The sequence below is a fragment of the Tautonia sp. JC769 genome, assembly GCF_040717455.1.
Classification (GTDB): domain Bacteria; phylum Planctomycetota; class Planctomycetia; order Isosphaerales; family Isosphaeraceae; genus Tautonia.
Genome location: NZ_JBFEFH010000037.1, coordinates 1 through 53566, shown reverse-complemented (window position 1 = coordinate 53566; position 53566 = coordinate 1). Strand labels below are relative to the sequence as shown.

At 69.3% G+C, this 53566-nt stretch carries 36 protein-coding genes; 14 read left to right on the top strand and 22 right to left on the bottom strand.

Annotated features, from left to right (window positions below; all coding sequences use genetic code 11):
• The first annotated feature begins 112 nt into the window (after positions 1-112).
• Entirely contained in the window at positions 113-1504 is a 1392-nt protein-coding gene (locus AB1L88_RS24645; RefSeq protein ID WP_367099365.1) for a Gfo/Idh/MocA family oxidoreductase, read from the top strand.
• Between the two features lie 67 nt (positions 1505-1571).
• On the opposite strand, the gene glpK is transcribed toward AB1L88_RS24645, so the two are convergent.
• Positions 1572-3074, bottom strand: a complete 1503-nt coding sequence (glpK, locus tag AB1L88_RS24640) for a glycerol kinase GlpK (protein WP_367099364.1) — start codon at positions 3072-3074, stop codon at positions 1572-1574.
• Positions 3075-3344: 270 nt separating this feature from the next.
• On the opposite strand from glpK, the gene AB1L88_RS24635 reads away from it, so the two are divergent.
• Both AB1L88_RS24635 and AB1L88_RS24630 read left to right on the top strand, forming a co-directional pair.
• Positions 3345-3836: a hypothetical protein gene (locus tag AB1L88_RS24635; RefSeq protein WP_367099363.1), complete on the top strand. Its 492-nt coding sequence runs from the start codon at positions 3345-3347 to the stop codon at positions 3834-3836.
• Positions 3837-3909: 73 nt separating this feature from the next.
• Positions 3910-4359, top strand: coding sequence for a hypothetical protein (locus AB1L88_RS24630; RefSeq protein WP_367099362.1), 450 nt, complete (start codon positions 3910-3912; stop codon positions 4357-4359).
• A 24-nt stretch (positions 4360-4383) separates the two neighbouring features.
• Here AB1L88_RS24630 and AB1L88_RS24625 read toward each other — a convergent pair whose 3' ends face one another.
• The 6 genes from AB1L88_RS24625 to AB1L88_RS24600 all read right to left on the bottom strand — a co-directional run bounded on the left by AB1L88_RS24625 (position 4384) and on the right by AB1L88_RS24600 (position 12924).
• Positions 4384-4680, bottom strand: coding sequence for a hypothetical protein (locus AB1L88_RS24625; protein ID WP_367099361.1), 297 nt, complete (start codon positions 4678-4680; stop codon positions 4384-4386).
• Positions 4677-7169 carry a glycosyltransferase gene (locus tag AB1L88_RS24620; protein WP_367099360.1) on the bottom strand — a complete coding sequence of 831 codons (2493 nt, stop codon included), beginning with the start codon at positions 7167-7169 and terminating at the stop codon, positions 4677-4679. Before AB1L88_RS24620 ends, AB1L88_RS24625 begins: the two co-directional genes overlap by 4 nt.
• Positions 7169-9649 (bottom strand): glycosyltransferase, encoded by a 2481-nt coding sequence (locus AB1L88_RS24615; RefSeq protein ID WP_367099359.1) that lies wholly within the window; start codon positions 9647-9649, stop codon positions 7169-7171. The genes AB1L88_RS24620 and AB1L88_RS24615 overlap by 1 nt, the downstream gene beginning before the upstream one ends.
• Before the next feature lie 69 nt (positions 9650-9718).
• A complete protein-coding gene (locus AB1L88_RS24610) occupies positions 9719-10528 on the bottom strand; it encodes an ABC transporter ATP-binding protein (RefSeq protein WP_367099358.1) in 810 nt (269 codons plus the stop codon).
• 31 nt (positions 10529-10559) lie between these two features.
• Complete coding sequence (locus tag AB1L88_RS24605) at positions 10560-11435, bottom strand: ABC transporter permease (RefSeq protein WP_367099357.1); 876 nt, start codon at positions 11433-11435, stop codon at positions 10560-10562.
• A 133-nt stretch (positions 11436-11568) separates the two neighbouring features.
• Positions 11569-12924: a hypothetical protein gene (locus AB1L88_RS24600; protein WP_367099356.1), complete on the bottom strand. Its 1356-nt coding sequence runs from the start codon at positions 12922-12924 to the stop codon at positions 11569-11571.
• 191 nt (positions 12925-13115) lie between these two features.
• Between AB1L88_RS24600 and AB1L88_RS24595 the strand changes: the two genes are divergently transcribed.
• Positions 13116-14135, top strand: coding sequence for an SDR family NAD(P)-dependent oxidoreductase (locus AB1L88_RS24595; RefSeq protein WP_367099355.1), 1020 nt, complete (start codon positions 13116-13118; stop codon positions 14133-14135).
• A 125-nt stretch (positions 14136-14260) separates the two neighbouring features.
• Here the strand turns inward: AB1L88_RS24595 and AB1L88_RS24590 are convergent, their stop codons facing one another.
• The 4 genes from AB1L88_RS24590 to AB1L88_RS24575 form a co-directional block, all read right to left on the bottom strand.
• Positions 14261-15715, bottom strand: coding sequence for a DUF1501 domain-containing protein (locus AB1L88_RS24590; RefSeq protein ID WP_367099354.1), 1455 nt, complete (start codon positions 15713-15715; stop codon positions 14261-14263).
• Between the two features lie 35 nt (positions 15716-15750).
• The gene (locus tag AB1L88_RS24585; protein ID WP_367099353.1) at positions 15751-18852 is read right to left on the bottom strand and encodes a DUF1553 domain-containing protein; all 3102 of its coding nucleotides are present in this window, start codon (positions 18850-18852) and stop codon (positions 15751-15753) included.
• Between the two features lie 12 nt (positions 18853-18864).
• Positions 18865-19587 carry a GntR family transcriptional regulator gene (locus AB1L88_RS24580; protein WP_367099352.1) on the bottom strand — a complete coding sequence of 241 codons (723 nt, stop codon included), beginning with the start codon at positions 19585-19587 and terminating at the stop codon, positions 18865-18867.
• Between the two features lie 297 nt (positions 19588-19884).
• Positions 19885-21387 carry a glycosyltransferase gene (locus AB1L88_RS24575; RefSeq protein ID WP_367099351.1) on the bottom strand — a complete coding sequence of 501 codons (1503 nt, stop codon included), beginning with the start codon at positions 21385-21387 and terminating at the stop codon, positions 19885-19887.
• Positions 21388-21609: 222 nt separating this feature from the next.
• On the opposite strand from AB1L88_RS24575, the gene AB1L88_RS24570 reads away from it, so the two are divergent.
• Complete coding sequence (locus AB1L88_RS24570; RefSeq protein ID WP_367099350.1) at positions 21610-24078, top strand: hypothetical protein; 2469 nt, start codon at positions 21610-21612, stop codon at positions 24076-24078.
• Entirely contained in the window at positions 24059-24373 is a 315-nt protein-coding gene (locus AB1L88_RS24565) for a hypothetical protein (protein WP_367099349.1), read from the top strand. The genes AB1L88_RS24570 and AB1L88_RS24565 overlap by 20 nt, the downstream gene beginning before the upstream one ends.
• A 100-nt stretch (positions 24374-24473) precedes the next feature.
• Here AB1L88_RS24565 and AB1L88_RS24560 read toward each other — a convergent pair whose 3' ends face one another.
• A complete protein-coding gene (locus AB1L88_RS24560; protein ID WP_367099348.1) occupies positions 24474-25928 on the bottom strand; it encodes a serine/threonine-protein kinase in 1455 nt (484 codons plus the stop codon).
• A 368-nt stretch (positions 25929-26296) separates the two neighbouring features.
• Here AB1L88_RS24560 and AB1L88_RS24555 point away from each other — a divergent pair, with 368 nt between their 5' ends.
• Positions 26297-27412 carry a 3-isopropylmalate dehydrogenase gene (locus AB1L88_RS24555; protein WP_367099347.1) on the top strand — a complete coding sequence of 372 codons (1116 nt, stop codon included), beginning with the start codon at positions 26297-26299 and terminating at the stop codon, positions 27410-27412.
• Positions 27413-27509: 97 nt separating this feature from the next.
• On the opposite strand, the gene AB1L88_RS24550 is transcribed toward AB1L88_RS24555, so the two are convergent.
• The 6 genes from AB1L88_RS24550 to raiA all read right to left on the bottom strand — a co-directional run bounded on the left by AB1L88_RS24550 (position 27510) and on the right by raiA (position 35499).
• The gene (locus AB1L88_RS24550) at positions 27510-30935 is read right to left on the bottom strand and encodes an Rne/Rng family ribonuclease (protein WP_367099346.1); all 3426 of its coding nucleotides are present in this window, start codon (positions 30933-30935) and stop codon (positions 27510-27512) included.
• A 198-nt stretch (positions 30936-31133) separates the two neighbouring features.
• Positions 31134-31850 carry a TIGR03936 family radical SAM-associated protein gene (locus AB1L88_RS24545; protein ID WP_367099345.1) on the bottom strand — a complete coding sequence of 239 codons (717 nt, stop codon included), beginning with the start codon at positions 31848-31850 and terminating at the stop codon, positions 31134-31136.
• A 190-nt stretch (positions 31851-32040) separates the two neighbouring features.
• Complete coding sequence (ptsP, locus tag AB1L88_RS24540; protein ID WP_367099344.1) at positions 32041-33963, bottom strand: phosphoenolpyruvate--protein phosphotransferase; 1923 nt, start codon at positions 33961-33963, stop codon at positions 32041-32043.
• A complete protein-coding gene (locus AB1L88_RS24535) occupies positions 33960-34373 on the bottom strand; it encodes an HPr family phosphocarrier protein (protein ID WP_367099343.1) in 414 nt (137 codons plus the stop codon). Before AB1L88_RS24535 ends, ptsP begins: the two co-directional genes overlap by 4 nt.
• A 166-nt stretch (positions 34374-34539) precedes the next feature.
• Positions 34540-35010, bottom strand: a complete 471-nt coding sequence (locus tag AB1L88_RS24530; RefSeq protein ID WP_367099342.1) for a PTS sugar transporter subunit IIA — start codon at positions 35008-35010, stop codon at positions 34540-34542.
• Positions 35011-35112: 102 nt separating this feature from the next.
• Positions 35113-35499: a ribosome-associated translation inhibitor RaiA gene (gene raiA, locus AB1L88_RS24525; RefSeq protein WP_367099341.1), complete on the bottom strand. Its 387-nt coding sequence runs from the start codon at positions 35497-35499 to the stop codon at positions 35113-35115.
• 242 nt (positions 35500-35741) lie between these two features.
• On the opposite strand from raiA, the gene AB1L88_RS24520 reads away from it, so the two are divergent.
• From AB1L88_RS24520 to AB1L88_RS24510, 3 genes are all read left to right on the top strand, one after another.
• The gene (locus AB1L88_RS24520; protein ID WP_367099340.1) at positions 35742-37556 is read left to right on the top strand and encodes an L-lactate permease; all 1815 of its coding nucleotides are present in this window, start codon (positions 35742-35744) and stop codon (positions 37554-37556) included.
• A gap of 796 nt (positions 37557-38352) precedes the next feature.
• Positions 38353-39648 carry a TolC family protein gene (locus tag AB1L88_RS24515; RefSeq protein WP_367099339.1) on the top strand — a complete coding sequence of 432 codons (1296 nt, stop codon included), beginning with the start codon at positions 38353-38355 and terminating at the stop codon, positions 39646-39648.
• On the top strand, positions 39648-40433 hold the full coding sequence (locus AB1L88_RS24510; protein ID WP_367099338.1) for a hypothetical protein: 786 nt from the start codon (positions 39648-39650) through the stop codon (positions 40431-40433). The genes AB1L88_RS24515 and AB1L88_RS24510 overlap by 1 nt, the downstream gene beginning before the upstream one ends.
• On the opposite strand, the gene AB1L88_RS24505 is transcribed toward AB1L88_RS24510, so the two are convergent.
• Complete coding sequence (locus tag AB1L88_RS24505; RefSeq protein ID WP_367099337.1) at positions 40420-42636, bottom strand: heavy metal translocating P-type ATPase; 2217 nt, start codon at positions 42634-42636, stop codon at positions 40420-40422. The genes AB1L88_RS24510 and AB1L88_RS24505 overlap by 14 nt on opposite strands.
• Positions 42637-42998: 362 nt before the next feature.
• On the opposite strand from AB1L88_RS24505, the gene AB1L88_RS24500 reads away from it, so the two are divergent.
• Positions 42999-43220 carry a hypothetical protein gene (locus AB1L88_RS24500; protein WP_367099336.1) on the top strand — a complete coding sequence of 74 codons (222 nt, stop codon included), beginning with the start codon at positions 42999-43001 and terminating at the stop codon, positions 43218-43220.
• Between the two features lie 202 nt (positions 43221-43422).
• Here AB1L88_RS24500 and AB1L88_RS24495 read toward each other — a convergent pair whose 3' ends face one another.
• Both AB1L88_RS24495 and AB1L88_RS24490 read right to left on the bottom strand, forming a co-directional pair.
• Positions 43423-46617, bottom strand: a complete 3195-nt coding sequence (locus AB1L88_RS24495) for a protein kinase (protein WP_367099335.1) — start codon at positions 46615-46617, stop codon at positions 43423-43425.
• Positions 46608-47198 carry an RNA polymerase sigma factor gene (locus AB1L88_RS24490; protein ID WP_367099334.1) on the bottom strand — a complete coding sequence of 197 codons (591 nt, stop codon included), beginning with the start codon at positions 47196-47198 and terminating at the stop codon, positions 46608-46610. Before AB1L88_RS24490 ends, AB1L88_RS24495 begins: the two co-directional genes overlap by 10 nt.
• Positions 47199-47832: 634 nt before the next feature.
• Here AB1L88_RS24490 and AB1L88_RS24485 point away from each other — a divergent pair.
• Together AB1L88_RS24485 and AB1L88_RS24480 are read left to right on the top strand one after the other, a co-directional pair.
• A complete protein-coding gene (locus AB1L88_RS24485) occupies positions 47833-48738 on the top strand; it encodes an RNA polymerase sigma factor RpoD/SigA (RefSeq protein ID WP_367099333.1) in 906 nt (301 codons plus the stop codon).
• Between the two features lie 464 nt (positions 48739-49202).
• Complete coding sequence (locus tag AB1L88_RS24480) at positions 49203-50474, top strand: hypothetical protein (protein WP_367099332.1); 1272 nt, start codon at positions 49203-49205, stop codon at positions 50472-50474.
• A gap of 112 nt (positions 50475-50586) precedes the next feature.
• On the opposite strand, the gene AB1L88_RS24475 is transcribed toward AB1L88_RS24480, so the two are convergent.
• Complete coding sequence (locus tag AB1L88_RS24475) at positions 50587-51393, bottom strand: inositol monophosphatase family protein (RefSeq protein ID WP_367099331.1); 807 nt, start codon at positions 51391-51393, stop codon at positions 50587-50589.
• Between the two features lie 555 nt (positions 51394-51948).
• Between AB1L88_RS24475 and AB1L88_RS24470 the strand changes: the two genes are divergently transcribed.
• A partial coding sequence (locus AB1L88_RS24470) for a S8 family peptidase (RefSeq protein WP_367099330.1) occupies positions 51949-53566 on the top strand: 1618 nt, incomplete at its 3' end.

The following is a 53566-nucleotide window of genomic DNA, read 5'->3' as shown; positions in this document are numbered from 1 at the left end:
CCCGGATGGTCGCGGGCCTTGCGAACGGGGTGCGGTTCGGCAACGATTCGGGAGGAGTCGGGAGCGAGCGACGCCCCGGGCCGATCCGCACCTCATCGATCGAGGCTCACCGATGAACCGAACCGAGTCTGCGTCGTCTCCCTCGTCCCGCCGGGGGTTCCTCCGGACCATCGGCCGGGCCGCGGCGGCGGGGGTGGCCGCGCCGATGATCGTCCCGGCCTCGGCACTGGGCAGGGGAGGGGCGGTCGCGCCGAGCGACCGGATCACCCTGGCGATGATCGGGACCGGGAACCAGGGGTTCAACGACCTCCGCAGCTTCCTCCGCGACGATCGCGTGCAGATCGTCGCCGTCTGCGACGTGAACCGCGAGAGCCTCGGCTACTGGGACGGCAAGCTCGGCGGCCGGGAGCCGGCGAAGCGCCTCGTCGAGGGGCATTACGCCGATCGGGCGGGCTCCGGGGCGTACAAAGGTTGCGACGCGGTCTTGGATTACCGGGAGGTCCTCGGCCGCGACGACATCGACGCCGTCGAGATCTGCACCCCGGACCACTGGCACGCGATCCCGGTCATCGAGGCCTGCAAGGCGAGGAAGGACATCTACTGCCAGAAGCCCCTGTCGCTGACCATCGCCGAGGGGCGGGCGATGAGCGACGCGGTGGCGAAGACGGGCGTCGTCTTCCAGACCGGCAGCCAGCAGCGCTCCGACCCGAAGTTCCGCAGGGCCTGTGAGTTGGTCCGCAACGGCCGGATCGGCGCCTTGAAGCGCGTGCTCGTGGGGCTCCCCGGCGGTCGGCCGAACCTGGCCGGCGAGCACGGCGAGGACAAGGAGATTTGCCCCGTCCCCGAGGGGTTCGACTACGATTTCTGGCTCGGCCCGGCCCCCGAGGCTCCTTACGCCCCGGCCCGCTGCCACGTCAACTACCGATGGCTCCTCGACTATTCCGGCGGCCAGATCACCGACTGGGGCGGCCATCACCCCGACTGCGCCCAGTGGGGCATGGGGACCGACGACACCGGCCCGATCGAGCTGCGCAATGTCCGAGGGTCGTTCGACCCGCCCGACCCGCTCTGGGACACCGCCACCGCCTTCGGCTTCGAGGCGGTCTATGAGAACGGCGTCGTCATGTCCATCTCCGACGAGCACCGGATGGGCGTGACCTTCGAGGGGACCGAAGGTTCGATCTACGCCAACCGCGGGCAGATCGACGCCGACCCGAAAGCTTTGCTCGACGCGGAACTCGGGCCCGACGCGATCCGCCTCTACGCCAGCGACGACCACTTCCGCAACTTCATCGACTGCGTGATCAGCCGGGGAGAAACCGCCGCGCCGGTCGAGGTCGCGCACCGATCGATCACCATCTGCCACCTGGGCAACATCGCCCTGCGGCTCGGCCGCGACCGGCTGCGATGGGACCCGAAGGCCGAGCAGATCCTCGGCGACGACGAGGCGGCGGCCATGCTCTCCCGCCCGTACCGCGATCCCTGGGCCTTGCCGACCGTCTGAGGGGAGATCGCGGCCCGACGGCCCCGGATCGAACCCGGGGGCGTCGGGCCGGATGGGCCCTAGAAGGTTATCGGGTCCGGTAGTGGCGGACGACGGTCTCGACCGCATGCCGCCAGCGCTTCATGGCCTTGCGGCGCCAGAAGGCGTCATGCTCGGCCTGGAAGTCGTCGCCGCCGGATTCGAGCAGGTCGCCGATGGCGTCGAGGTCGGTCAAGAGCCCGACCCCCAACGCGGCCAGGGCGGCGGCCCCCAGGGCGGTGGCCTCGGTCTGGGGGCTGCGGTGGATCGGCAGGCCCATCAGGTCGGCCTGGAACTTGAGGAACGGGTCGGACCGGGCCATGCCGCCGTCGGCCCGGAGCGAGGCGAGCGGGGTCGGCAGGTCGGCGTTCATCGCCTCGACGAGGTCGGCGATCTGGTAGGCGACCCCCTCGATGACGGCCCGGGCCAGGTCGGGGACGGTCGTCCCCCGGGTGATCCCGAAGATCGTGCCGCGGGCCTCCGGCTGCCAGTGGGGGGCGCCGAGCCCGGTGAGGGCGGGGACGAACAGCAGCTCGCTCTCTGGGTCGGCGTCCTCGGAGATCGGGTTGATCTCGGGGGCCGCGCCGATCGCCTTCAGGCCGTCCCGGAACCACTGCACGGCGGCCCCGGCGATGAAGACGCTCCCTTCGAGGGCGTACTGCTGGGGCCGGCCGGGGGGGGTGGCGGCGGGGGTCGTGACCAGCCCGGCCGTCGACCGGACCACCTCGTCGCCGGTGTTGACCAGCAGGAAGGCCCCGGTGCCGTAGGTGCACTTGGCCTCGCCGACCCGGAAGCAGCCGTTGCCGAAGAGGGAGGCCTGCTGGTCCCCGGCGATCCCGGTGATCGGCAGCCCGTCGGGCAGGTAGCCCAGGCCGCTCGTCCGGCCGATTTCGCCGGAACTGGGAACGATCTCGGGCAATATTGCGGTGGGAATCCCGAAGTACTCGCAAAGGTCGTCGGCCCAGCGCGCCTCGCGGAGGTCCATGAGGAGGGTCCGCGAGGCGTTGGTCACGTCGGTCGCGTGCAGTCGGCCGCCGGTCAGGTGGCGGAGCACGAGGCTATCGACGGTGCCGAACGCCAGGTCGCCGGCCTCGGCCCGGGCCCGGGCATTGGGCAGGTGGTCGAGCATCCAGGAGAGCTTCGTGGCCGAGAAGTACGAGTCGATCAACAGCCCGGTGCGTTCGGCGATCCAGTCGGCCCGGCCGGAGAGCTGCCGGCAGAGGTCGGCCGTGCGGCGATCCTGCCAGACGATGGCCGGGCCGATCGCCTCGCCGGTCGCGCGGTCCCAGAGCAGGGTCGTCTCGCGCTGGTTGGTCAGGCCGATGGCGGCGACCCGGTCGGGCCCGATCGAGGCATCGGCAAGGGCCTGGGTGACGGTGGCGCCGATCGAATCGATGATGGCCTTCGGGTCGTGCTCGACCCACCCTTGTTTCGGATACGTCGGCGGCACCTCGCGTTGTCCCTGGCCGACCGGTTGCAGCCTGGTATCGTAGAGGACGGCCCGGGTGCTCGTGGTTCCCTGGTCAATCACCAAGATGCGGTCGCGGGCCATGACGAGAGTCTCCGGTCGGAACGACGGCGAGGAGAGGAAGAGTCCAACGCAACGCACGCGAGGTCACGCGGCGGGAAGGATCGCGGCCCGATTCGGGATCGGGCCTCCCCGGTGACAGGAGGCCCCGGAGGCGATCGAGCTTCGCCCCGGATGTTCCCCGATCCGCTGACCTCCCAGGACGGTCAGCATCGGCCAGCGCGGGCCGGGACGCAAGACGGCCGCGGCACTCGTCTTCTTTTGATTCGGAGAAATCGGATCATGGGTCCATTGATGGCAACGTGGCCGGTGCTGTTCGGGCAGATCGCTGCGGGGGGCACACTCGAGCCCTCCGGGCCGAAACTCTCCATGGTGCTGATGGCCCTGGTGGGATGCGTCGGCCTGATTGTCGGGATCGGCGTGCCCGTGGTGCTCGGCATCCGTTCGGATGCCCGCCGCAGGGAGATGGAGCACCTGGAGCGGATGCGGGCCATCGAGCTGGGCCGCCCCCTCGCGATCGAATCGGGCTGGTGGACGCCGGCCAAGATGGCCGTCGGGATCGGCATCGGGGTGCCGATCGGGGTCTTCGCGATCGGGGTCAAGGCGGCGGAATTGTCCGGGGCCGCGCCGTTCGTCTGGCCGTCGGCCGGGGCGGTCGGCGTGGCGGCGGTCATCTGCGGGACCGTGCTGGCCGCTCGGTCGTCGATGAACCCACCGACCGGGTCGCACGCCAAGCCGTATGTCCATCCCGACATGTACGACGCCGCCGAGCATCAGCACTCGTGAGGCCGCGACGTCAGACCCGGACCCGGATACGTTCGCCTTTCGTACTTCCCCTTTCCAGAAAGCAAGGCCGACCATGCGCGACGATGAACTGGTGATCCTGATCCCGATCCTGGCGATCCTGATGCCGCTGATCCTGGTCCCCACGGTGATCGTGCTCCGTCAGCGGGCCCGCCGGCGCGAATGGGAACACCGCGAGCGCATGAAGGCCATGGAGATGGGGCTCCCGGTGCCGGGCACCGAGGTGTGGGCCTCCCGGGTGGCGATCGCCCTGGGCGCGGTGATGCCGGTGGGTGTCTTCGCGATCGCCTGGCTCGCCAGCCTGACCACGCAGATCGCAGAGGTCTGGATCGCGGCCGCGCTGGTGGGAGTCGTCGGGGTGGTCCAGGGGTCTCGCCTGACGAATCACCCCCTCTCGGGGACGCACCGGGGCGATCGAGAGGACCGCCGGGCTGCCCGGGGATACGACCGGGCGAAACCGCAGTTCGACCCCGATGCCTATGAGGCCATCGTCCGGCACGGCTGAGCCCGGCGTCGGCGTGTGACGGCCTCAGCGAGCCTCGATGCTCGGCTCGAACGGCCCGGGCCCCTGCGAACGGGCCAGTTCGAGCCGAAGCTCCTCGACCTGCATCTCGAGACGGGCGATCTCGCGGATGCAGCTATTCAAGGCGATGTTCATTTCATGATGCGCGATGTTCGTCAGGTGCAGGTGATGGGCGATCGGGTCGCGCACGCAATCGCCGAGCATGCGTTCCAGCTTCTGGTCGAACTTCCGCTCAATCGGGCGGCGGACGATCGCGGTACGGCCCCAGGCCGCTCCGGCGAGTGCTTTGAGCAGGCGTTTCATGCGAGGACGACTCCTGAATCGTGATGATCGGCGTGGCCGGGCCGAGCCGAGGGGGACGAGTCGGCGCATCGGGCCGCCAGTTCGGCAAGGGTCCGAGCGGCGATTGACCAGTCGTGATGTGTTCCCACGAACGCAAGTGCCGCCGCCCCCATCGCCCGCCGCATCGCGGCATCGCGCGCGAGTTGCAGCATCCGGTCGGCCAGGCCGTCCTCACCGTCCCGGTCGGGATCCCAGGTGACGACGACCTCGGGCGGATAGTCGCGGAAGCTGGCGACATCGGTCACGACGGAAGCCACGCCGGAGCGGAGGAAGTCGAGCAGCGAGGCGGACGTCTCGCCGTAGGTGGGAGGGCGTCTCAGGCCGAGGCCGACATCGACCGCCCCCACCAGCCGTTCGTAATCCGCCTTCAACGCCTGGCCGAGGAACAGGACCCGATCCTCGAGCCCCTCGGACTGCACGAGTTGCCGGGCCCGGCCCTGTTCCCAGTCCTTGCCGACGAACAGGAGGACGGCCCGGCCGACCTCGAGGCGAATCTTCGCGAACGCTCGGATGGATTCCTCATACATTTTCATGGAGGTGAGATTGCCGAAGCATCCGAACACGACGGCATCGGTCGGGATGCCGAACTGTCGCCGCGTGGCCTTGACCGCGTCGGGGGTTTGGGGATTGGGCGATGCCCCCATCGGGATGACCACCGTGCGGCCCTCGAACTCGGGCATCGTCCGGCGAACGAGGTCGCGACAGTAGCGAGAATGGACGACGACGAAGCGGGACCGTTCCAAGATGTCCCGGTTCATGGCCAGCCCGCGCCGCATGGCGGCGGCCTGGACGCCCCCGGGTTCGGACTGCCAGCGAGCGGGATCCTCGTCGGGCCCGATCAGGCCCGCGGCGCGTTCCTGTGCGACGACCCGATCGAAGTGCCCCGCGGGCACGTCGGGCTGGTTGGCGTACCAGAAGTGGAAGCCGGCCAGGTGGAAGTCGTGCAGGACCGTGATGCCGGGCTGCTCACGCAAGCACTCGTAGACCGATCGGTGATACCAGGAGTTGCCCATCTGGTAGATGATGGCGTGCGGGGGGAGTGCGTCGACCCGACGGGCGAACGTGGCCCGGTCGAAGCAGCGGACGCGGCGATCGGAGAGCCCCAGCTCGGGGACGTAATCGCCGTCGTGATACAGGTCGAGCCTCACATGACGACTCAAGGCGAGCGCCATGCGTTCCGCGTAGTCGGCGATGCCGGTGGCCTTCGGGGGCAGCGGGGAGACCATGGCCACGCTCGGCCGGTCGGCCCGGCATGAGACGTGGGGGCGGGGCAGGCCGGGCGCGGGACGATCGGGCAGGGCCGATCGGGCCGCGGCGCCGAGCCGGTCGCGGCAGAGTCGCTCCGCCCGGGAGCGTGCCGCCTGGCCCAGGGCCGAGGCGTACGAGCGATCGCCGAGGAGTCGCATGAGGGACTGGGCGATCGCCCCGGAATCGGACGGGTCGACCAGGATGCCCGCATCTCCCACCAGGTCGATCTGCGACGAGTTGCGCCCGGCGATCACCGGCGCCCCGCTCCGCATGGCCTCGAGGATGGGGAGGCCGAGCCCCTCGTAGTGCGACGGGAAGACGAAGGCCGAGCAGTTCCGGTAGAGGGCTTCCAGGTCGGGGTCGTCGACCTCGGGCGGGACGATCAGGCGATCGGCAATGTTGATGTCCGAGGCATATGCCTTGATCCTGTCGCGATAGGGGGCGTCGTAGGCCCCCGCGACGAGCAGCTCGGTGCCGGATCGGGTTGCCGGATCGAGTGCGCCGAACGCGTCGAGGACCCCCCAGACGTTCTTCCGGTCGTCGCGGCCTCCGAGGTGGAGCAAGAACGGCCGGGAGACGCCGAGGCGATCGAGTGTGCTGCGGTCCGCGTCGGCGAGGTCGGCGTGGGCAGGGCGGAAGCGCGGATCGACGGTCAGGGGGAGGGTGACCACCCGATCCGCCCGGAGGCCGAGGCGGCTCACGGCATCGCGGCGGGTCGACCCGGAGATGGCGAGGAAACGATCATAATGGCGGAGGATGTCGATTCGGTTGTGATAGCGGCTTCGGACGCCGGGGTCGTCGAGGTAGGCTTCGGGGAAGAGCAAGGGGATGAGGTCGTACAGGACCGCGCAGAGCGGCAACCCCCCCGGGGTTTGCGCCGGAGGCTCGAAGCCGGGGGCGAGCTCGAAGGGGTTCAGGAACAGGAGCGCGTCGAGCCGGTCCGGATTCCGGGCGGCGATCGCCTGCCAGCGGCCCCGGATGGAATCGTCGGCCTCATCGAGGCCCACGGTCACGGCCCGAATGGCCGGCCCGTCGACCCTGGGCACGCGGTCGAGGGGCAACGCCCCATAGGAGTAGAGAATCCACTCGTCTGCACGGCTGTGTTCGGCCAGCGAGCGCAGCAGGGCCGCGGCGTAGCGGCCGACGCCGCGGTCTCGGCTCCCGTCGGATTGGAGCGGGAGCAGGTCGATTCCGAGACGCATCAGGCCACCCCTCTCCGGAGCATCGTCGGCGGATCGCCCGGGCGATCGCGGAAGCAGAGTCGTCGATAGAGGTCGATGAGGCGATCCCATGAATGCGTCCGGGAGACGTGCTCGATGGCCGACCGGGCGAGCTCATGCCGCTGGTCGGGGTCGAGCACGAGCGACCGGAGGACCGCCCCGAGCTGGGCGACGCCGGCATGCTCGTTCGGCCAGGCAATCTTGCGGACGACCGCGTCGGGGAACTCGGCGAAGGTGCCCACGTCGCAGACGACGGTCGGGATGCCCCGGCGGAGCAGGTCGAGCAGGGCGGCCGATGACTCGCCGTTGGTCGGGGGCTTGCGGAGACCGAGCCCGAGGTCGAAGGCGTCGATGGCCCGCTCGTAGTCCTCGTCCGCGAGGTGGCCGAGGAACCGGACCCGATGCCGGATGCCCAGGCGATCCGCCTCGAGTCGGGCCTCGCCGTTGCCCAGGTCGCGACCCAGGAAGAGGAGGACGCTGGACGGGTGATCCGCCAGGGCGTTGGCGAACGCCCGGATCGTTTCGCGGTTGAGCTTGGTGGGATGGAGGATGCCGACGACGCCGATCACGATCTGATGATCGTCGATCCCCAGTGATCGTCTCGCCTCGCGTCTCCGATCCGAGTCGATCGGGGCGAGGTCGCAGCCGATGGGGGCGACGTGCACCTTCCGCGAAAGCCAGGGGAAGGCCGTGGCGATCTGCGTGCGGCTTTGCCGCGAGTGCACGAGGATGGCGGTTGCGCGCTCCAGGATCCGGCGGTTCATGGTCACGCCCCGACGGACCATCTCGTCCTGGATGTCCCAGGTCCCGGGTTCCCAGTCGGCGACCAGGGCGGTCAGCTCGGGATCGTGAGCGTGCCCCGAGTAGTGCAATTCTTCGATCAGGTGCGCATTCATGCGTCCCGCGATGAGCCCGTAGCTCGCGTGGAACCCGGCGAGCGCCTGGTCGTGGAGCACCACGATCCCCGGATGCTTGAGGAAGGTCTCGTACAGATACGCATGAAACGACGAGTTGCCGAACTGGTAGATCGTCGCGTCGTAGCGGACGAGGTCGCGGCGCCGCTCGAAGACGGTGGCGTCGAAGGTCGCGAACCGGTGGGAGGCGTCGGTCAGCGTCGGGCGATCGCCCGGGGCGTGGTAGAGATCGATCAAGGTCTCGTCGCGGAGCGAGGAGCAGACGCGCTCCGCGTAGCGGGCGATCCCCGACGGGGTCGGGGGGAGTGGTGAGAACATGGCGATGCGGGGAGGCGAAGGGGCGTGGGCCGGCGCCCGTCGTCGCCGTGTGATCGCGTCAGGGATGCCCTGCGGCTCGAGTGCCCGGAGGGTGCGATCCGCCACGTCGGACCAGCGGAACTGCCCCGATCGCTCCTGCCCCCGCCGGCCGAGCCGAGCGCGGAGGGGAGGGTCCTCCAGGAGCCGGACCATCTTCGCGGCCAGGTCGGACGGTTCGGCGGCATTGGCGAGCAGGCCGGCCTCGCCCAGCACCTCGGGCTGCGAGGAGTTGTTCGCGGCGATGACCGGGGCGCCCAGCTGCATGGCCTCCAGGATCGGCAGGCCGAATCCCTCGTAGAGCGACGGGAAGACGAAGGCAGCACACGACCGGTACAGCGTGATCAGCGTCTCCTGATCGACTGCATTGGTGAGCACCAGTTGGTCTTCGATCCCGCGGTCTGCTGCGTGGCGTCGGAGCTGCCGGACCTCGGCTTCGATCAGGGAGCAGGTCACGACCAGCTGGGTCTGGAGGCGATGTTGGGCGGGGAGCATCGAGAACGCATCGATCAATCCCCGGAGATTCTTGCGCGGGTCGCTACTCCCCAGGCAGAAGAGGTAGGGCCGATCGATCCCCAGGCGATCCAGCACGGCGCCACTTCGGTGGGGGGCCTGCGATTCGCCGATCGCGGGCCGCTCGCTGGCCGTGCCGATGGTCCGGACCCGCGACGGCGGCAGGCCGAGCAGTTGCAGCGTGTCGGCCCGGGTCGCCTCGGAGATGGCGAGCAGCCGGTCGTACCGGCAGAGCCGCCTCAAATGGCCATAGAACCAGCGGCCGACCTGCTCGTTGACCAGGTAGGTCTCCTGGAAGAGGAACGGGATCAGGTCGTAGACCACCGCCGCGGTGTTCAGGCCGCGGACGGGTCGATGCGGGAGGCCGTAGTATTCCCAGGTCTCGAACGGGCTGAGCAGCAGGAACCAGTCCAACGCCCCGTCGTCTTCGGTCAGGGATCGCTCGATGGCGTGTTGGAGCGTGTGCTCGCCCCGGTGGGGGGCCCGCCTCACGTTGCGGATGCGGGTCCGAGCAGAGGTCGGCAGCGCGTCCCGGGGGAGATCCTCGTAGGTGTAAAGCGTGTATTCATGCTCGTCATCGCGTTCGAGCATGGCGGCGAGCAGGCTCCTCGCGTAGCGGCCGATCCCTCGCCCGCGGCTGTAGGGGGATTGGATGGCGAGCACGTCGACCCCGATCCGCACGATGACCTCCCTGCCGATGCGTCACGAAGTTGGGCGGAGGAGCCCCCCGGGCGGCCCCTCGCGTCTCGATCAGGCCGCCTCGGCCGTGGCCAAATCGGGCTCCTGAGCCATGGCCGATTCGGCGGTCGAGCTGTTGCCCACGTGGCGGATGTACGCGTCGATGACCCGGTCGATCGGCCCGTCGGCCTGGAGCACACCCCGGTCGAGCCAGAGACCCCTCGTGCAGATCTTGGAGAGGGCGTCCATGTCGTGAGAGACGACCACCACCACATTCGAGCGGTCGATCACCTGCATGATCCGGTCGCGCGCCCGGTTCTTGAACGAGGCGTCCCCCACGCTGAGCGTCTCGTCGAGCAGCAGGATGTCGGGGTCGACCTCGGTGGCGACGGCGAACGAGAGGCGGGCGAGCATGCCGCTGGAGTAATACTTCAAGGGGAGCGACGCGAACTCGTGGAGGCCGGAGAAGTCCCAGATCCGATCGATCCGGGCCCTCATCTGTTTCCGATCGAATCCGAGCAACGCACCGTTGAGATAGACGTTGTCCTCGCCTGAGAGCTCGTAATTGAATCCGGCCCCCAGCTCGATCAGCGGGGCGACCCGCCCGTTGACCGCGATCCGGCCGGAGGTCGGGGAATAGATGCCGGCGATGATGCGGAGCAGCGTGCTCTTGCCGGCGCCGTTGGCCCCGAGGATCCCGATGCGTTCGCCGCGGCGGACGTCCAGGTCGATCCCGCTGATGGCCCAGAACGACGACTGATTGCTCTGCTCGCGGCGGAGGAAGAGGTCCATGCAGGCGCGTTTGAGCGAATAGTATTTGTCGTTGTAGGTGGTGAACCGCAGCGAAACGCGCTGCAGTGCGATGACCGTCTCGTGACTCACCTCTGCCTCTCCTTGGCCTGCCGGCCTCGATTCAGAGCCGGAAGACGAGTTTGTCCTCGTACGACTTGAACGTGACATAGCCGATTCCCAGGGCGACCGACGCGATGCCGGCGGTCGAGAGGAAGAGCATCCAGGAGGGCCAATGCCCCTCGTAGATGGTGACGTGGAACATGCGGATGAACGGGTATGCCGGGTTCAGCCAGAACCGCCAGGCGATCTCCTCGGGGAGCGCGCTGATGGGGTAGACGATCGGCGTGGCGAAGTACCAGGCCTGGAGGATCACCGTGAGCAGGTGCCCGAAGTCCCGGTAGAACGTGTTGACCGTCGCCGCGATCAACCCCAGGCCCAGGGTGAAGACCGCGTAGATGAAGATCGCGATCGGCACCATCAGGAGCGAGGGCGTGAATCGGGCCCCGAGCGGCACCATCAAGAGGAACAGGGCCGTCATCGAGAGGGTCAGCATCGTCGTGTTGAGCACGAGCCTGGAGATCGGGAAGATCAACTTGGGGATGTAGATTTTCCGGATCAGGCCCTCGTTGGAGATGATGCAGGTCGACGACTCGAAGATCGTCCCCACCAGCAGTCCCCAGGGGACCATGCCCGAGAACAGGTAGAGGGCGTAGTCGGTCCCACCGTCGCTGAACTTGAAGAGATGCGTGAAGACCAGCGAGAGGGTGACCATCATCAGGATCGGGTTCAGGAGCGTCCACAGGAACCCGAGCAGCGAGCGTTGGTATCGGGTCCGGAGGTCCTGGGCCACCAGGTTGGCAAGCACCGCCCGGAAGCGGTACAGTTCCCGGGCGTCTCGCACGAGGAGGGTCAGCCCGTTCAGGCCAGGCAGCGTGTCACGCCCGGGTGGGAACACCTGCGGGATGGGTGTCGTCGGAGACGAGACCTGTGTGGCCATAACGGTTCACTTCCGTGTGATGGGACGCGGGATCGGACTTCGCTCCGACCTCGACCGGAGGGGCCCGAAGTGGGCAGGGCCTGACCATCCTGGTCACGACCGAGGGCCGGCCGTTCCCCTCGCGGCTCGGCCGTCAGTCCATGCGAGTCGGTGCGAATGATACGGTTTCGGACGCCCTTGTGAAGCCCAACTCGGCCCGCCCTCCCGATCGGCCGGCGACCAGGCCCGAGGCCCAGACCGCCATCAGCGGCTCGATCGGGACGTGAAATCGTGCGGAAACGATGGTCAATGCGTGGAATGCGGCGATCAGGGCCGCCGCCAGCAGCGTCGGGGCGAGGCGGCGGCGGAGATCCGGCCCCATCCCGACCAGGCCGAACGCGGCGAGCACCGTCAGCCCCAGGTGCCCGGCGCGGTAGATCAGGCTCCGGGTCTTCGGGTTCGTCTCATCCCACAGGATGAACGCCCGCAGGCGGCCGGCGCAGAGCGTGGGATAGCGGAGCGGAGCGGCCCGCAGGTCGTCCAGCGCCCGGGCCATCAGCCATCGGGAACGGCCCGGCTCGTTCAGGGCCGCCAGGGCCCGACGATCGTCGGCCGTCAGGGCGATGTCGTCGATGTAGCCGGCCTCGTGGCGGGCCTCCCAGAGGGCTCGGTTCCGATCGGCCAGGCCGGTCCCTCCGCCCTCCAGGATCGTCTCGACCGATCCCCGGACGACCTTGTCGGTCCCCTCGCTCAAGGAGCAGTTGCCTTGCCAGAAGGCGTAGCCGAAGGTGCTCTTGACCGGCACGAACTCGCCATGCACCCGGGCGTTGCGGACGATCCACGGGGCGACGGTCAGCGAGGCGGCCAGGGCGATGGCCGCCAGCGGCCCGATCGCGCGCCGGACGCCCTGGCCCTGCACCAGCACCCAGGCAATCGCGGGGGCAATCAGGCCGAGGATCGGGTCGCAGAGCACCAGGAGGCCCAGCGTGCCTCCCACGGCGAAGGGGCCGATCCTCCCGCCCGATCCGCCCAGCCGGTAGGCCCCGACGAACGCGAGGGTCACCAGCAGCGCCGCGATCCCGGCGACCTGGACGTGGGTCGCCGCGTAAATCAAGGTCGGATGCAGGGCCGCGATCAGTCCAGCGACGACGGCCATGCGAGGCCGATCGGGCGCGAGCTGCCCGGCCAGGGCCATCGCGGCCAGCACCAGGGCCCCCCCCAGCGCCGCCTGGCCGAGCTGGAGCAGGAGCAGGGACTCGGGGGTTTCGATGCCTCCGATGGCGAAGGCCGCCGCGACCAGGACCGGATACAGCGGGGCCTGTTGCGAGGTGGGTCCGTCGACGCCGAGGAATCGGATGGAGAACCCCCGGCCTTCGAGCAGGTTCGCGGCGATCTCACCGTGTTCGTACGTGCTTCGGGGCACGGTATGGCTTTGGAGGACAAGGATCGCGGCGACCCTCGCCGCGACGGCGAGGGCGACGATGGCGATGATCCAGCGGTATTGAGGCATCCCGGCCGTCTCCCCGGTCCCTGATCGCGTCGCAATCCGTCGCTCGACGTCTCGGGCCAAACGGCACTTTGACGCCGATGCCCCTGCCGGTCAAGGCCGGGTTCAGCCCGCCGACGGCACGCCGCGTGCAGAACGTGACCCAGCAACCGGCCAAGAGGGACGATCATCGACACCCCGGAGCGCTGCACGCCATGAACACGAGCACGAAACTCGCCCTGGCCCTGATCGGAGGGGCGGGACTCTCCCTGGCCGCCCGATCGTGGATCAGGCAACGGCGCCGGATCGAACTGAGCGGCAGGGTGGTGGTGATCACCGGGGCCTCCAGCGGCCTCGGATTGCTCCTGGCCCGCAAGGCCGCCCGGCGAGGGGCGGTGGTGGTCCTCGTCGCGAGGGATGCCGAGGCGATCGAGCAGGCCGCCCGAGAGCTGATCGACGAGGGGGCCCAGGCGACGCTGGCCATCCCGACCGACATCGCCGATCAATCGGCCGTCGACGCGATGATCGGTCGCGTCATCCGGCAGTTCGGGCGCATCGACGTCCTGATCAACAACGCGGCGATCATGATGGTCGGGCCGCTGGATTCGATGACCCTCGACGACCTCCGCCGCGTCCACGACGTGAACTTCTGGGGAGGGGTCTACTGCTCGTTCGCCGCCTTGCCCCACATGAGGTCGGCCGGCGGCGGCCGGATCGGCAACGTGATCTCGGTCGGCGGCCGGATCGCCGTGCCGCACATGCTGCCGTACACGGTCGGCAAGTTCGCCTTCTCCGGGTTCACCCGGGGGCTCTATCCCGAGTTGGTGAAGGACAACATCTACGTGACCGGATTCTATCCGGCCATGATCCGCACCGGCGGGCACACGAACGCCCTGATGAAGGGGGACCGCGACGCCGAGTACGCCTGGTTCGCGGCCGGGGACGTGAACCCGATCACCGCGACCTCGGCCCACACCGCCGCCGAGCGGTTCCTGGAGGGCATCTGCAACGGCGACCCCGAGGCCCGCGTCTCCTGGCCGGCGCGGCTCGGCCCGATCGTCGATGCCATTGCCCCGGCCTGGTTCGCCGAGCTGAATGCCCTGATCGAACGATCCATGCCCCAGCCCGACGACGCGGACGAGTTCGACGGCCCGGCCGTGCCCGGCGGCCGGCTCGGCGGCACCATCCCGCAGTTCCTCGGCCGATTCGTCCCCGACCAGGCCCGGCCGGGCTGAGTTGAGCGGGCTGACATCGACATCCGCCCCGAGTCACGAGCAGAACGAGGATCGACCCCCGCCGAGGCCAGATCAACGAAGGAGTCGCCCGGCCCGGCGGGGTCGATCCGCCTCGTGAAGTCGGATCATGAGATCAGTTCGGGGATCACCCGGGCCGGCTCGACGCCGGTCAGCCGCTGGTCGAGGCCCTGGTAGCGATAGGTGAAGCGCTCGTGGTCGAAGCCCATGAGCTTCAGGGCCGTGGCGTGGAAGTCTCGGATGTGGACGGGGTTCTCGACGATGTTGTAGGAGAAATCATCCGTCTCGCCGTAGATCGCCCCGCCGCGGGCCCCGCCGCCGGCCATCCACATGGTGAAGCAACGCGGGTGGTGGTCTCGCCCATAGTTGTCGCGGGTCAGGCCGCCCTGGCAGTAGATCGTCCGGCCGAACTCGCCGCCCCAGATCACCAGCGTCTCGTCGAGCAGGCCGCGGGACTTGAGGTCCTGGATCAAGGCCCAGCAGGGTTGATCGACGTCCTTGCACTGATCCGGCAACCGGCCGGAGACGTTGGCGTGGGTGTCCCAGTTGTTGTGGTAGATCTGCACGAAGCGGACGCCCCGCTCGACCATCCGACGGGCCAGCAGCGCCGTGTTGGCGAAGGTGCCGGGGTTGGAGACGTCGGGGCCGTACAGGTCCAGCGTCGCGGCCGACTCGCCGGCCAGGTCGGTCAGCTCGGGGACGCTCGACTGCATGCGGAAGGCCAGCTCGTACTGCTGGATCCGGGTGTTGATCTCCGGGTCGCCGATCTGGGCATACGTCCGTTCGTTCAGGGCGTTCAGCCCGTCGAGCGTGGTGCGACGCACGGCAGCCGGGACGCCGTCGGGGTTGTTGATATAAAGGATCGGGTCGCCCGCCGTCCGGAACGAGACCCCCGCGTGCTCGCCCGGCAGGTAGCCGGACGACCAGAGCCGCCCCGAGATCGCCTGGATCTGCTCGGTGTTCGACGGCCGGGCCACCAGGACCACGAACGTCGGCAGGTCGTGGTTGTCCGAGCCCAACCCGTACGAGGCCCACGAGCCGAGGCAGGGCCGTCCCGTCACCATGTTGCCGGTCTGCATGTAGCTGATCGCCGGCTCGTGGTTGATCGCCTCGGTGTGCATGCTCCGGATGAAGCAGAGGTCGTCGACCATCTTCGCCGTGTGCGGCAGGAGTTCCGAGACCCACATCCCGCTCTCGCCGTGCCGGGCGAACGCATATTTGGACGGCGCGATGGGAAACCGGGCCTGGCCGCTGGTCATCGTCGTGAGCCGCTGGCCCATCCGGATCGACTCGGGCAGGTCGGTGTCGAACAGGTCGCCCATGGCCGGCTTGTAGTCGAACAGGTCCATCTGCGAGGGGCCGCCGACCATGTGCAGATAGATAATCCGCTTGGCCTTCGGCGCGAAGTGCGGGCCAACGGCCATGCCCTGCGAGTCGGCACCGGCCGACGCCGATCGCCCGCCCAGCAGCGAGGCCAGGGCGGCCGTGCCCACCGCGTTGGCCCCCTGACCGAAGAAGTGGCGTCGCGTCTGATTCTGGACGAATTCGTGGAGAGGATTCATGGTCGCTCCTCAGTCGGGACTTCGAGGTCGAGAAATCACTTGGTCAACACTTCGTCCAGATTCATCAACTGATTGGCAAGCATGGTCCACGCGGCCAGGGTCGCCGGGTCAAGCTCCCGATTCGCCGGAGAGGCCCCGAGCCCGATCAACGCCGAGGCGTCGTCCGGGTGCCCTCGATAGTGGGCCAGCAGGTCGCTGAGCGACTCGCGGACAATCTCCATCTCCTCCGACTCCAACGGCCGGGCGACCAGCCGAAGGGCCATCGACTGAACCCGATCGTCGTCCGATTCGCAGGCGGAGGTGAGCGTCCGTTCGGCCAGGTGGCGGGCCGCCTCGACGTATTGCACATCGTTCAAGGTGGCGAGAGCCTGCAACGGCGTGTTGGTCCGCTCGCGCTGCACGGTGCAATACTCGCGACTCGGCGCGTTGAGCACCTCCATCGAGGCCGGCGGCGCGGCCCGCTTCCAGAAGGTGTAGAGGCTGCGGCGATAAAGGCCCTTGCCTTGATCTTCTTCATAAAAGCGGGTGTTGCTTCCGGGCATTGCCACGGCTTCCCAGACCCCTTCGGGCTGGTACGGCTTGACGCTCGGACCGCCGATGGTTTCCGCAAGCAAGCCGCTGGCCGAGAGCGCAGAATCGCGGATCATCTCGGCATCCATGCGGAATCGAGGCCCGCGAGAGATCAGGCGGTTGTTCGGATCCCGCTCAAGCGCCTCGGGCGTGACGGCGGCCGACTGGCGGTACGAGGCCGAGGTCACCATCAAGCGATACAGCTTCTTGACATCCCATCCCGATTCGCGGAACTCGACGGCCAGCCAGTCGAGCAACTCGGGGTGGCTGGGCAACTGGCCGCTGATGCCGAAGTCGCCCGTCGTGGCCACCAGGCCGGTCCCGAACAGCTCCTGCCAGGCGCGGTTCACCGTGACCCGGGCGGTCAGCGGATGATCGTCTCGCAAAAGCCATCGGGCGAAGCCGAGCCGGTTGCGGGGCGACCCCTCGCCCATCGGCGGCAAGATCGCGGGCGTCCCGGCCGGGACCTCCTCGCGCCGCTGATCATATTCACCGCGATGCAAGACGAAGGCCGTCGCCGGCTGATCACGTTCGATGGTGACATGGGCAATCGTCCCCCGAGCCTTGATCTCGGCCTCCTCGGCCTCCAGCGCGGCCAGGGTCGATTGCAACGTTCGATTCGTCTCGTCGACGTGGGCGAGCCACCAGGAGAAGGCCGCGTCGACCTCCTCCTCGGGCCGCGATTCCGCACCCATGGCCACGAGCCGGAGCGTGCGATCGCCCCCGGCAATCGCGGCCACCTCGGTGGTCGAGAGCGATCGGTTGTAAACCCGGACATCCCGGATCGTCGCCCCCTCAAGCCGGCTCGAACCGTCCCGCTGGCCGACCTTCAGGGGAACATCCGTCCGGATGGTGTTCTTGAGCTGATCGGCGGCCACGTCCACCCCTTGCGGCTGGCCGTCGATGGCGATCGAGACCCCGGACGCCTTCCCCGATCCGTCGTAGGAGACGCTCACATGAGTCCATCGGTTGCGCTCGATTTCGGATTTCGACACCACCTTGAGCGCATCGGACGGCCAGGAGTGGACCAGGTGCGCGCCCACCCGGTTCCCCTCGATCCAGAGGTCCCAGCCGCGGTGCTCATCGTCCTCGTCCAGCCGGGCGACCACGGCTCCGGTCATGCCGCGGCGGGGCAGCTTCACCCAGGCAGACACGGCAAAAGGCTCGGTCGTGTCGAAATCGCCGATGCCGGCGATCTCCAGCGCACCGGCCGGGCCGGGCCTGATCCCTTCGCCGAGCTGGGCCAGAAGGGCCTGGCCCTCGCCCGGGATCCCGGCAGCGACCCGATCGGCGGTCGCCTCGGCGAGCCAGGCGTCGAATGCGGGGCGGGCCTCGGCCTTATGGGCCTCGCTCGCCTCGCGAGCCGCGGCGAGTTCCCGGGAAAGCTCGTCCCAGCGGTCGCGGTCCCGATCGGCCGGCACGGGGATGATGGGAGGCGTGTCGCGGATGTTGCCGTCCATCGCCCCCTGGGTCGTGTTATTGAAGAACGCCGCCAACTGATAGAATTCGCGCTGGCTGAGGGGATCATATTTGTGATCGTGGCACGAGGCACAGCCGGCCGTCAGCCCGAGGAAGACCGTGGCGACCGTCTCGGTGCGGTCCCGGGTGTAGCCGACGAGGTTCTCCTCGGGGATCGTCCCGCCCTCGTTGGTGGTGATGTTGCAGCGGTTGAACCCGGTGGCGATGAGCTGGTCGAGGTCGCGATCGGGCAGCAGGTCGCCGGCGAGCTGCTCGAGCGTGAAGCGATCGAACGGCATGTTCTGATTGAACGCCCCGATCACCCAGTCGCGATACGACCACATGGTCCGTTCGTTGTCGAAGTGCAAGCCGTGGGTGTCGGCGTACCGGGCGGCATCGAGCCAGGTCCGCGCCCGATGCTCCCCCCATCGGGGCGAAGCGAGCAGGCGATCCACATAGGCCTCATACGCCTCGGGCGACGGGTCGTCCACGAATCGCTCGACCGCCTCGGGATCGGGGGGCAGGCCGGTCAGGTCGAGGCTCGCGCGACGGGCCAGGGTGTGGCGGTCCGCCTCGGGCCTCGGCGAGAGCCCGGCCCGGTCGAGGCCCGAGAGGATGAACGCGTCGATCTCGTTGCGGGTCCAGGACGGGTCGGACACCCCGGGGGGCTCGGGCCGCTCGGGGGCGATGAACGACCAGTGCGGCTCGTACTCGGCACCCGCCTCGACCCAGCGGCGGAGCGTGGCCTTCTGCTCGTCCGTCAGGGTCTTGTGCGACGAGGGCGGCGGCATGATCTCAAACTCATCGGCCGACTCCACCCGATAGACCAGCTCGCTCAGCTCGGGATCGCCGGGGGTCAGGGAGCCGGCCTCGATGGCGGCCTCGCGCAGGTCGAGCCGCAGGTCGGCCTTGCGGGCGGCGCTGTCCGGCCCGTGGCACGCGAAGCAATTCTCCATGAGAATCGGCCGGATGTCCCGGTTGTAGCGCGGGACGTCGTCGGCCCCGACCGCCGACGCCCGGGGGGTCGCCAGCCCCAGGAGCAGGGCGAACAACCCGGCTCGGCGGGCCCAGCAGGTCGAGGCATCAAGATCGGAGAGGCAATGGCTCATGCAAGTTCTCCCTCAGTCCGAGGCGACGCGAGAGGATCGCTGATGATTGGTCGACGATGACGACTGAGGCAACGCCCGGCTCCAGTAGGTGATGCCCGCGCGGATGTGCCGGCTCATCGCTCGCACGGCCCCGCCGCGGTCCCCCCGGAGCAAGGCGTCGACGATCGCCAGGTGTTCGTGGGCTTCCAGTTCCAGCCTCCGGTAGTCGTTCCGCGACTGGTCGCGGGCCCATCCGGCATCGCGGAAGGCCCGGAACAGCAGGGTCAGCCGCCCCAGCTCCTCGGCCAGGAAGGCGTTGCCGCAGGAGCCGGCGATCAGGTCGTGCAGGCGGCTGTCCAGGTCCCGGGCCCGGGCGACGAACCGAGGGCGATCGGCCGACTGCACGCCGACCATCGCGCCCAGGTCGTCCCGCAAGGCGGCGAGCCGATCGGGGTCGATGCGGCCGCAGGCGCTCCGGACCGCCTCGCATTCGAGCGCGCGGCGGACCTGGCAGATCTCCCGGACCTCCGCCGCGGTGAACCGGCGGACGATCGCCCCCCGGTTCGGCGACACATCGAGCACCCCCATGCCCGAGAGCGCGATCAGGGCCTCTCGCACCGGCGTATGGCTCACGCCGAACCGATCGGCCAACGCTTGCGTCACCAGGTGCTGGCCCGGCGCGAGCCGCCCTCGGATGACGTCCCCGAGCAACGTCTCCACGATCGCCTGGCGGCGCAGGCCGTGATCACATTTCAAAGCGACAGTTCGGGCAGGGCGTGTCACTGGGGTCGATCCGGGGGGCGGGGCAGCTCCCGGGCGCAATCAAGAGCCCGATCCCGTCGACCCTTGCAACGCAACGGCCGGGGTCGGTCATCGGTGGATTCGATCTCGCCTGGGGCACGTTCGGGGCGGGAACATGTGGCTCGCATTGAGAGCCACTCATGACCTCTCCACCTTAACGGGGCCGAAACGCATCCTGCAAGCACCATTTCGACAGAATCGCCCGTCGATTCTGCAGAACGGCCTCGTCGGCCCCGGCCGGGGGGCGCCCCGTCAGGCCGACCAGGCGAGCGTCCGCCGGGAGGCCGATTCGGGGAGCAGGGCGATGGCCTCTCCCAGGGCCGTCGCGGCGGCCTGGCGGGAGGCGAGCCTGGTCATCCGGCGACGGCCCGCCTCGGCCATGCGCCGGTAGCGGTCGGGATCTCGGTCGGCGACCCGGGCGGCCTCGAGCAACTGGTCGTGCAGGTCCTGCCAGTTCAGGCGATGCCAGAAGGTCTCGTACCGGGGCTTGGGGTCGTGCGGGATGAAGGTCGGCTCGGGGGCGCTCCGGACGACGAACGCCACCTGATCGTCGATGTAATCCTCCATCGCCGTGTGGCGCGGGGCCACCGCCGGCCGACCCGCGGCGAGCGACTCCTGCAGCGGGAGGCACGCCCCCTCGGCCCGACTCGTGTTCACGTAAAAGGTGGTTGCCCGGTTCAGCGAGGCGAGGTCCTCGTCGCTCAGGTAGTCGGTGATCACGACCACCCGGCAGGCGTGCGGCAGATTCAGGTGGTGGTAGCGCGCCCGCAGTTCCCGCAGCTCGAAATACTCGCGGTCCGGGTTGGTGGCGAGCTTCAGCACCAGCGTCGCGTCGGGTCGATCCCGGAACGCGACCAGGAAGGACGTCAGCATGTCCTCGATGTTCTTGCGACGATCTCCCAGGTTGAAGATGCTGGTGAAGACCAGGCCGCTCAGGCGGAGCGGGGCCACCGGCGTCCGGACGATCCGAAGCGTCTTCTGAGTCCGGCCGAGGAGTCGGTTCTTGGCCTGGAACAGGCCCTCGGCCGCTTCCTCGCTCAGATAACGCATGATCCGCTGCTTGTAAAACGACCTGCCTCGCCGGTAGGCCCCCGCCGCCGCCCGGTGCCAGGCCGGGCGGCTCGGGGCCGATTCCGCCGCGGCGGGCGACGGCGCCGACGCCGCTCGATCGCCGGAGTCGTCCCGGCCCTCGAACACGATGTGGCGGCACTCCAGCTCCACCGAGCCGTCCGGGGCGCGATCGGGCACGGCGAAGGCCGATTCGGAGAGCGGGACCGGCACCACCGCGACCGGCGGCCTCACCCCCTCGAGCTGGAAGACGGAGGCCGTGAACCGGCAGGCGGTGACGACCAGGTCGGCCCGATCGAGGATCCGCTTCCAGTTCTGACGCGTGTCGAATCCCATGTCGCGGTCGGGCAGATTCGGGAACTCCCAGAACGGGAAGACGATCGTCGGCACGTCGGGCGTGAGGTAGGCGTTATGCGGCGGATGCAGGCACAGATGAATCGGCGTGAGTCCGTCCCTGCGGGCCTGTTCGGCCTGGAACGAGAGGCTGCTCTCGGGCTGCTCGACGACCTGCCACGAGCCGAGCTGGTCGAGCACCGGCGCGAGCGCCTTGAGCACGAACGCATACGAGTAATCGGCGTTCCCCATGAACCGACGCACATCCTTCGCGCAGGCCGTCGTGCTGACGAGGATCCGGTACGGGCCTCGACGGTCCTGGGGCCGGGGGTGACTGCCCATCGTTGCGGTCATCTTCGAGTGCTCCTGCGAGTCAGCGTCCGACGACGCCCGCTCCCTGGGGTCGCGCCGCCAGCATAACCAAGCGACCAATCACGTCAATGGCCGATGGCGCCCCCCGGACCGGCCGGCCGGGAAAGTCGCCTTGATCGATCGGGCCGGGTGCCCTAGGCTCGGTTCCCTCGCGACCCCTTTGGGAAGTGGCACCCTCGACGCCCGGGCATGGAGGCTCGGTTGATGACGGCCCGGCTCGAATTCGCGGCCTTCGGAGCGGCGCTTGCCGCCGTGATCGCCGTCCCGCTGGGGCCGGCCCTGCTCGGCGGCCGGATCCTCAGCCCGTCCGACCTCGCGTACGTCCAGCGCAGCTTCGAGCGCGAGGGGGCCGAATCGGCGTTCGCTTACGAGCCGTCGAACCGGCTCCTGACCGACCCGATGCTCCAGTTCGAACCCTGGATCGCCTTCAACCGCGAGATGGTCCGCTCCGGCCGCCTGCCGCTCTGGAACGACCGGGCCGGGTGCGGCGTCCCCCATCTGGCCAACGGCCAGAGCGCGGTCTTCGACCCGATCGCCGCGATCGCCTACCTCGGCCCGATGCCCGACGCCCTGGCCTGGATCGCCTCGGCCCGCCTCTGGATTGCGGGCATGGGCATGTTCGTGCTTGCTCACCTCTGGGGCTTTGGCCCTTGGGGTCGATGGTTCGCCGGCCTCGTCTACCCGCTCAGCGGCTTCATGACGCTCTGGCTGCTGTATCCGCTGGCGAGCGTCGCCGCCTGGCTCCCCTGGCTGATCGCCTCGACCGAGTGGCTCGTGCGCCGCCCGAGGCCGGGGGCGATCGCCGCCGTCGCGGCCTCGGCCGCCCTGGTCCTGCTGGGGGGCCATGTCCAGACGGGTGCCCATTGCTTCATGCTGGCCTCGCTTTATGTCCTGATCCGAACCGCCCCCGGCCGGGCCCGGGATGCGGCCGCGTTGTCGCGTGCCGGGAAGGCTGCCGCCGGCTGGGCAGCGGCCATGCTCCTCGGCGTCCTGACCGCGTCGGTGGCCGTCCTCCCCCTGGGGGCCTACCTGTCCCGCAGCCCGGCCTGGGAAGATCGGACTCAGGAAAAGGGATCGCCCTGGACCCTCGCCTCTCCGAGGCTGCTGGAAGCGGCCAATACGGCATTGCCGAACCTGTACGGGAACCAGCGGCGCGGCCAGCCGAACCTGGCCCGGGCGCTGGGGGTGAACAACCAGAACGAGGCCGCGGCCGGGTTCGCCGGCCTGGGCACCCTGATCTGGCTCGCCCCGGTCGGGATCGCGCTCGGGAACGGCCGCATCTGCACCTTCCTGGTCGCGGCGGCGGGCCTGGGGGCCTTCGCGAGTTTCCGCCTGCCACCGATCGACAATCTCTTGCGAGCACTCCCCGTGCTCGACGTGACCGACCACCGGCGGATGACCCTCTGGATCGCCTTCGGGCTCGTCGGCCTGGGGGCGATCGGGCTCGATCGGCTTGTCGCCTGGAAACCATCGAAGCCCTGGCGTGTTTGGATGGGGTGCTGGGGCGCCGCGGCCCTCGTCCTCGCGTCCGTGGCGCTCGCGCTGCCGCGCTGGGAATCGTCGATCCACGAGCACGCCCTCGCCCACTACTCCCGGGCCTCGGCGCAGTCGGCCGACCTCGACCCGGGCGATGCCCGGCTCCTGGCCGACCGGCAGGTCCGCAACCTGATGGGGGGCTATCGGGCCTCGCTCGGCCTGAGTGCCACGCTCCTCGCGACCCTCACCCTGGTCGCCGCCGTCCCCGCCGTCAGGCGACGCGGGCGGGCGATCGTGCTGGGGCTCGTCGTGCTCGACCTGATCGCGACCTTTTGGGGGGCGAACCCGACCATCGCCCGCCGCGACTACCTGCCGGAAGGCCCGCTCATCGCCCACCTGAAACGCGAGGCAGCTCCGCCCGCCCGCATCCTGGGCGTCGGCATGGAGCTTCCGCCGAATATGCTCATGCGTTATGGGCTTGCCGACCTCCGGTGTTACGACGCCGTCGAGCTGGCCTCCCTCGCCGAATGGCTCGCCCCGCTCTACGAGCCGTCCGGGGGCCGACCCGAGGCGCGCTCCAGCCGTCGCCAGGTCACCTGGGAAGGGGTCGCTCGGGCCCGAGGCCTCCTCCGGGAGTGCCGGGTGGCCGCCGTCGTCGGGGCCACCCCGCCCCCGGAGGGGCTGTTCGACCGGGTCGTCCCCGTGGGCCGGGTCTGGGTGGGCCACTGGGAATCCCCGGAGTCCCCGGCGCGCATCGTCGAGATGAGCGGCGGCCGGATCGTGGTCGAACGAAGCGGCTCGATCCCATTGTCTGCTCATGTGAAGGGATCAAGTGATGAGCAAATTCGGATTCCCGTGGCTTCCGTCCCCGGGTGGCGGGCCTGGTGCGGCCGGCGCGAGCTGCCGGTCTCGCGCGGCCGGGGGCCGTTCCTCCGGGTCGCGGCGCCGGCGGATTGGGGGCGGATCGAGCTGGCCTACGATCCGCCCGAAGTCCGCTGGGCGCTGCGGGGATCGCTGCTCGGCCTCTCGGGCCTCATCGTGCTGGCGGGCCTTGAGTCCGTGAAAAACCGGACAAAGCCACTTGGACCCGCTCCGCGCTTGGCGTTAGAATCGAATCCGTTGGTTACCGGGGACCGGCCGTCCGGCTCGTCCCCTCAGTTCGAAGGGTACAACGCTGATGGTCCACTACACGTGTGATCTGTGCGGTAAGGATCTCTGCGCAGGCGAACCGCGCTTTGTCATCAGGATCGAGGCCTACCCCGGGCACGACCCCGACCAGATCACCGATGCCGACCTCGACGACGACCACATGGAGGCCGTCGCCGAAGCCCTTCGGAACGAGGAATACCAGGCCTCAGACTCCCATCAGGACCAGGGCTACCGGGGGTTCCGCTACGACCTCTGCCCCTCTTGCCATCAGAAATTCCTGAAAGATCCGCTCGGCCGCGACCTGATCCGCGCGCTCGACCTGAGCAATTTCAGCAAGAACTGAACACAAGATCATCCGTGATGCGGGGGTGGACCTTGATCGATCGGTCCACCCCGCGTCGCTGCCGCCCGTCTCGCCTCGAAAAGCAATGGCCCCCGGACGCTCAGCGGGCGATCATCAGGATGACGTTCGACACGAGCGACAGGCCGAGCAGGATGGCGAGCACGGTGATGATGTTGTTCCTCGCGTTGACGATCCCGGCCAGCTCGACCCGCTCCTCGTCGGTCATGCCGGGGCCGTGCGCCTCGCCGTAGAAGGCCTCGTCCTCGTCGGCGTCCCCCTCGGCCAGCTTGGCGAGGGTGTCGGCCTTCTGCTCGGCGATGACCGGCCGCTTGCCCTCGATCAGCGCCTTCAGGTCGATGATCACGTCGCCGGGGTCGCGATAGCGGTTCTCCCGGTTGCGGGCCATCATGGTCTCGACCACCTCGCCCAGCCCGCTGGAGAGGCGGGTATTCAGGTGGTCGGGTGGGGTCAGGGTGATCGACTTGTCGACGTGCTTCTTCATCACCTCGGTCGGGTCGTCCCCCGGGAAGGGCGGGCGGCCGGTGACCATGTGGTAGAGCGTCGCGCCGAGGTTGTAGATGTCGCTCCGGATGTCGACGTCCGTGGCCCCGCGCACCTGCTCCGGGCTGATGTAGTAGGGCGTGCCGATGGCCATGCCCGCCTCGGCCACCGCCTGCTTCTCGTCGGCGGTCAGGCGGGCCAGGCCGAGGTCGGCCAGCTTCACGTTGCCGTCCTTCGTCAGGATGATGTTCTCGGGCTTGATGTCGCGGTGAATCAATCCCCGCTCGTGGGCGTGCTTCATGGCCTCGGCCACGGCCAGGACGACCCGGAGCGCCTCGGGCTCGTCGTAGATGTGGCCGCCCTCGATCACGTCCTTGATCGTCGTGCCTTCGACGAACTCCATGACGAAGAAGTGCAGGCCGTTGACCTCGCCCGCGTCGATCGCGTTGACGATGTTCGGGTGGTTCAATCGGGCGGCGATGGTCGCCTCGCGCTGGAAGCGCCGGATGAATTCCTTGTTGCGGGCCAGCACGTCGAGCAGGACCTTCACGGCCACCACCCGGTCGACGCTCGTCTGCTTGGCCTTGTAGACGATCCCCATCGACCCCTTGCCGAGCTTCTCCAGCAGTTGATAGCCGGGGATCTCGTGCTTCTTCTGCGACTCGCGTCCCAGGTCGCGGAGCAATCGCTGGGCCTGGGTCGGGGTCAGGGCCTTGGCCGCGACCAGCACCTCGAGCAGGCCCTTGCCCTCGGCCTGGCCCGACTCGGCAAGCCGGGCGCGGTGGGCCTTGCAGGTCTGCAGCTCCTGGTCGGTCACGAGCCCCCGCCGGATGACGGTCTGTTCCAGATTCGCCTCCGAGAGGGCCGACAACCCCGCCCCCGCCGACTTCGGGCCGGCGGGGGCCTGCCTCGGGAGGCTCGATGCCCGGGCCGCGGGCGGGGCGCCGGCACTCGGCTTCGCGTCTCCGCCCGCCGCGGGGGCGGCCGGGGGCGTCGTCGGCGGTGCAGCGGCTTCGGGCGGGCCCGGAGTCTTTCCTTCGGCAGAGGTGCCCATAAGCGTCATTCCGTTGGCGAGGTCGGTCGATCGGATGGTTGAGGCGCGAGGCGACGTGTTCGAACCGGCCAGGGTCACTGATGTAACCAATCGAAGTTCGCGAGGGGCGAGGCGTCGATCGGAGCCGGGTTTTTTCGTAGTATGAAGCGCCGCTTGAGATTGTCAACGGGCGTCCCGGTCCCGAACGGGGCCGACGGCGCCCCTCGCGGAGGCCCCCGGGCCAAACGGCCCCGGCGGCGGCATCGCATCGAAGGGCGAATCGGTTTCGAGATGCACCCTTCATTCTACGGGCGTCCGGCAAGCCGGGTGACCCTTCCCGAGAATCGAACCCTCCCCACGCACAACGAACCCAAGAGCGAGGAGACGCAGTGGCCACGATCGGAGTGATCCCCGGTGATGGTGTTGGTCCTGAGGTGATCGGCGAGGCGCTCGCCATCCTCCAGGACCTGGGATCGGCCCACGACCTCGGGCTGTCGTTCCAGTCGTTCGACCTGGGGAGCGACCGCTACCTCCGATCCGGGGAGGTCCTGCCCGACTCGGTGTTGCAGGAACTCGCCGGCTGCGACGCCATCCTGCTGGGGGCGATCGGCGACCCCCGCGTCCCCCCCGGGGTCCTGGAGAAGGGGCTCCTGCTCCGCATCCGGTTCGAGTTCCAGCAGTACATCAACCTCCGCCCCGTGCAGCTCATGCCCGGCGTCGAGACGCCGATCAAGGGCAAGGGGCCGGGCGAGATCGACATGGTCGTCGTCCGCGAGAACAACGAGGACCTCTACGTCGGCGCCGGCGGCTTCACCCGCAAGGGGACGCCCGAGGAGGTCGCCATCCAGACCTCCATCAACACCCGGGCCGGCGTCGAGCGCTGCCTCCGCTACGCCTTCGCCCTGGCCGAGAAACGGGCCAAGGATCGCGTCTTCCCCGGACTCAGCCCGGCCGCCCGAGACGCCGGCAAGCGCGGGCTCGTCTCGCTGGTCGCCAAGACCAACGTCCTGACCTTCGCCCACGACCTCTGGAACCGGGCCTTCGAGGAGGTCGCCCCCGACTACCCGACGCTCGCGACCGACTACCACCACGTCGACGCCTGCTGCATGCGGATGGTCGTCGCGCCCGAGCGGTACGACGTGATCGTCACCACCAACATGTTCGGCGACATCATCACCGACCTGGGCGCCGTCCTGCAGGGGGGCATGGGGGTCGCCTCCTCGGGCAACCTGAACCCCGAGCGGGCCTTCCCCAGCATGTTCGAGCCGGTCCACGGCTCGGCCCCCGACATCGCCGGCACCGGCAAGGCCAACCCGATCGCCGCGATCCTCTCGATCGGGATGCTGCTCGACCACCTCGGCGCCCCCGAGGCCGCCGGGTCGGTCCGATCGGCCGTGGCCCGGATCCTGGCCGATCCGAACGGCCCGAAGACCCCCGACCTGGGCGGTACCGGCTCGACCTCCGAGGTCGGCCGCGCCATCCGAGAGGCGGTCAGCCGCGCCTGAACGCGGAAACGCCCCGGTGATCGATCGGTCCTGAAGCCGATCCGGTCACCGGGGCGTTCGATCCTGCCGGGGATCACCCGGGCGAACTGCCGACGCCTCAGCGGCGTCGGCGGGGCGGCGGGCCCGAGGGGGGCGGATTCTGGTTCGACAGGAACGGCACCTCGTTGCCGTGGGCGTCGACGATCTGCACGACCAGGTGCTCGCGGACGGCCCGGTTGACCGGGCAGATCTGGATCGCGATCGACGAGCCGGACTCGATCGCCGCCAGCTCCTGACGCTTGCGGTTGTTCAGGAACGTGGCCACGTCTTCACACACGTCGACCCGGATGCCCCGGACCCCCTCGCGGTGGATGGCGAAGGCGATCAGCCGCATGGCGTCGATGGCCATGCTCTCGACCGTCTTGACCAGGCCGCCGCCGCCGCAGTGGTCGCACTCGTGGTAGACCGACCGCTTCAGGCTCGGCCGGATCCGCTGGCGGGTCATCTCGATCAGGCCGAACTGGCTCATGCGGAGGATCTTCGTCCGGGCCCGGTCGCGCTTGACCGCCTCACGCAGGGCCCGCTCGACCCCCCGGCGGTGCCGCTCGTCCCTCATGTCGATGAAGTCGTTGACGATCACCCCGCCGAGGTCGCGCAGGCGGAGCTGCCGGGCGATCTCCTTGGCGGCCTTCAGGTTCATCTCGTAGGCCGTGCGCTCGGCGTCGTCCTCGACCCGGAAGTTGCCGCTGTTGACGTCGATCGCCACCAGGGCCTCGGTCTGGTCGATGACGATCGAGCCGCCCTCGGGCATGTGCACCTGCCGGCGCTGGATCTTGTTGATCTCCTCTTCCAGGCCGTACTTCTGGAACAGGGGGACCTTCCCCTCGTACAGCTTCAGCCGGTCGACGAAGCGGGGCATGACGACCTGGAGGAACTCCCTCGCCCGCTCGTACGCCTGCGGCTCGTCGATCCAGATGGTGTCGATCTCGGAATTGAAGATGTCCCGGATCGTTCGGATGATCATGTCCGATTCTTGGTAGATCGGCGCCGGGGTCCGGGCCTTCTTGATCCGCCGGAGGATCACCTTCCAGAGCCGGAGCAGGTAGGCCAGGTCGCGGGCCAGGTCGCGCTTCGAGCGGTCGAGCCCGGCCGTCCGGACGATGAAGCCGAGCCCCTTCGGCGGGTTCAGCTCGTGCATGATCTGCCGGAGCTTGCGGCGCTGCCCCTCGTCGGCGATCTTCCGGGAGACCCCCACGCGGTTCAGGCCGGGCATCAGGACCAGGTAGCGGCCGGGGATGCTGATGTAGGTCGAGAGGGTCGGCCCCTTCGTGCCGATCGACTCCTTGATGACCTGCACCAGGACCTCGTCGCCCCGCTTGAAGACCTCCTGGATCGGCGGCTTGACGGTGACGCGGCGGCCGCCCCGGACGACGGTCGTCTCCCGAGCCGAGTCGTCGTCCTCGTCGTCGTCGCGCGATCGGCCCTGGCCCCCCTGGCCCCGGAAGCCGACCTCGCGTTCGAGCACCCGGATCTCCTCGATCTCTCGGGCGATCTCCTCCAGGAGTTCCGGCTCGATGTCCTCGGAAACGACCTCCTGGTCGTCGGCGTCGCTGTCGTCGCCGTCGTCGCCGTCGAAGTCGTCCTGGTCGTCGTGGTCCACGAAGTCGAATTCGTTCGCCAGGGCCGACTCGTCGATCAGGGCGGGGGGCTTGCCCAGGTCGGACTGGGCCGCGGCCGCGTCGGGCGACTCGTCGCGATCGGCCTCGAAGCCCGGCTCGCGGTCGCGGTCGCCCCGGCCGCGTCGGCGGCGTCGGCGGCGTCGGCGGCGGTTCTCATCGTCGTCGCCGTCGGCGTCGCCCCGGGCGTCGGCGTCGAGCGTCGGCAGATCCGGCTCCTCCAGGTCGCTCGACCGATCGAGCAGCTTGGCCCGCTCGCGACGCGGGACGTACCCGGGCTCCCCGGCGCGGTCGATCCGGCGAGGGCGGCCGGGGCCGGCCGACTCTCCCGGCTCCGATTCCCGGCCCTCGGGCGATTCTCCCTCGGCGCCGGGGCCGCGCGGCAGGCCCCGGGCGGGGCGTTCCCGGTCGCCCCGGCCTCGGATCGAGTCGCGACCGGATCGCGGGCGGCGCTCGGCGCCTTGCTCGGCGGCCTCGTCGGCTCGGTCCCGGCCGGGCAGTTCCGGGGCCGGCCCGAACAGGTCGTCGTCCCCCTCGGTCGGGGCCGGGGCGTCCCATTCGCCCCGGCCTCGGCGGCGGGCCGGACCTCGGCCCGATCGCGACGGGGGGCCCGATCGGCCGGCCGATTCGTCGTCGGCCTCTCGGGGGCCGTCGGGCCGATCCTCGGCCGACTCCGGGCGGGCCGCAGGCCGGCCGCGCTGGGTCCGGTTCGGGGGCAGATCCCCTTCGTAGTCTTCGGGTTCCGGCTTGCGTTCGACGGACCAGCGGTAGGAGAACGAGGTCTCCTCGGGCTCCGGCTCCGTCCCCGGCTCCGACGAGCGGCCCCGGCGCGGGCCCGTCGGGTCGTCGGACCCTTCGCTCTCCGGCGCGAGCCCCCGGCCGAACTCCCGGGGGCCTTCCAGCGAAGGCCGGGCGGCGGAGCCGGTGGCCTTCTCGAAGCGGGCCCGGGCGGGCGGGGGGCGATCGGCCGGCTCGGGATCGGGTTCCGGCTCGGGGGGCAGCCCGGCCTCCGGGGGATCGAGCGGGTCGTCGGTCAGCCCTTCGCCGAATCGACGGGGGCGGGAGCGGTCGCGGCGGCCCTTCTCGGAGAGGTCGGGGCGGTCGCGTTCCCGGTCGCGCATCCGGCGTTCGCGGATCTTGTCCCGGCCCCGGCTGCGGCCCCGAGGGGCCCGCGGGGCCTGGTCGTCGTCAGAGTCCTCGTCGTCCGGCTCCGCGTCGGCCGGGTCGGGCAGGTCGCGGTCGAGGTCGAACTCGTCCTCGTCCTCGCCGTTGAATTCGTCGGCCTGGCGATCGCGCGACCGGGGTTCGTCGCGGCCGCGATCCCGATCCCGATCCCGGGTCAGGTCCCGGTCGCGGCGGCGATCGGGCAGCGGTCGGCGATCGGCGACCGGTTCCTCGGCCTCGAAGGGCAGGGGGGCGTCGTCCTCGTCTCGGGCCGGTTCCTCGCGGTCTCGGCCTCGACCCCGGGGGCGATCGGGGCGGGAGGATCGAGATCGGGGGCGCCGGTCGTCGTCGGTCTCGGCGCCGGATGAGGAGCCGCGTTCCGGGCCGGTGGGCAGCTTCGGTCGCGGGTCGCGGCCGCGATCCCGGGCGCCGAGCACCGCGTCGTCGTCGATCTGCTCGCGGTAGTAGCGGGGTTCGACGTCGGAGACGTGCAGGAAGCCGTTGCGACCGACGGAGAAGTCGACGAAGGCGGCCTGGATGGCCGGCTCGATGTTGACGATCCGGCCCTTGTAGATGTTGCCGGTGTAGTTCTCCAGGCTGGTCCGCTCGACGTAAAGCTCCTCGAGGATGCCGTCTTCGACGATGGCGATGCGGCACTCCTCGGGCTGGAGCACGTTGATCAGCATTTCTTTGGATTTGCTCATGCCTCGGTCAATCTCCGGGCGATGGGGTTGTGGCCAGCCGGATCGGCCCGAGAGGCCCAGGCCGGCCGGCCGCCCGTCGCCTCGACGCCGCGCGAGGCGGCGGAGGCTTGGAGGGGCCGGGCGGGGCTGGGCGGCGGCAGTCGGGTAGGGCTCGGCTGGTCATGGGCTCTGGCCAGATCGCGACGCCGAGGGTCTCGGTCACGTTGCGTCGCGAGAGGCTGGGGGTGATGGGGATGATCCCGAATGATCGGGGACGGTAGAGGTCACGGGTGACTCGGTCGTGAGGGCCACCTCGGTCCGGGAAAGGACGGTGCCGGCGGCCATCAGGTCGCGAAGGCCGAGGACATCGAGCACTTCCTCCGGCCGGGCGGAGACCCCGGCGTCGATCTTCAGCCGGAGCCGCAGCGCGCCTTCGGCCGGATCGACCCGGGCTTCGAGCACCGAGGACCGCAGGTCGAGGGGCACGTCGCGGCCGGGCTTCCGGCGGACGTAGGGGCAGCTCTGGCGGCCGAGCAGGGCGGCGACGGCCTCGGCCGCCGGCCCCCGGCGGTCGTCCGGCAGGGGGAACAGGTACTCGACGCTGGCGACGCGGCCGGGGCGGCCCGGGGCCGAAATTGCCTCCAGGAAATCCAGGCCGGGCGGAGCGACGTCGGAGAGGCGTCGCAGCACCTCGACGGGCCGGAGCGGCTCGGCCAGTTCCAGTTCCAGGACCTCGCGGCGCCCTTCGATACCGAGGGCCAGGGCCAGCGGGAACGAGAGCTTCGGCCGGGGGTTGAACCCCTGGCTCTGGGCGACGGGGAGGGCCGCCCGGCGCAGCACCCGCTCCAGGCAGCGCATCAGGTCGTGATGGCTGACGAGGCGAAGGTCGCCGCGTTTGGCGAATCGGATCCGGAGCCGTGAAGTGGCGTCGTCCATGGGACCTGGGGTGACAGCGGCCGGTCGCTCGAGGACGGGTCGAACGGGGAGAAGGGGGTCCGGTCGGCACGGGCCGGGGGGCCGGAGGTCCCGGAGCCGGCGACGAGCCGAAACCGGGTGGGGGATGACGAGGCCAGCCCCTGATCGCGTCGCCAGGCGAGGCGAGGCGGAGGGGCGGCGGGAGGGGCCGCTACTGACGGGCCAGGTCGGGCTCGCTCGGGTCATCGGGCAGGGCGAGACGGAGGGCTCGGGTCAGCAGGGCATGCACGTCGTCCGCCGTGTCGCACTGGAGCGCCTCTCGGGCCACGGCCCGGGCCTCGTCCAGACGGATGGCTCGGATGACGCGTTTGACCTCCGGGAGCTGGTGCGGCGGGGTGCTCAATTGGCGGATCCCCAGGCCCAGCAGCAGCATCGTGTAGAGTGGTTCGCCGGCGATTGACCCGCAGACGGTCAGTTCGATCCCGGTGGCGTCGGCGGCCCGAGCGACCATGTCGATCAGGCGGAGCACGGCCGGATCGGCCGAGTTGTACAGGTCGGCCACGGTCTCGTTGGTCCGATCGGCGGCGAGGATATACTGGGTCAGGTCATTGGTACCGATGGAGAAGAAGTCCACCTCCTTTGCCAGCTGGTCGCTCATGATGGCCGCGGCCGGCACCTCGATCATCGCGCCGACGGGCAGGTCGGAGCGGGCCGGAACTCCCTCGGCGGCCAGCTCGGCGGCCACGTCGCGGAGGATCGCGCGGGCCTGCCGGAACTCGGTGAGGGTGGTCACCAGGGGGAACATGATGCGGACATCGCCGCCGACGGCCGAGGCGGCCCTGAGGATCGCGCGGAGCTGGGTCCGGAAGGGGCCCAGCTCGCGGAGCGATCGGCGGAGGCTGCGCAGGCCGAGCGCCGGGTTCGGCTCGATGTGCTGGGGGCGACCCGGTTCGACCTTGTCGGAGCCGAGGTCGAGGGTCCTGATCGTCACGGGGCGGCCGGCGGCGGCCCGGATCACCTCGGCATAGGCGGCCGTCTGCTCGTCCTCGCCCGGGGGGCCGTCGGCCCCGAGGTAGAAGAACTCGGTCCGGAACAGGCCGATCCCCTCGGCCCCTCGCTCGCGGCAGGCCTCGACCTCGGCCGGGAACTCGATGTTGCCGAGCAGGCGGATGCCGGCCCCGTCGGCCGTCTCGGCCGGCAGGTCGGAGAGCTGGGCCAGCTCGGCGAACCGATGGGCCTGCTCGACGGCCCGGATGCGGTAGCGGTCGAGGGTCGGCTCGTCGGGGTCGAGCACGATCAGCCCGGCGTCGCCGTCGATGATGGCCATCTGGCTGTCCCGGGCCTGGTCGAGCGCGCGGCCGAGGCCGACGACGGCCGGGATCTCCAGCGCCGCGGCGATGATCGCCGTGTGGCTGGTCCGGCCGCCCGACTCGGTGGCGAAGCCGAGGACCCGGGCGGTGTCCAGGGCGGCGGCCTCGCTGGGGGTCAGGTCCTCGGCCAGCAGCAGGAGCGGCTCGACGGCCGAGTCGGCCGGAGACGGGGAGGGCGGGTGGTCGGTCAGTTGGTCGAGGATGCGGCGCTGGATGTCCCGGACGTCGGCCGCGCGGGCCGAGAGGTGGGCGGCCCCCAGGTGCTCGAGCCGCCGGGCGTAGCCGTCGAGGACCTCGAAGATGGCGTGCTCGGCGGTGACCAGGTCGCGAGCGATCCGGGTGGCGGCCTCGTTGCGGAGCATCGGGTCGGCGATCATCCGGACGTGGGCCGAGAGGATGTCGGCGTATTGCGGGCCGAGCCGCTGCCGGGCGTCGCGTTCGGCGGCCTCGGCGTCGACGCGGGCCGATTCGACCGCCCGGTCCAGGCGGAGCCGCTCGAGGTCGACGGCCGAGGCGGGGATCGTCCGTCGGGTCAGTCGAGGCCCTCGGGGGGCCAGAATGAGCAAGGGTCCGATGGCGACGCCGGGGCTGACGGCGATTCCCCGGAGAACCCTCATCGTCCTGGGTGGGGTGGCGGGGGATGACACGGCGAGATCCCTGGGCGTCGGGGGGGCGAGAGACGTCGCGTCGAGGGCCGTTGCGATCGGGTCGAGGGCCGCTGACGGCACGGCGTCGGCCGGCGCGGGACGCGCGCCGGGAGTCATGGTTGCAGCCCTCCGGGCGGGCTGGAGTCGGTATCGCGGTCGCTGTCGCTGTCAGTGTCGGTATCGGTGCGGGAACCGGTCGCGCCGCCGGTGCTGGGGGGCGGGGCCGGGGGGTCGACGGTGCCGGCCTTCTCGCCGAAATGGGTGGCGACCAGTTCGACCAGGGCGGTGACGGCCGCCTCGGCGTCGGGCCCCTGGGCTTCGAGCTCGAGCCAGGAGCCGCACTCGGCGGCCAGGGTCATCAGGTCGAGGATGCTCTTGCCGTTGCAATCGCGGCCTTCGTAGCGGACCCGGACATCGGCGCGGAACTGCCCGGCCAGGCCGACGAATTTCTCGGCGGGACGGAGGTGCAGGCCGTACGGGTTGGTGATTTCCACCCGACGACGAACTGGGGAGTGGTCCTGACTCATCAGCGGTCCGGTCCGGCGAGGGCCGACAACAGGAGCGGCCATCGGCCTGGGGTCACGAAGATCTGGGGGCATCACAGCGACCGTCCCTTCGACGTCCGCAAACGCAACACGCAAAAACCAAGGGGCGAGTGTCGCCCCGGGGCCGCCGGCGGGGGCCGGGGCGGCCTCAGGGGCTGGACTGATCGGCCTCGTCGAGCACGTCGAGGATCTGCTCCCGGCTCCTCGCCTGGCGGAGGAACCGGACGAACTGCTCGTCCTTCAGGTGGCGGGAGATGTTCTCGAGGGCCCGGAGGTGGTCGCCCGGCTGGTTCGGGGGCGAGACGAGGAGGAACAGGATGTCCACCGGCTCGCCGTCGAGGGCCGCGAACTCGACCCCCTTGTTCGACAGGGCGACGGTGCCGATCAGGCGGTCGACCATCGGGTGCCGGGTGTGGGGGACGGCGACCCCCTGGCCGATGCCGGTCGAGCCGAGTTCCTCGCGGTTGAGGATCGCCCGGGTCACGCCCTCCAGGTCCGAGTCGCTCAGCCGACCGGCGTCGCGGAGGCCCGAGACGATCTCGCGGATCGCCTCCTCCTTGGTCGTGGCCTGGAGGTCGACGATCACCGCGTCGCGAACGACGAAATCCGAAAGTTTCATGCGGTTCTCCATCCATCGAGGCGAAGCCGGCCCCGAAGGATCGTGCGGCTCGACGCCTCAGAGGTCCCCCGAAGGTTGCCGGACGGGGCGGCCGGGCCCGGTTCAGTCAACCTGGGGGCGGGGGGCCTCAGACGATTCGGGCGGCTCGGGAAGGTCCGGCCGCGTGGGAGAGGTGCCACCGTGGGGGACCTCGTCTTTATGGTCCTGAATGCGATCCTTGTAACGGCGAATCTGCTGCTCGATCATGTGAACCACCTGGTCGGTCACCGTCTCGAGCCCCGGGGCATCGCTCCGGGCCACGAAGTCGTGCTTGTGCTCGGCGGAAACGACCATCTCCATCGACCAGCCGTTCTTGGGGTGGTCGATGACAACATCAATCTCCATCAGGCGGTTAAAGTACTTTAGCAGCTTTTCGGCCTTTTGTTGCACGTATTGCTGCTGGTTTGGATCGAGGGTGAGGCCATGACGGGTTGAAATTTCGATATGCACCCGAAAACTCCTTGCCGCGTGCCCGTCGTTCTTGGGGATGGTTTCGCTTGAATCGGTCGGGCGCGCATCGAGATTAACGCCTGGGGACCGTCGGGGTCAAGGGTCCTGCGGCGGGCGCCCCGGGGGGCGGGGCAGGCCGGGTCGGGGGGCGGCCGGGGCTATGACCGGCCGGGCCGATCTCGTATGCTCCGGGGGCCTTCGCGAACCGCCGAACGAGCTGCCCGGGGGAGGGGCCGACGCCGATGGCCGATGTCTGGACACAAGTGTACGACCCGTTCGACGCCTGGCCGCTGTCGACCCTGGCGGCCTCGGTGCCGGTGCTGGTCTTGCTGGGGTTGCTCGGGTCGGGGAAGGCCTCGGCCTGGCAGGCGGCGCTGGCGGGCCTCGCGTCGGCGATGGCGATGGCCATCGGGATCTTCGGGATGCCGGCCGACCTGGTGGTGGCCGGGGCCGGCGTGGGGATGGTCTTCGCCTTCTTCCGGATCGTCTGGCTGATCACGGCGGCGGTCTTCCTCTATAATATTGCCGTGGAGACCGGGCAGTTCGAGGTGATGAAGGCGTCGATCGCCCGGCTCTCGGACGACCGGCGGATCCAGGCGATCCTGGTGGCCTTCAGCTTCGGGGCGTTCATCGAGGGGGCCGCCGGGTTCGGGGCACCGGTGGCCATCTCGGCGGCCTTCCTGGTGGGCCTCGGGTTCCGGCCCTTGCAGGCGGCGATCCTCTGCCTGGTGGCCAACACGGCCCCGGTGGCCTGGGGGGCGATCGGCACGCCGATCCGGGCGCTGGGGGAGGTGACGAGCCTCGACACCGAACTGCTCAGCGCGACGGCCGGGCGGATCTTGCCGTTGCTCTCGGTGATCGTGCCCTGGTGGCTGGTCCGGATGATGGTCGGCTGGCGCGAGACGGTCGCGGTCTGGCCGGCGCTGGTGGTCATCGGCGGGTCGTTCGCGGCGGCGCAGTTCGTCTGGTCGAACTTCGTCGGGTACGAGCTGGTCGACATCGTCTCGTCGATCGCGAGCCTGGCGGCGGGGATGCTCCTGTTGCGGGTCTGGAAGCCGAGGCAGGTCTGGCACTTCCCCGAGGAGCGGGCCGAGGCGGCCGAGGGGCCGGTCGAGACGGCGTATGACACCGTCGGCGACCTGACCCCGGCCCGGGTGGCCCGGGCCTGGATGCCGTTCGGCCTGCTGACGATCATGGTCATCCTCTGGGGGATTCCGGGGATCAAGGGGGTGCTGGAGGCGTCGACCTCGTGGAACCCGCCGATGGCCCGGCTCAGCGTGCCGATCGGGGAGGCGGCCCCGGCGCTCGGTTGGCCGAGGCCGGTGCTGGAAGAGGCGGCGGAGAAGGGGCAGGCGTTCGTCTCTCGGGTGGTCAAGGGGGAGGCGATCACCGGGAGGGCCGAGCCGGAGGCGGCCGACTTCGAGAAGGTGACGCTCGACATCGCGCCGGTCGCCTCGACCGGGACGGCGATCCTGATCGCGGCGATCCTGAGCGGGGTCCTGCTCGGGCTGGGGCCGAGGGGGCTGGCGAGGGTCTTCGGGCTGTCCGTCTATCGCCTGCGGTGGGCGGCGGTGGCGATCCTGTGCATGCTGGGCCTGGGGTTCGTGACGAAGCTGGCGGGCATGGATGCGGTGCTGGGGCTGGCCTTCACCCGGACCGGGCCCTGGCTGTATCCGATCTTCGGCACCCTGCTCGGCTGGCTGGGGGTGGCCCTGACCGGCTCGGACACGGCGAGCAACGTGTTGTTCGGCAACCTGCAGCGGATCACGGCGGAGAAGCTGGGGCTGGACCCGATCCTGATGGCCTCGGCCAACACGACCGGCGGGGTGATGGGGAAGATGGTCGATGCGCAGTCGATCGTCGTCGCCGCGGCGGCGACGGGAGAGGGGGGCCGCGAGGGGACGATCCTCCGCGCCGTCTTGATCCACAGTCTTGCCCTGGCCTTCATCGTCGGGGGAGTGGTCTGGCTCTATGCCCATGTCTTCCCGGGCCTCGTCCCCGGCTCGTCCGCCGAGCCGGTGGGTTCAGCGACGGCATCGGCGACGGCGACGGAATGATCGGAACGACTCGGGTGCGCCGCTGGGTGCGCTTGCCGGTGCGCCCCGGGTGCGCCGCTGGGTGCGCCCCGGGTGCGCTTGCCGGTGCGCTCGATCGCAGAAGGAGCGGTTTGGCGTAAGTCCTTTAATTCGAGAGGGCTTGAGGCTGAGTCGGGTGCATCCGTTTCGGGATCGAGGTGGGCGGAGCCTGGGCGTGATCCCGGCTTCGTTTCGTCGGAAGATTGGCTTTGTTTGGAGAGAACATTGGCTCGTTTGGGGAGAGACTCGGGTTCGTTTGGTGAGGGTGGGGATTGGGTGCGCTTGGTTTGAGGGCAGAACGATTGGGGTAATTGATGGTGTGTTGCAAGCATGGGTGTTTGGCGTCAAGCGGGAATGGGAGCGCTCGTCGGAAGGGAGTGAGGAAGCTCCTCGAACGATATGGTCGAGAAATCGGGGGGTGGTAGTCACTTTTTGTTCGGGAAATGAGGACGGGAACGGGCGTCGGGGGTGATCGACCCGTGGGGGAACGCGGTCAGAATCGTGGGGCCGACGCGCCTGGGGTGGTAAACGGAGGAGAAGGAAAACGAACCAGGGTCAGAACGATGGGTTTGCTTCAGGATCGCGCGGCGGCGCGACCGATACAAACCGACGAATCGGCATCGTCGGCGGCGTTTCTCGGCCGATCGGCGAGGGATCGCGAGCGATGCGTGTTTGAACCCTTGGGTGGAGATGACGTGTGACGATCCTCTGGCTCGCTCTGGTCGTTGGGCAGGTTGGGCCGCCGAGCGACCTGCCACCGTTGCCGGACGCTCGGCCGATGGAAGCGAGGACCGGGCCCGCGGCCCCGGCCGAGGCGGGGGGCATGACGGTCGCCGAGCTGGAACAGATCGCCTTGCAGTCGAATCCGACCCTGGCGCAGGCGGCCGAGCGGATCGGCCAGGCGCTGGGCAACGTCGATCAGGCCGGGAGGTATCCGAACCCGATCGCCGTCTGGAACTCGCAGAGCCTCGGGGCGGACGGGACGATGGGGACCCAGGGCGGGTTTATCCAGCAGCCGATCGTCACCGGGGGCAAGGTGCGGGTCAATCGGTCGCGATACGAGGTGGACGTCGCGATTGCGCGGTGGTCCCTGGTCGAGCAGCAGTATCGGGTGGTCAACGGGGTCCGGCTCCGCTGCTGGCAGATTCTGGCGCAGCAGCGGTTGCTGGACGCCCGGGCCGGTCTGGTTCGGATGGCGGATGAGGTGGTGGAGCTGACCCGGGCGAAGGTCGAGAGCGGCCATGCGTCGGAGGCGGATCTGCTGCTGGCGGAGAACGACGCGACTTCCATGCGATTGAATCGGGAGCAGTTGGAGGACCGGTATCAGAACTCGTGGCGAGAACTTCGGGCGTATCTCGGGGTTCCGGACATGGAGCCGGTCTGGTTGTCGGGGGACCTGGAGCGGCGGCCGGGGCCGGTCTCGTGGGAGGAGGCGCTGGCGTACCTGCAGGAAGGCAGCCCGGAGATCAAGATTGCCGAGCTGCGGATCCTGCGGGCGCAACGGGACCTGAGGCGCGAGGAGGTCGAGCCGATCCCCGACCTGATCCTCCGGGGCGGGGCGGCCCACGACCTGTCGAACGACGACACGCTCGGGATTCTCCGCGTGTATGTCGATTTGCCGATCTGGGACCGGAACCAGGGGAACATCCTCACGGCCCGTCACGCGCTGGCCGACATCCGCCGGAACCTCGACCGCGTGCGGCTGTCGGTCGAGCAACGGCTGGCGAGGCGGTTCAACCAGTATCTGACGAGCGTGGCCAACGTCACGCGGTATGAGGACGAGATCGTGCCGAGGGCGCTGCGGGCGTTCGAGATCTACCGCGACGAGTTCGAGGCGGAGGAGGCGAGCTTCTCTCGGGTCCAGTCGGCGCTGGGGGCCTACGCGGACGGTGTCGAGAAACTGTTCCTGGAGTACGAGGAGCTGCGGAACGCCGAGACGGCGATGGAGGGGATGTTGCTGGTCGAGGGCATGGTCGAATCGACGACCCCCCGGCCGCCGAGCGGTGGCCTGCCGAAGGCCCCGACGGGGGGCGGCGCGCCGGTCGGCGGGCGGCCGTCGAGGGACGCGAACTGATGGCCGTGACCCGGAGTCGAATGCGGCGGCGGGGGTCGGGCCTGCGTCTCGGCGGGCTCGTCGCGGTGCTGGCGGTGCTGGTCGGCGGCTGCGCGCACCAGCAGTTGAGCATGAGCACCGTGCTGACGGCGAACAGCTTCCAGACGATCGTCTATCAGATCGTGCTGAACAACATCGCCATGTTCGCCGACGAGCCGACGACCCTTCCCTGGCACGTCCGGGTGCGGGACGGGACGGTCCAGATCCAGGACAGGGTCGGCATCGGGCAGCAGGGGGGCGGGTTCTCGACGTTCGAGGGGGGCGGATTGGGGATCGAGACGTACGGCCCGCAGGGGTCTCGGCAGGTGGCCCTGCAATGGGGGACCGACGCGGTGGGGGACCCGATCCAGCTCTATGCCCTGCAGACGGTCTATCGGCGCGTGCTGGGGCTCCCGCCGATGCCCGAGCCGAACTTCATCGCCGAGGCTCGGCAATTCGGCCGGGGCGGCGGGGATTCGGACGACGAGGATCCGATCGGTGACACCGACCGGGAGACGCGGTCGCTCCTGAGTTCGGTCGAGGTGAGCCGGTCCGGCGAGGTGCCCCGGGGCTGGTTCTTCATCGGCGGGAAGAAGGACGTGCCGAAGTCGGCCCGCTACGTCGGCCGTCACGGCTCGTGTTACGTCTGGGTGATGCCCGAAGGGGTGGGCGGCCTGGCGCGCTTCACCTTGCTCGTGCTGTCGATCGTGAAGTTCGACGCGGCCGAGGAGCAGGGGGGGGGCGGCCTGATGTTCACGCCGGGTTGACGCGGCGGCCGGACGGATCGGGGCGGAGCAGCCGCATGGCGTTGGCGACGACGACGAGGGTCGTGCCGACGTCGGCGGCGATGGCCATCCAGAGGTCGGCCAGGCCGATGGCGGCGAGCAGCAAGACCAGGGCCTTGATGCCGATGGCCAGGGCGATGTTCTGGCGGATGACGGCCAGGGTCCTTCGGCTGTGGCGGACGAGCCAGGGGAGGCCGCGGAGGTCGTCGGCCATCAGGACGACATCGGCGACTTCGAGGGCCGAGGCGCTGGCGATGCCGCCGAGCGAGACGCTGACGCGGGCCTCGGCCAGGGCGGGGGCGTCGTTGACGCCGTCGCCGACCATGCCGGTCGGGCCGAGCTGGGCGTCGAGTTGCTGGACGGCCTCGGCCTTGTCGGCCGGGAGCAGGTTGGCGCGGTGGTCGGTCAGGCCGAGCTCCCGGGCGATGGCGGCGGCGGTCGCCGCGTTGTCCCCGGTGAGCATGACGGAATGGACGCCGAGGCGGGAGAGGTCGGCCAGGATTTCGGCGGCCTCGGGCCGGGGGCGGTCGGCGAGCCGGATCCAGCCGAGCGGGCCGTCGGTCGTGGAGAGGACGACGGCGGTGCCGGGCTGCTGGGCGGCGCTGTCGATGGAGGCGTGGAAGGCGGCGTCGCAGAGCCCGGCCTGATCGACGTAACGATGGCTGCCGATATGATAGCGCGAGGCCTCGACCATGCCGCTGGCCCCGAGGCCGGCCTCGGCCCGGTAGTCGGTGGCCGAGGGGACGGAAAGTTGCTGGTTGCGGGCGTGGCGGGCGATGGCGCGGCCGAGGACGTGTCCGCCGTGGTCGCCGAGGGCCGCGGCGATCCGGAGCATCTCGTCCGGGCCGTCGGCGCCGTTCGGGACGACCTCGACGACGCTCGGGTCGCCGAGGGTGAGGGTGCCGGTCTTGTCGAACGCCAGGACGCGGAGCCGGCCGATCGCTTCGAGGAACTGCCCCCCCTTGACCAGCACACCCTTCCGCGCCGCGCTGGCCAGGGCGCTGACGACGGCCACCGGAGTGCCGATGACCAGGGCGCACGGGCAGGCGACGACCAGGACGACCAGGCCCCTCATGATCCATTCGCGCCAGTCGGCCGATTGCCCGGTCGCCCGGAGCAACAGCGGGGGGACGAACATCAAGGCCACCGCCAGGGCGACGGCGATGGGGGTGTAGACGGCCGAGAAGCGCTCGATGCTCCGCTCCAGGGGCATCCGGCGCGACTGGGCGTCGCGGACGAGGGCCATCGTGCGGGCGAGGACCGAGTCGCGCAGGGGGCGGGTCGCCTCGACCTCCAACGCGCCGGCGCCGTTGACGGTGCCGGCGAAGACCTCGTCGCCGGGCTCCTTGTCGACCGGGACCGATTCGCCGGTGATCGACTTCTGATCGACGGCCGAGCGGCCGACGAGGATCGTGCCGTCGATCGGCACGCGCTCGCCGGCCCGGACGCGGACCCGGCGGCCGGGGGCGACCTGCTCGGCGGGGACCTCGCGGGTCGAGCCGTCGGGTTCGATCAGCTCGGCGGTTTCGGGGGCGACGGCGAGGAGCGATCGGACGGCGCGGCGGGCGCGGGCGAGGCTCTGGGCCTCGAGGGCCTCGGCCAGGCCGAAGAGGAAGGCGACGGTGGCGGCCTCGCCCCACTCGCCGAGCAAGACGGCGCCGGCGATGGCGAGGGTCATGAGCAGGTGGATGCCCAGGTGCAGGCGCTTCAGGGCCCGCCAGGCGTTCGGCAAGAGTTCGACGAGGCCCGCCAGGATGGCGACGGTATAGCCGCCGATCGCCACCACGGCGAGGGGGCCGGCGGCGTGATCGGAGGCCCGACCGAGCCAGGTGAGCCAGTCGGCCGCGGCCCCGACGGCGAGCGCGAGGCCGGAGGCGAGGGTCCAGCCCCAGCGATCCAGCCAGGTGGGCGAGGAGGGGTCTGGTGCGTCGGCCGGCGGGGCGAGGGCCAGGGCGTCGTCGGCGAGCGGCGCGGTGGCCATGCCGGCGAGGCGGGTGACGCGCCCGGCGAGGTCGGCCGGGTTGGTCAGTTCGGGGTCGAAGTCGACGGCGACGGTCCCCCCGGGCGGGTTGACGTCGACCGAGGAGACGCCGGGCGCTCCGTCGAGGGCGGCGCGGATGGGGGGCACCTCGCTCGGGCAATCGAGCCCCTCGACCTTCAAGGTGCAGCGCTCCTGCCGCGCCATGCGCGATCGCCTCCGGATGATGGCGGGAGTCGGGTGCCCCGGACGCCGGCGGGCTCCCAGCCGGCCCCCTGGCGGTGCGATCCCGGGGGCCACCAGACCCCCGAATTATAGACGGAGCCGGCAGTCGGGAACATGCGACATCGGGGGGCCGGGAGGGGCGTCGGGCGGCCCGGGGCGAAACTTGAGGAAAACTTGGGGAAAAAGTGACTAAGCCTGCCCGATTTTCCGATGTTATTTCCGTACGACACGCGATCGTTGGAAGAGCCAGCGATCACGGAGACCGGTTCCGCTCGATTCGACCTTGTAGGAGACACGCACATGTTTAAACTTCAAAATCGCACGCATCAAAAGAGTTTCCAAAAATGTCTCGCATTCGCAATCCCCGCTATGCCCCCGAATTCCTGGAACGACGCCTGAGCCCCTCTTCGTTCGGCCTGATGCCCGCGGCGCAGGTTGCGACGTTCTCGAACGTGACCGTGGCCGCGAGCAAGACCGTCGATCCGCCGTTGCCGACCGACTCGAATGGCGATCCGATTCCGGAACTTCCGACGGACGACGGGCCTGGCCTGCCTGCCCCTATCTGATCCCGACTCTGTACTGAGTGAGTCGAACCTCTGTTTGTTATAAACGGCCCCGCAGAAATAAGTTCTGCGAGGCCGTGTTCTTTGATACTTCAGGAATGCCTTTCGAGATTTTGGAATAGCGAGCAATAGTGGCGAGAATCGCAAGAAGGTGGATGTGTTTAATTCGTAATCGGGCAGCTCTAAAAGCGTGTCATCGAGTATTTCAAAATTCTATGCCGCCGATTCGTTCTGCTAGTTCAGCACGCTTTCCTTCGAATACAGGGTCGGAATAAAATCGCTGTTCGATAAAGCCAGGATGATAATCACGGGCTAGCGAGAGTGCTTCGGCGCTCTTGGTGAGGTAGGTCACATCGTTGTCCGAAGCGGCTGCTAAAGCTCTAGCTTGAGCGTAATAGCCCTCGCCTTGATACCTTTCGATTCGATCTGCTTGATCTGAGGCCGCTTTCGCAAGCCGCATCGACTCTGTGAACTTCCCATCGCGAAACTGATCGGCTGAGAGGAGGACATACGCCATCAGCGCGGTCGGCTGTTGATCGAGAAACGCATCGAAGTTTGGGTCATCAACCGCTTCCTGATAATCTTCAATGGCTTCGGCCGATCGCCCCGCACGTTGCAGTCCAACAGCCCGAGTGAATCGAGAATAGATGTGAGATGGTTCAAGTTCGAGGATTTGTGAGAACAGAGCGATTGCTTCGTTCGTTTTGCCGTCGTTCATCAGGCTACGAGCGACACTGACTCGAAGGTCGAGTTCGGTAAAGTCGTCGTCGGCGGCCTGAGCAAGCAAGAGGGGGACGGAATCGGCATCGAGTCCAGTCAGGTCCTCGGATGCTTTGCTATTTACCCTGGCAAGGTTCAGGCGAAGGCGACGCCAGGGTCCGGAGTCACCACGAGTTGCCCCGAGGCGAACCTGGGCGACAGATTCATGAACGAGATCCCACCGATCGATCCGGGCGCCGAGCGTTGCAAGGGCCTCCCAAGCGGGTTGCCATCTCGGGGCAAGTCTGGTTGATTGGCGAAATCGATCGATCGTCGTCTCTTGAGCAGAACCGAGATAATACTCGCTCGATCCCAGACCGAGCCAGAGCAAGGCCGATTGGGGATGGAGGTCGAGGCAACGTTGGTAGGACTGTTGGGCGGTCGCGAAGTCGCCGATCTGGTAGGCGGCGGCGGCGAGGCGGACACGAGGCCAGTAGAGGTCGTCGCGGTCGAGCAGGGCGGTGGAGTAGTGTCGGATGGCGGCGGAGAATCCGATCTGGTGGGTCGGTATTCCCATGGCCGCGGCCTCGTCGGGGCGGAGGGCTTCGGCGCGGACTCCTCGGAGGTAACTCACGAGCCACCGCGGGGGGGCAGCGGAGGCCGGTCGGCTCGGGGGATCGACGGGAAGTCCGAGCTGGGAGCGAAGGAGCCGGGCGGTCGTTTCCAAAGGCTCAAGGGGATGATGCCGGAGAATCCCGTCGAGCACATCGACTGCCCGCTGCCGATCGCTGGGGAAAGCGGCGTAGCGGGATCGGGAAAGCTCGATCCCGTAGCGAAGCGCCTGCTCAACGATCAACGCGCGAGCATCAGACCGATGAGGCTCGTCGAGCCGAAGAATGGCTTCGGACGTCCAGAAATCGTGATCGTGGGCGCCGTCCAGGAGGCCGTATTCACCGAGTAGACGTTCCGCGAAATCGATGCGGCCATCCTGCGGGGCCATGCCGGCGCTTCGGTAGGTGTAGAGAGAATGGGCACTCGAACTGGGATCGGTGACGAATCGGAAGTAATTCTGGTGTTCGGCCTCGTTCAGGGCGTTCCGCGTGGTGGTCAGTTGCCGCTTCGACGCGACTCGGTCTTCCTGGACGATGGCGGCGGCGCCGGAGGCGACGAGGCCGAGGGTGAGGCAGAGGGTCGCGGCGAGGAGGGGGCGTTGGTGGTAGCGGAGCCAGCGGGAGGCCTCGACCCAGAGCGGCGGGGTGGTGTGGCTGAGGGGGAGGCCGAGGCGCCAGCAGTCGAGGTCGGTGGCGAGCTGGGAGGCGAGGCGGTAGCGGTCCGAGGGGTCGGGGGCGAGGCAGCGGCGGAGGATCGCGCGGAGGCCGGGGGGGATGGAGACGAGCTGGCGGCGCGAGGCGGGGTCGCCGGCGGTGCGGTGGGCGGCGAGCAGGGCGGCCATCGCGCGGCCCGATCGGGGGGATTCGTCGGGAGAGGGGACGGCCGGGGGGTCGCCGGTGAGGGCCTCCCGCAGAATCAGGCCGAGGGCGTAGACGTCGGCCTGGTGGCAGGCGGAGGGGCAGGGGGGGGCGGCGGTCTCGGGGTTGGCCAGGGCGCGGAGGCGTTCGGGGGCCATGTAGGCGAGCGTGCCGCCCAGTTCTCCCGACGACCGGGGGGTGGCGGCCGGCTGCCAGTCGGTCGAGAGGTTGAAGTCGAAGAGCATCGGCTGGCCGTCGCCGCCGATCAGGATGTTCGAGGGCTTCAGGTCGCCGTGGATCACCCCGCGCCGGTAGGCGTGGTCGAGGGCCTCGGCCAGGCGGGCGACGACCCAGGCGACGGCCCCGGGATAGCTGAGGGAGGCGAGCAGCTCTCGGGCCGGACGGACGGGGGTGGCGGCGGTGTACTCGGGGGCCGAGCAGAGGTCGAGGTCGGCCAGGAAGTCGAGCCCGCGCTCCGGCTTCCGGCTCCGCTGTCGGCTCTCGGCGAGGACCTCGCCGAGGGTCGCCCCGCCGACGAAGGGCATGAAGATCAGTTGCAGGCCGTCGTCGGTGATCCGTTCTCGGAGGATCGGGACGATGTGCGGGTGGGGGGCGCGGGCGAGGTAGCGGTGCTCGGCCGACGGGCGGTCGGTGACCTTCAGGACCAGGAGGCGGTCTTCCAGCTCGGCGTCGGCGGCGAGATAGACATGGGCGAAGCCGCCGCGGCCCATCTCGCGGAGGAGGCGATAGGGGCCGACCTCGTCGCCCGGCCTCAGGGGGCTGCCGGCCTGTCCCTGGCCGAAGGAGATCGTCGGCAGGACGTCTTGCAGGGCGATCAGGCGGAGCAGGCGGTCGCGGTAGTCCGGGAACCGGGCGAGGAAGTCGTCGACCGAGGGTTGGCGTTGGGACGACGATTGCAGGCAGAACTCGTGGTAGATCAGCTCCAGGCGCGTCTCGGGGTCGTCGGACGGGAGGCGGTCGAAGAACTGCTCGGCGCGGGGGCGCTCGCCGCGTTCCCAGCGCCGGGTGAAGTCTTCGAGGAGCGTCTCGAGGGCATGGCTGGCGCTCGAAATGGACGCGGACGCCGAGGCCGAACCGGACGCCGAGGCCGAGCCGGAAGGGGCGGCCCAGACGCGGAGGCGATCGAGCTCTCGCCTGGCCTCGGAGGAGAGCAGGTCGGAGGGGGCGTCGAACGGTTTGGGGGGGCGGCCGGGGGAGGGCATCATCGCCATTGCCGTTGCTCCAGGCGTTGGCGGGCGTCGTCGATGAGGCGGCGGACCGAGCGTTCGTTGACGCCGACGCGACGGGCGATCTCGTCGAAGGTCAGGCCCTCGCGGCGGAGTCGGAAGGCCTCGGTCTCCCAGCCCGACCGGCCGGCGGTGAGCTGGTCCATGCGGTCCTGCTCCTGCAGGTTCTGGCTGGGGGTCGGGTCGGGCGAGGGGACCTCTCGCGGTTCGTCGCGATTGCCGCGGCGGACGTAGAGCGGCTCCTCGCGTCGGAGGTTGTATTTCTGGGTCCGGGTGCGCCGCCGGTATTCCTCGTGGACCTTGTTCCAGGCCACCCCGCTGAGATAGGCCCGGAGGTGGTTCTGGTTCTCGAAGCGGGAGGGGTCGACGCCGCCTCCGGCGAAGACGCTCGCCCAGACGAGCTGCACGAAATCCATGGAGTCGAACTGGGTGCGCAGCAATCGGGGCAGCTGCCGGCGGACGGCGAGCCGGACATCGGCCTCGAATTCGTTCAGCAAGGCGTTGACAGCGTGCTCGTCGCCGGCTTTCGCGCGGGCGAGGAGGTCGGCGAAGGTGGTCTCGGTCATCGTGCCACTCGCCCCAGGATGTGGGAGATCGGACGTCTCGGCTCGTCTCGTCGCGGCTCAGCTCGACGACTCCGCTGCCCGACCGCGGCGTCGGGCCGATCGGATCGCGACAGGCTTCGCGGCAGGGGAGGGCCTTGATCGAAGGGCCCCCCGCCGGGAGCCCTGTGCTCCGAAGGATGCTCGGGAGTCGTCATTTCTTAGTTTACGAGTTCCGCCCGGCAAAGACACCTCAAAATAGCACAATTCTTCCGAGCCGTGGGCAGGGACCGCCGGGCCGATGCCGAAAAACCCCGATCCGGCCATCCCGGCGGGCACAACGCGATCGCCGGGGAATCCCCGGACACATTTTTTCCGGAAAGGTGTCCGGTCCCGCCCCCCGATCGCAACCCGAGGAGTAAGGCCCAGTCACGCCAGCACCCTGATCCGGCAATGACGGCTGCATGGATACGACTTTGTTAGGCCAGATCAAGGGGGCGTTCGCGACGGCCGGGCATGCGATGAAGGGAAGGAACGAACACTCTCCGCGCATCGAGGTGGCCCAGGCCCGGGGCACCTCAGGGACGCGGGGAGAGGATGGCCGAGCTTGATCGGCCGGACTCCTGAGAACACACCAGCGAGCGAGGAGCAGCCACCGATGGGACGATGCTGCACCAGGGAACAGACCTACGCGACGCCGATCGGGGATTACCTGCGGGAAATCCGCGATCACGACCTGCTCTCCGCCGAGGAGGAGGTGAGGCTGGCCGAGGCGATCCGGGACGGCGACGAGGCCGCCCGGGCCCGTCTGATCGGCGCCAACCTGCGCCTGGTCGTCAAGATCGCCCGGGACTTCGAGGGCAGGGGCCTGGGGCTCGACGATCTCGTCGGCGAGGGGAACATCGGCCTGATCCGGGCCACCAGGGAATTCGACCCGCGGTTCGAGGTGCGATTCAGCACCTATGCGAGCTACTGGATCAAGCAGGCGATCCGCCATGCCCTGATCACGACCACGGCGACCATCCGATTGCCGGCCCACATGGTCGGGCTGCTGACCCGATGGCGGCGGGCCGAGCGCCAGCACTTGAAGGAATTCGGCCAGCCGGCGAGCTTCGAACACCTGGTCGTCACGCTCGGCCTCTCGGACGCCAAGGCGAGGATGGTCGAGAAGGCGCTGATCGCCTACCGCCTGATGCCCGTCGGCGGCGATCGCGACGAGGGGGACACCCTGAACGAGATGGCCGACCTGCGGGAGACCCCCTGGGCGTCGCTCGAGGCCGACGACGACCGGCGCGACCTGATGCAACGGTTTACGCGGCTCGACGACCGGGAGCGGACCATCCTGACGCTCCGCTACGGCCTCGGCGAGCACGACGCCATGACCCTGAAGCAGATCGGCCTCCGCCTCGGCGTGACCCGCGAATGGGTCCGGAAGATCGAGGTCCGCGCCGTCCGCAAACTCCACGACGACTGGACCCCCCAGCCCTCGGCACGGAAGCGCCGGGGCCGGGCGACCCGACCCGGGGGCACTCGCCCGCGGTCTCGGACGCTCCAGTTGGCCTGAACTTCCCGGGAGGACCAGGAGCCCCCCGGCGACGATGGGCGTACTCGATGTTGAGTCGTCCGATGGCGGCGGGCGGGTCCCCGGGAATACGGCCGATCCCCTCACGGCGGGGGGATCGGCCGTATTTTCGATGCGCGAGGCGTGGGGGCGGGAGTTTGCCGGCCGCCGATCGGCCGGAACTCGGGCCGAGGCGAGCCTCGACGGAGTCTGACTGACCCGCAGAGGCGGTCCGAGCGGAATCGCCGGCGACCGGAATCGGGCGGGAATCGCCGAGTTCGCCTTGCCCATGTGGGATAATTCTGGTGTAGTGCGTCCGTTTCCCCTCCGAGGGCGTCCTGCTCTTTGCGCCGACATCGCATCGCCCGAGGCCGAGATCGGCCCCGGGAGATGCCCCTTTGATTGCCCCCGACCGAGGTGTGACGAGCGACGACCCGACTCGGTCCTCGAACCGCCGGTAGGGCCTCATGTTCCGAATCCCCATCGTTCCCCTGTTGCTGCTCGGCCTGGTCGTCTCGACCGGGTCCGGTTGCCGATCCTCGTTCCAGGGGAATTTCCTGCGACGCGACCTCGCGCAGGCCCCCGCGGCGCAGGCCGACCAGCCAGACCCCGCCGAGGTGGTCCGCAGGGTCGCCCTGGATCACGAGCGGCGCTCACAGTTGGTCCAGGCGCTGAAGGTCTCGGACCTGAACATCAAGATCGATACCTTCCGCGACCAGAACGGCAATGATCGCTCTCCCTTGCTGGGGGGCACGGCCGGCGGTTCTATGGTGCTGGAGCGGGCGAGGAACCTACGGGTGATGCTGCGCAAGCCCCCCGGCATGGCGGTGGCCGACATCGGCTCGAATGACAGGGAGTTCTGGTTCGTCAACGACCTCTCTAATGAGATGGTGGTTGGTTCCTATGCCCAGACCGAAGGGTTCGCGGATCCGATGCTGGCCTCGGTGCGTCCCGACTGGATCTTCGAGGTGCTGGGGCTGGAGCCGTTGCCAGAGGATCTGGAAATCGCGCCGGGGGAGACGGACGCGACGTTGACCCTGATCGAGCAGCGTCGGCTGCCGAACGGCTCGACGATGGTCAAGGAGTCGGTCCTGAGCGTCGTCGAGCAGCGGATCATCGAGCACCGCCTGTTCACCGAGGGGCGAGGCGAACCGATCGCCCGGGCGCGGGTCGAGCGCCCCGAGACGATCCGGCTGCCGGCGACCGGCGGGGCCGAGGCTCCGGAGACGATCCAGATCCCGCGCATCGTGCGGCTGACCGTGCCGGACATGGCTGAGCTGACGATGTACCTCGGCAGCATCAAGCCGAACCCCACCGACGATTTCGTGGCCAATACCACCTTCGAGCGGCCGGTGAAGGAAGGCTACCTGGTCGTCGACGTGCTGGAGCTGGCCCGGTCGCAGGGGATGATGCTGGCCGATCAGTCGCCGGCCTCGATCCCCCCGCCGACGCCCCCGCGTGAGCGGGCGAGCGCCTCCGGCCCCTCGCCGGGGTCGCTCTCGCTGCCGAGGAGCGATCGCGAGGTCGCCCGGACCGAGGACGTCTCGGTGGAGACGCGAGGGTCGCGCCGGCCTTCGGGATTCCAGTCGATCTCCGACCGCTCGCCCGTGTCGCTCGAGCTGCCGTCGCCGTCGCGACCGGCCGCGGGGGTGGGCGACGGCTCGGTGGAGATTCGCCGGCAGTCGTGGGAGTCGGTCGAGGGGAATCGGTTCCGCCGCGGGGCCCTCGGGCACAAGTGATCGCGGGGCAGGGCGGGGCGGGGCGCACGGAACCAACCGGTCGCGAACGATCTGATGAGGGCAGGGGAGGGAGGGCTGCCGGGGTCGGCCGCGATCCTTCCCCATGCTCGTTTTATGAGTCCGGGCCCGACGAGGGGTGGTGCTCTCGGACGATGGCCAGGACCGCCTCGTGCAGGGGCCCGTTCGAGGCGAGCACGCTGGAGACGGTCAGGCCCAGGGGCGCCCCCAGGCAATTGGTGACCCGGCCGCCGGCCTCCTCGACGAAGAGCCGGCCGGCGGCGAAGTCCCACGGGGCGAGCTGGTACTCGAAGAAGGCCCCGAACTGGCCGCAGCCGACCATGCAGAGGTCGAGGGCGGCGGTGCCGAAGCGCCGGATGCCGTGGATGTTCTGCCGGAACAGGGCGGAGATGGACCGCAGGGTCGCCTCCATCATCGCGCCGCGATCATAATAGAATCCGACGCCGATCATGGATTGATCCAGGCGTTCATGGGTCGCGACCCGGGCCGGGCGTCCGTTGCGGAAGGCGCCGGCCCCTCGGATGGCGGTGAAGGAATCTTCGCTGACCGGGTTGCGCACGATGCCGCAGTGCGCTCTACCTTCTCGGTAGTAGGCGATCGAGACGGCGAAGTGGGGCAGCTGGTGGGCGAAGTTGTTGGTGCCGTCGAGCGGGTCGACCACCCAGAGGTGCTCGGCGTCGAGGTCGCCGTGCCGCGCCTCCTCCTCTCCGAGGATGGAATGCCCGGGGAAGGCGCGGCGGAGGATGTCGACGATGGTGCGCTCGGCCTCGAGGTCGGCATCGGTGACGAGGTTGCCGACGTCCTTGGAGCGGTGCGCGATGCCCTGCTCCCGGTAGCGGAGCAGGACGTCTCCGGCGGCCGTAGCCGCCTGTTCGGCGATCGCGAGTTCGGGTGTCTGCATGGTGGTGGTCGAGGGCGTCGGTATCGCGGGCGCGGCCGGGTTCGGTCCGGGGTCCAGGGGGGTCATTATGACGAGGATCGCCATGGGAGGGAAGCGGGCGGCGGGCCCCGGTCGATCCCGCGGGGAAATCCCCGCGAAGATCGCAAAATGCACGCATGAGGTTCTGTGTTTATGTCATCCCGATTGTGTGACACGGGGGGTCATGCGATTGCGGGAGGCGCATGTTATCACGGATGAAGAGGATTGATGACATGCTGCAACATGCGGCCGATTTTCCACTGGAATGCGGGTTGGTGATGCGTTATGTTCCCGAGGTCGCTCTCCCTACGGGCGACGTTTTCTCAGGACGATCACCGATTCCAAGCTCGTTCTGAGCATTGCGACGACGACCGCCCAGGTACGCCACCTTAGGCTTACGACCACGCAGTCGCCGTCGTCCCTCCCTTCGTTTCCTCCTGACTGATTCACCTGTTCCAATCACGGCATTCTGCAACCATGCACCGCTTCCCGCGACGCACACGACGCACTGCGCCCCGAACTTCCCACCTCGAGGCGTTGGAATCGCGAACTCTGCTGACGCTCGGGGCTTCCTCGCCGCTGGCCGAGGTGATCCCCGATCACCAGGAGATCTACAGCAATGAACACATTATTGTTCAATATCGCCCTGATGCCCTCGAGGGGGCGTCGGGCCGCGCCCTGGCGCGCTCGCTCGTGCCGGGCATGCAGACCGTGCCGGTGCCCGAGGGGCTCACGGTCGAGGAGGCGCTGGCCGTCGCCCGGACCGACCCGAGGGTCCTGTACGCCCAGCCGGATTACGTCGTCTCGATCGCGTCGGCCCCCGACGACCCCCGGTTCGGCTCGCTCTGGGGGCTGAACAACACCGGCCAGAGCGTGGGGGGCACCCCGGGTGCCGACATCGGCGCGCTCGAGGCCTGGTCGGTCACGACGGGCAGCCCCGATGTCGTCGTGGCGGTCATCGACACCGGGATCGACCTCACCCATCCCGACCTGATGCCGAACCTCTGGGTGAATCCGAGTGAAGTGGGCGGCGACGGGAAGGATAGCGACGGCAATCATTACGTTGATGATGTTCATGGTTGGAATTTTGTCGATAACTCTCCGAACGTGCAGGACGACCACAACCACGGCTCCCACGTCGCCGGGACCATCGGGGCCGTCGGGAACAACACCGTCGGCGTCGTGGGCGTGAACTGGAACGTTAAGTTGATGACGTTGAAGACGCTGAATTCGTCTGGGAAAGGCTTCACGAGCAGTGCCATCAAGGCGTTGAACTATGCGGTCGAGATGGGGGCAGACGTTTCGAACCATAGCTACGGCGGCGGGAGCTACAACACCGCGTTCTCCGATGCGGTCGCGGCGGCGCGGGAGCAGGGCCACATCGTGGTGGCCGCGGCCGGGAACGACGGGCTGAATAATGACAAGAGCCCGTTCTATCCGGCCAATTACGCGAGCGACAACCTGATCTCGGTGGCGGCCACGAACGCGTACGACCAGATCGCGGGCTTCTCGAATTACGGGATCGACACGGTCCACCTCGGCGCGCCGGGGGTCTCGATCCTGAGCAGCGTGCGCAACGGGTCGTACGCTTATATGTCCGGAACGTCGATGGCGACCCCGCACGTCACGGGGGCCGTGGCGATGCTCCGGGGCCTGCACCCCGACTGGTCCTACGACCAGGTGATCGCGAAGGTGCTGGCGACCGTCGATCGCGTGCCGGGGCTCAAGGGCCAGGTCAAGACCGAGGGCAGGTTGAACCTGGGACGCGCGGTGACGAGCGAGACGCAGGGCCCCCGGATCGAGGCCGCGACGTATGTCCCGGGGGATGACCATCGGGTCCGCCTGCGGTTCAATGAGGCGATCCTCCCCTGGTCGTTCACGACCGAGGATCTGCTCTCGCTGACGGGCCCATCGGGGCAGGGGGTGTCGGTCACGTCGATCTCGGCGGTCCCGGGGTCGGACGGCCGCGAGTTCGACGTGGCGTTCTCCTCGGCCGGGGTGGGCACGTACCGGATGATCGTCGGGCCGAAGATCGTGGACGCGGCCGGGAACTTCATGGATCAGGACCGCGACGGCCGGAACGGGGCGGACCCTTCCGATCGGTTCACGACGTCCTTCGAGGTCTCGAAGCCCCAGGAGAGCCCGGTCCAGGTGG

Bases quoted from the DNA above. Each gene is read 5' to 3' on its own strand.
- AB1L88_RS24645 (WP_367099365.1), top strand. From the start codon at position 113: ATGAACCGAACCGAGTCTGCGTCGTCTCCCTCGTCCCGCCGGGGGTTC.
- glpK (WP_367099364.1), bottom strand. From the start codon at position 3,074: ATGGCCCGCGACCGCATCTTGGTGATTGACCAGGGAACCACGAGCACC.
- AB1L88_RS24635 (WP_367099363.1), top strand. From the start codon at position 3,345: ATGGCAACGTGGCCGGTGCTGTTCGGGCAGATCGCTGCGGGGGGCACA.
- AB1L88_RS24630 (WP_367099362.1), top strand. From the start codon at position 3,910: ATGCGCGACGATGAACTGGTGATCCTGATCCCGATCCTGGCGATCCTG.
- AB1L88_RS24625 (WP_367099361.1), bottom strand. From the start codon at position 4,680: ATGAAACGCCTGCTCAAAGCACTCGCCGGAGCGGCCTGGGGCCGTACC.
- AB1L88_RS24620 (WP_367099360.1), bottom strand. From the start codon at position 7,169: ATGCGTCTCGGAATCGACCTGCTCCCGCTCCAATCCGACGGGAGCCGA.
- AB1L88_RS24605 (WP_367099357.1), bottom strand. From the start codon at position 11,435: ATGGCCACACAGGTCTCGTCTCCGACGACACCCATCCCGCAGGTGTTC.
- AB1L88_RS24600 (WP_367099356.1), bottom strand. From the start codon at position 12,924: ATGCCTCAATACCGCTGGATCATCGCCATCGTCGCCCTCGCCGTCGCG.
- AB1L88_RS24595 (WP_367099355.1), top strand. From the start codon at position 13,116: ATGAACACGAGCACGAAACTCGCCCTGGCCCTGATCGGAGGGGCGGGA.
- AB1L88_RS24590 (WP_367099354.1), bottom strand. From the start codon at position 15,715: ATGAATCCTCTCCACGAATTCGTCCAGAATCAGACGCGACGCCACTTC.
- AB1L88_RS24585 (WP_367099353.1), bottom strand. From the start codon at position 18,852: ATGAGCCATTGCCTCTCCGATCTTGATGCCTCGACCTGCTGGGCCCGC.
- AB1L88_RS24575 (WP_367099351.1), bottom strand. From the start codon at position 21,387: ATGACCGCAACGATGGGCAGTCACCCCCGGCCCCAGGACCGTCGAGGC.
- AB1L88_RS24570 (WP_367099350.1), top strand. From the start codon at position 21,610: ATGACGGCCCGGCTCGAATTCGCGGCCTTCGGAGCGGCGCTTGCCGCC.
- AB1L88_RS24565 (WP_367099349.1), top strand. From the start codon at position 24,059: ATGGTCCACTACACGTGTGATCTGTGCGGTAAGGATCTCTGCGCAGGC.
- AB1L88_RS24560 (WP_367099348.1), bottom strand. From the start codon at position 25,928: ATGGGCACCTCTGCCGAAGGAAAGACTCCGGGCCCGCCCGAAGCCGCT.
- AB1L88_RS24550 (WP_367099346.1), bottom strand. From the start codon at position 30,935: ATGAGCAAATCCAAAGAAATGCTGATCAACGTGCTCCAGCCCGAGGAG.
- AB1L88_RS24545 (WP_367099345.1), bottom strand. From the start codon at position 31,850: ATGGACGACGCCACTTCACGGCTCCGGATCCGATTCGCCAAACGCGGC.
- ptsP (WP_367099344.1), bottom strand. From the start codon at position 33,963: ATGACTCCCGGCGCGCGTCCCGCGCCGGCCGACGCCGTGCCGTCAGCG.
- AB1L88_RS24535 (WP_367099343.1), bottom strand. From the start codon at position 34,373: ATGAGTCAGGACCACTCCCCAGTTCGTCGTCGGGTGGAAATCACCAAC.
- AB1L88_RS24530 (WP_367099342.1), bottom strand. From the start codon at position 35,010: ATGAAACTTTCGGATTTCGTCGTTCGCGACGCGGTGATCGTCGACCTC.
- AB1L88_RS24520 (WP_367099340.1), top strand. From the start codon at position 35,742: ATGGCCGATGTCTGGACACAAGTGTACGACCCGTTCGACGCCTGGCCG.
- AB1L88_RS24515 (WP_367099339.1), top strand. From the start codon at position 38,353: ATGGAAGCGAGGACCGGGCCCGCGGCCCCGGCCGAGGCGGGGGGCATG.
- AB1L88_RS24510 (WP_367099338.1), top strand. From the start codon at position 39,648: ATGGCCGTGACCCGGAGTCGAATGCGGCGGCGGGGGTCGGGCCTGCGT.
- AB1L88_RS24505 (WP_367099337.1), bottom strand. From the start codon at position 42,636: ATGGCGCGGCAGGAGCGCTGCACCTTGAAGGTCGAGGGGCTCGATTGC.
- AB1L88_RS24500 (WP_367099336.1), top strand. From the start codon at position 42,999: ATGTCTCGCATTCGCAATCCCCGCTATGCCCCCGAATTCCTGGAACGA.
- AB1L88_RS24495 (WP_367099335.1), bottom strand. From the start codon at position 46,617: ATGGCGATGATGCCCTCCCCCGGCCGCCCCCCCAAACCGTTCGACGCC.
- AB1L88_RS24490 (WP_367099334.1), bottom strand. From the start codon at position 47,198: ATGACCGAGACCACCTTCGCCGACCTCCTCGCCCGCGCGAAAGCCGGC.
- AB1L88_RS24485 (WP_367099333.1), top strand. From the start codon at position 47,833: ATGGGACGATGCTGCACCAGGGAACAGACCTACGCGACGCCGATCGGG.
- AB1L88_RS24480 (WP_367099332.1), top strand. From the start codon at position 49,203: ATGTTCCGAATCCCCATCGTTCCCCTGTTGCTGCTCGGCCTGGTCGTC.
- AB1L88_RS24475 (WP_367099331.1), bottom strand. From the start codon at position 51,393: ATGCAGACACCCGAACTCGCGATCGCCGAACAGGCGGCTACGGCCGCC.